46 protein-coding genes, 1 pseudogene and 1 riboswitch (1 of these 48 running past the window's edge) are annotated in these 57,671 nt (G+C 67.5%); of the genes and pseudogenes, 32 read left to right on the top strand and 15 right to left on the bottom strand.

Features of this window, described 5'->3' with window-relative positions; all coding sequences use genetic code 11:
- Window positions 1–339, bottom strand: a pseudogene (locus FBZ90_RS23205) (transposase); the annotation flags it as partial.
- Window positions 340–696: 357 nt separating this feature from the next.
- Here FBZ90_RS23205 and FBZ90_RS23210 point away from each other — a divergent pair.
- Complete coding sequence (locus tag FBZ90_RS23210) at window positions 697–1,719, top strand: plasmid recombination protein (RefSeq protein WP_145735376.1); 1,023 nt, start codon at window positions 697–699, stop codon at window positions 1,717–1,719.
- A gap of 63 nt (window positions 1,720–1,782) precedes the next feature.
- On the opposite strand, the gene FBZ90_RS23215 is transcribed toward FBZ90_RS23210, so the two are convergent.
- A complete protein-coding gene (locus tag FBZ90_RS23215) occupies window positions 1,783–2,724 on the bottom strand; it encodes a LysR family transcriptional regulator (RefSeq protein ID WP_145735377.1) in 942 nt (313 codons plus the stop codon).
- A 122-nt stretch (window positions 2,725–2,846) separates the two neighbouring features.
- On the opposite strand from FBZ90_RS23215, the gene FBZ90_RS23220 reads away from it, so the two are divergent.
- The gene (locus FBZ90_RS23220; RefSeq protein WP_145735378.1) at window positions 2,847–4,376 is read left to right on the top strand and encodes a proton-conducting transporter transmembrane domain-containing protein; all 1,530 of its coding nucleotides are present in this window, start codon (window positions 2,847–2,849) and stop codon (window positions 4,374–4,376) included.
- A gap of 25 nt (window positions 4,377–4,401) precedes the next feature.
- A complete protein-coding gene (locus tag FBZ90_RS23225; protein ID WP_145735379.1) occupies window positions 4,402–6,780 on the top strand; it encodes a YbcC family protein in 2,379 nt (792 codons plus the stop codon).
- 21 nt (window positions 6,781–6,801) lie between these two features.
- Here FBZ90_RS23225 and FBZ90_RS23230 read toward each other — a convergent pair whose 3' ends face one another.
- The 3 genes from FBZ90_RS23230 to FBZ90_RS23240 all read right to left on the bottom strand — a co-directional run bounded on the left by FBZ90_RS23230 (window position 6,802) and on the right by FBZ90_RS23240 (window position 8,820).
- Window positions 6,802–7,656: an EamA family transporter gene (locus FBZ90_RS23230; protein WP_145735380.1), complete on the bottom strand. Its 855-nt coding sequence runs from the start codon at window positions 7,654–7,656 to the stop codon at window positions 6,802–6,804.
- A 99-nt stretch (window positions 7,657–7,755) separates the two neighbouring features.
- Complete coding sequence (locus FBZ90_RS23235) at window positions 7,756–8,580, bottom strand: CbtA family protein (protein WP_145735381.1); 825 nt, start codon at window positions 8,578–8,580, stop codon at window positions 7,756–7,758.
- 21 nt (window positions 8,581–8,601) lie between these two features.
- Window positions 8,602–8,820 carry a CbtB domain-containing protein gene (locus FBZ90_RS23240; protein WP_145735382.1) on the bottom strand — a complete coding sequence of 73 codons (219 nt, stop codon included), beginning with the start codon at window positions 8,818–8,820 and terminating at the stop codon, window positions 8,602–8,604.
- Window positions 8,821–8,854: 34 nt separating this feature from the next.
- Window positions 8,855–9,011: riboswitch (cobalamin riboswitch) on the bottom strand.
- Between the two features lie 5 nt (window positions 9,012–9,016).
- Between FBZ90_RS23240 and FBZ90_RS23245 the strand changes: the two genes are divergently transcribed.
- Window positions 9,017–9,664, top strand: a complete 648-nt coding sequence (locus FBZ90_RS23245) for a histidine phosphatase family protein (RefSeq protein ID WP_145735383.1) — start codon at window positions 9,017–9,019, stop codon at window positions 9,662–9,664.
- Here FBZ90_RS23245 and FBZ90_RS23250 read toward each other — a convergent pair.
- On the bottom strand, window positions 9,637–10,743 hold the full coding sequence (locus FBZ90_RS23250) for a threonine aldolase family protein (protein ID WP_145735384.1): 1,107 nt from the start codon (window positions 10,741–10,743) through the stop codon (window positions 9,637–9,639). The genes FBZ90_RS23245 and FBZ90_RS23250 overlap by 28 nt on opposite strands.
- A 192-nt stretch (window positions 10,744–10,935) precedes the next feature.
- Between FBZ90_RS23250 and folB the strand changes: the two genes are divergently transcribed.
- Complete coding sequence (folB, locus tag FBZ90_RS23255) at window positions 10,936–11,307, top strand: dihydroneopterin aldolase (RefSeq protein ID WP_145735385.1); 372 nt, start codon at window positions 10,936–10,938, stop codon at window positions 11,305–11,307.
- A 30-nt stretch (window positions 11,308–11,337) separates the two neighbouring features.
- Here folB and FBZ90_RS23260 read toward each other — a convergent pair whose 3' ends face one another.
- Window positions 11,338–12,306 (bottom strand): LysR family transcriptional regulator, encoded by a 969-nt coding sequence (locus tag FBZ90_RS23260; protein WP_145735386.1) that lies wholly within the window; start codon window positions 12,304–12,306, stop codon window positions 11,338–11,340.
- 390 nt (window positions 12,307–12,696) lie between these two features.
- Between FBZ90_RS23260 and FBZ90_RS23265 the strand changes: the two genes are divergently transcribed.
- From FBZ90_RS23265 to FBZ90_RS23280, 4 genes are all read left to right on the top strand, one after another.
- Window positions 12,697–14,163 carry a catalase gene (locus tag FBZ90_RS23265; protein ID WP_145735387.1) on the top strand — a complete coding sequence of 489 codons (1,467 nt, stop codon included), beginning with the start codon at window positions 12,697–12,699 and terminating at the stop codon, window positions 14,161–14,163.
- Window positions 14,164–14,263: 100 nt separating this feature from the next.
- Window positions 14,264–15,655 carry a serine hydrolase domain-containing protein gene (locus tag FBZ90_RS23270; protein WP_186456005.1) on the top strand — a complete coding sequence of 464 codons (1,392 nt, stop codon included), beginning with the start codon at window positions 14,264–14,266 and terminating at the stop codon, window positions 15,653–15,655.
- A gap of 131 nt (window positions 15,656–15,786) precedes the next feature.
- Window positions 15,787–16,026: a type II toxin-antitoxin system Phd/YefM family antitoxin gene (locus FBZ90_RS23275; protein WP_420872619.1), complete on the top strand. Its 240-nt coding sequence runs from the start codon at window positions 15,787–15,789 to the stop codon at window positions 16,024–16,026.
- A complete protein-coding gene (locus FBZ90_RS23280; protein ID WP_145735390.1) occupies window positions 16,023–16,409 on the top strand; it encodes a type II toxin-antitoxin system VapC family toxin in 387 nt (128 codons plus the stop codon). Before FBZ90_RS23275 ends, FBZ90_RS23280 begins: the two co-directional genes overlap by 4 nt.
- 24 nt (window positions 16,410–16,433) lie before the next feature.
- Here FBZ90_RS23280 and FBZ90_RS23285 read toward each other — a convergent pair whose 3' ends face one another.
- Both FBZ90_RS23285 and FBZ90_RS23290 read right to left on the bottom strand, forming a co-directional pair.
- The gene (locus FBZ90_RS23285) at window positions 16,434–17,012 is read right to left on the bottom strand and encodes an NUDIX domain-containing protein (protein WP_145735391.1); all 579 of its coding nucleotides are present in this window, start codon (window positions 17,010–17,012) and stop codon (window positions 16,434–16,436) included.
- A gap of 39 nt (window positions 17,013–17,051) precedes the next feature.
- On the bottom strand, window positions 17,052–17,630 hold the full coding sequence (locus FBZ90_RS23290) for a chorismate mutase (protein ID WP_145735392.1): 579 nt from the start codon (window positions 17,628–17,630) through the stop codon (window positions 17,052–17,054).
- Window positions 17,631–17,953: 323 nt separating this feature from the next.
- On the opposite strand from FBZ90_RS23290, the gene FBZ90_RS23295 reads away from it, so the two are divergent.
- The 3 genes from FBZ90_RS23295 (at window position 17,954) to FBZ90_RS23305 (ending at window position 20,513) form a co-directional block, all read left to right on the top strand.
- On the top strand, window positions 17,954–18,304 hold the full coding sequence (locus FBZ90_RS23295) for a YciI family protein (RefSeq protein ID WP_145735393.1): 351 nt from the start codon (window positions 17,954–17,956) through the stop codon (window positions 18,302–18,304).
- 115 nt (window positions 18,305–18,419) lie between these two features.
- Window positions 18,420–19,340 (top strand): ROK family protein, encoded by a 921-nt coding sequence (locus tag FBZ90_RS23300; protein ID WP_145735394.1) that lies wholly within the window; start codon window positions 18,420–18,422, stop codon window positions 19,338–19,340.
- A gap of 60 nt (window positions 19,341–19,400) precedes the next feature.
- The gene (locus FBZ90_RS23305) at window positions 19,401–20,513 is read left to right on the top strand and encodes a LacI family DNA-binding transcriptional regulator (protein ID WP_145735395.1); all 1,113 of its coding nucleotides are present in this window, start codon (window positions 19,401–19,403) and stop codon (window positions 20,511–20,513) included.
- Here FBZ90_RS23305 and FBZ90_RS23310 read toward each other — a convergent pair.
- Window positions 20,482–22,083, bottom strand: coding sequence for a sodium:solute symporter (locus tag FBZ90_RS23310; RefSeq protein WP_145735396.1), 1,602 nt, complete (start codon window positions 22,081–22,083; stop codon window positions 20,482–20,484). The genes FBZ90_RS23305 and FBZ90_RS23310 overlap by 32 nt on opposite strands.
- 344 nt (window positions 22,084–22,427) lie before the next feature.
- Here FBZ90_RS23310 and FBZ90_RS23315 point away from each other — a divergent pair, with 344 nt between their 5' ends.
- From FBZ90_RS23315 to FBZ90_RS23330, 4 genes are all read left to right on the top strand, one after another.
- Window positions 22,428–24,920: a TonB-dependent receptor gene (locus tag FBZ90_RS23315; RefSeq protein ID WP_145735397.1), complete on the top strand. Its 2,493-nt coding sequence runs from the start codon at window positions 22,428–22,430 to the stop codon at window positions 24,918–24,920.
- Between the two features lie 123 nt (window positions 24,921–25,043).
- On the top strand, window positions 25,044–26,939 hold the full coding sequence (locus FBZ90_RS23320) for an alpha-amylase family glycosyl hydrolase (protein ID WP_145735398.1): 1,896 nt from the start codon (window positions 25,044–25,046) through the stop codon (window positions 26,937–26,939).
- The gene (locus tag FBZ90_RS23325; RefSeq protein ID WP_145735399.1) at window positions 26,936–27,871 is read left to right on the top strand and encodes an ROK family protein; all 936 of its coding nucleotides are present in this window, start codon (window positions 26,936–26,938) and stop codon (window positions 27,869–27,871) included. Before FBZ90_RS23320 ends, FBZ90_RS23325 begins: the two co-directional genes overlap by 4 nt.
- 349 nt (window positions 27,872–28,220) lie before the next feature.
- Window positions 28,221–31,286 carry a TonB-dependent receptor domain-containing protein gene (locus FBZ90_RS23330; protein WP_145735400.1) on the top strand — a complete coding sequence of 1,022 codons (3,066 nt, stop codon included), beginning with the start codon at window positions 28,221–28,223 and terminating at the stop codon, window positions 31,284–31,286.
- Between the two features lie 91 nt (window positions 31,287–31,377).
- On the opposite strand, the gene FBZ90_RS23335 is transcribed toward FBZ90_RS23330, so the two are convergent.
- Complete coding sequence (locus FBZ90_RS23335) at window positions 31,378–33,615, bottom strand: TonB-dependent receptor (RefSeq protein ID WP_145735401.1); 2,238 nt, start codon at window positions 33,613–33,615, stop codon at window positions 31,378–31,380.
- 443 nt (window positions 33,616–34,058) lie between these two features.
- Here FBZ90_RS23335 and FBZ90_RS23340 point away from each other — a divergent pair, with 443 nt between their 5' ends.
- The 4 genes from FBZ90_RS23340 (at window position 34,059) to FBZ90_RS23355 (ending at window position 39,437) form a co-directional block, all read left to right on the top strand.
- A complete protein-coding gene (locus FBZ90_RS23340) occupies window positions 34,059–34,604 on the top strand; it encodes a hypothetical protein (protein ID WP_145735402.1) in 546 nt (181 codons plus the stop codon).
- Window positions 34,605–34,788: 184 nt separating this feature from the next.
- On the top strand, window positions 34,789–37,083 hold the full coding sequence (locus FBZ90_RS23345) for a TonB-dependent receptor (protein ID WP_145735403.1): 2,295 nt from the start codon (window positions 34,789–34,791) through the stop codon (window positions 37,081–37,083).
- Between the two features lie 47 nt (window positions 37,084–37,130).
- Window positions 37,131–37,505 carry a copper resistance protein CopC gene (locus FBZ90_RS23350; RefSeq protein WP_145735404.1) on the top strand — a complete coding sequence of 125 codons (375 nt, stop codon included), beginning with the start codon at window positions 37,131–37,133 and terminating at the stop codon, window positions 37,503–37,505.
- Window positions 37,506–37,523: 18 nt separating this feature from the next.
- Window positions 37,524–39,437 carry a CopD family protein gene (locus FBZ90_RS23355; protein WP_145735405.1) on the top strand — a complete coding sequence of 638 codons (1,914 nt, stop codon included), beginning with the start codon at window positions 37,524–37,526 and terminating at the stop codon, window positions 39,435–39,437.
- 12 nt (window positions 39,438–39,449) lie between these two features.
- Here FBZ90_RS23355 and FBZ90_RS23360 read toward each other — a convergent pair whose 3' ends face one another.
- Window positions 39,450–39,899, bottom strand: a complete 450-nt coding sequence (locus tag FBZ90_RS23360; RefSeq protein WP_145735406.1) for a GlcG/HbpS family heme-binding protein — start codon at window positions 39,897–39,899, stop codon at window positions 39,450–39,452.
- A gap of 178 nt (window positions 39,900–40,077) precedes the next feature.
- Window positions 40,078–41,436, bottom strand: coding sequence for a metal-dependent hydrolase family protein (locus FBZ90_RS23365; RefSeq protein WP_186456006.1), 1,359 nt, complete (start codon window positions 41,434–41,436; stop codon window positions 40,078–40,080).
- Between the two features lie 247 nt (window positions 41,437–41,683).
- Between FBZ90_RS23365 and FBZ90_RS23370 the strand changes: the two genes are divergently transcribed.
- The 7 genes from FBZ90_RS23370 (at window position 41,684) to FBZ90_RS23400 (ending at window position 51,700) form a co-directional block, all read left to right on the top strand.
- Window positions 41,684–42,619, top strand: coding sequence for a VOC family protein (locus FBZ90_RS23370; protein WP_145735407.1), 936 nt, complete (start codon window positions 41,684–41,686; stop codon window positions 42,617–42,619).
- A gap of 1 nt (window position 42,620) precedes the next feature.
- Window positions 42,621–43,022, top strand: a complete 402-nt coding sequence (locus FBZ90_RS23375; protein ID WP_246130766.1) for a Rieske (2Fe-2S) protein — start codon at window positions 42,621–42,623, stop codon at window positions 43,020–43,022.
- A 176-nt stretch (window positions 43,023–43,198) separates the two neighbouring features.
- A complete protein-coding gene (locus FBZ90_RS23380) occupies window positions 43,199–45,670 on the top strand; it encodes a TonB-dependent receptor plug domain-containing protein (protein ID WP_246130767.1) in 2,472 nt (823 codons plus the stop codon).
- 165 nt (window positions 45,671–45,835) lie between these two features.
- On the top strand, window positions 45,836–46,771 hold the full coding sequence (locus tag FBZ90_RS23385) for a DUF6624 domain-containing protein (protein WP_145735408.1): 936 nt from the start codon (window positions 45,836–45,838) through the stop codon (window positions 46,769–46,771).
- A gap of 257 nt (window positions 46,772–47,028) precedes the next feature.
- Window positions 47,029–49,209: a methyl-accepting chemotaxis protein gene (locus FBZ90_RS23390; RefSeq protein ID WP_145735409.1), complete on the top strand. Its 2,181-nt coding sequence runs from the start codon at window positions 47,029–47,031 to the stop codon at window positions 49,207–49,209.
- Window positions 49,210–49,529: 320 nt separating this feature from the next.
- On the top strand, window positions 49,530–50,684 hold the full coding sequence (locus FBZ90_RS23395; RefSeq protein WP_145735410.1) for an alpha/beta hydrolase family protein: 1,155 nt from the start codon (window positions 49,530–49,532) through the stop codon (window positions 50,682–50,684).
- Between the two features lie 11 nt (window positions 50,685–50,695).
- Entirely contained in the window at window positions 50,696–51,700 is a 1,005-nt protein-coding gene (locus tag FBZ90_RS23400; protein WP_145735411.1) for a fumarylacetoacetate hydrolase family protein, read from the top strand.
- Here FBZ90_RS23400 and FBZ90_RS23405 read toward each other — a convergent pair whose 3' ends face one another.
- Window positions 51,701–52,774, bottom strand: coding sequence for an alpha/beta hydrolase family protein (locus tag FBZ90_RS23405; protein WP_145735412.1), 1,074 nt, complete (start codon window positions 52,772–52,774; stop codon window positions 51,701–51,703).
- A 115-nt stretch (window positions 52,775–52,889) separates the two neighbouring features.
- On the opposite strand from FBZ90_RS23405, the gene FBZ90_RS23410 reads away from it, so the two are divergent.
- Complete coding sequence (locus FBZ90_RS23410; RefSeq protein WP_145735413.1) at window positions 52,890–53,141, top strand: type II toxin-antitoxin system Phd/YefM family antitoxin; 252 nt, start codon at window positions 52,890–52,892, stop codon at window positions 53,139–53,141.
- 61 nt (window positions 53,142–53,202) lie between these two features.
- On the opposite strand, the gene soxR is transcribed toward FBZ90_RS23410, so the two are convergent.
- On the bottom strand, window positions 53,203–53,679 hold the full coding sequence (gene soxR / locus FBZ90_RS23415; RefSeq protein ID WP_145735414.1) for a redox-sensitive transcriptional activator SoxR: 477 nt from the start codon (window positions 53,677–53,679) through the stop codon (window positions 53,203–53,205).
- A 315-nt stretch (window positions 53,680–53,994) separates the two neighbouring features.
- On the opposite strand from soxR, the gene FBZ90_RS23420 reads away from it, so the two are divergent.
- From FBZ90_RS23420 to FBZ90_RS23435, 4 genes are all read left to right on the top strand, one after another.
- A complete protein-coding gene (locus FBZ90_RS23420; RefSeq protein ID WP_145735415.1) occupies window positions 53,995–56,340 on the top strand; it encodes a TonB-dependent receptor in 2,346 nt (781 codons plus the stop codon).
- Between the two features lie 367 nt (window positions 56,341–56,707).
- Window positions 56,708–56,953 (top strand): sulfurtransferase TusA family protein, encoded by a 246-nt coding sequence (locus tag FBZ90_RS23425; RefSeq protein WP_145735416.1) that lies wholly within the window; start codon window positions 56,708–56,710, stop codon window positions 56,951–56,953.
- A 23-nt stretch (window positions 56,954–56,976) separates the two neighbouring features.
- A complete protein-coding gene (locus FBZ90_RS23430) occupies window positions 56,977–57,339 on the top strand; it encodes a DsrE family protein (protein ID WP_145735417.1) in 363 nt (120 codons plus the stop codon).
- A gap of 18 nt (window positions 57,340–57,357) precedes the next feature.
- A protein-coding gene (locus tag FBZ90_RS23435; RefSeq protein ID WP_145735418.1) for a phosphate/phosphite/phosphonate ABC transporter substrate-binding protein crosses the window boundary here: on the top strand, window positions 57,358–57,671 show its beginning. 568 nt of this gene lie beyond the right edge of the window; only the first 314 of its 882 coding nucleotides appear in the window; its start codon is at window positions 57,358–57,360; its stop codon lies beyond the right edge, outside the window.

A 57,671-nucleotide genomic window follows, 5' to 3' on the forward strand; every position in this document is an offset into this window, starting at 1 on the left:
GCGGGTGGAGATGCCCTGGATATAGGCTTCCTGGATGACGGCGGTCAGCGCCTTTTCCGCCATGCGCCGGGGCTCCAGGAAGCCCGGGAAGTAGCGGCCCTTGCGCAGCTTGGGGATGCGCAGTTCCACCGTGCCGGCCCTGGTCTCCCAGTCGCCGTCGCGGTAGCCGTTGCGCTGGACCAAGCGGTCGGGTGACCGCTCCCCGGGCACCGCCCCGGTCAGGGCATGGACCTCCAACTCCATCAGCCGCTCAGCGGCAAAACCAATCATCTATCTAAGCACATCGGCGTCTGCGCCCTTTTCCAGCATGCTGCGCAGTGCCATCATCTCGTCGGTCATCGTGGTCACCCTCGGTTGGGGTTTTGTTGTGGTGACCAGACTTTACCGAGGACCCACGATGACCGCCCGCCGGGACAGCCCTTCCGGCCGGCTACGCCGTCCTACAGGGCTGCCCCGGCGCCAGTGCCTGCTACACTACGCGGGGGGACGTGACCTGCCCGTCAAGGTGCGATTTAGCACTTTCCGCTCCTTGAAGTGAATCCATATTGACCGACTATAAATTCACTCCCGACCTCTCGCTCCGCAGCCAGCGACATCTCGCTTTATCCCCAGCGGCGATCGCTCGATGCGGTTTGTTTGCGGCCGTTCCCTCACCTTGCCCCTACTCTGGTCCCAGCATGATTAGAGGAGGTGAAGATGTCGGGGCCCCAATTCATCCATCTTGAAACCCACGCACGGGCTCGATCGAAATTGGCGGGGAAGGACGCCACTCGACCGATTGATGAGATAATACGCGAGGCCGCGCGGGAGCCAAGCCACAGCAGCCATGTGGTCAACCCACTTTCACCGGAAGTTTTATTCCATACACTCGATGAACTCAGAGGCGAGTTAACCAAGAGAGTCGATGATGCTGAAATCATTAGAGGGCGCAAGATTCGGCGGGATAGTCGAGTTATGGTTTCAGTTATTTGCAGCCACCCAACGCCAATGTCTGTAATTGATGAAAATATATTATGCGAATGGATTAAGAGTTCTATCGACTGGGCCAAGCATTGGGGGGAGAACAACAGTTTGGACTTGTATACGGTTGTGATTCATGGAGATGAAAAACAGCCTCATCTTCACATGTATTTACTTCCTCGCGCCGAGGACGGCATGGAGGCAGATAAGTGCCACCCCGGGAAGGCAGCGAAGGCTTTGATCTTGGCCCAGGCGCGGGCGGAGGGGAACGACTGGAAAGCGGCCACCCGGCGTGCGAATCGGGCCTATACCATAGCGATGCGGGCGTTCCAGGACTCTTACTACAAAGACGTAAGCTTGCCGATGGGCATGACCAGGCTCGGTCCACGGCGCAACCGGCTGAGCCGCTCAGACTGGGCTGCCACGAAAGCTCGTGCAGAGCGGCTAGCCGAGGTGTTGAGGAGCGCCCAGAACTTGCTCGACCGGGAAGCAGATAACAGGGACAAGGCGGCGGAGCTTGATTCCAGGGAGGCGGCGCTAAAGCTTGAGGCCGCGACCGTAGCTGGCCAAGTTTTGCGTCTAGGAGAGGCGCGACAGCAATATGAAACTGCGTGCCAAGCAATCAAGTTGGCCCTTGCTGCCATGGCCGACCATCTGGACGCGGATTATGTCGAGCGACTGCGACAATTCATAGATCCCAAAAGGAATTTGGCGGAACTTGCCGTCGACCTTGAGGTCACGTCCCCCCACGTGGTGTAGCAGGCGCTGGCGCCGGTCAGGCCCCTGCTTTTTTATCACCTTTTCAGCTATTTCAATACGTTGCTAGCTTTTCCCAAGAGGCCCGCTTCGGTAGCCGTTCACATCGATACCTCCTCTGGTCAACAACTCCCCCAACAGGGGGTTGGGGAAGCGGCGGTCCAGGGTCACCGCCAGGAAGCTTTCCACCATGGTGGGCACGCGTCCGGCCTCCACCAGCTGGCCGGTGCCCAACTCATCCTGGACGACGATGGGGGGAATGACGGCTAGGCCGGCATCCTCGCGCACCATGAGACGGATCATGGCCATGTCGTCCACCTCCGCCGCGATGCGCACGGTTACGCCCAGCTGCGCCACCAGGGCATCGAACGTCGCGCGCAGCGCCGTCTCCGGCGTGGGCAGGATCAGGGGGTGGCGGGTCAGCAGGGCCGCCAGCGGGACGCCCTCCCCAGACTCAGCCGCCAGCAGGGAACCCAGCCGGGCCGGCGTGCCGATCAGGCTGACCGCCTGCTCATCCAGGCGATGGATCAGATAGGGGCTGGCGGCGTCGCGCGGCGGGGCCAGGTTGGTCAGCACCACGTCCAGGGCCAGGCTGTCCAAGCCGCGCAGCAGTTCACCCTGGGAACCGGAGCGCAACACGATCTCCACATCCGGCCTCCCCAGCAGCGGATGCAGGAAGCCGATCTGGAAGTTCCGCGACAGGGTGGCGAGCGCACCGACGCGCAAGGCGCGCTGACCGCCCCGGGCATTGCGCAAGGTCGCGGCCAGATCCTCCGCTGAACGGAAGATGGCCTCCGCATGGTCCAGGGCGATTCGCCCCGCCTCCGTCAGGATAAGGCCCCGTCCCCGCCGCTCGAACAGGTCATGGCCCAGGCTGTCCTCCAGCGTGCGCAACTGTGTCGAGAGGGCGGAGGGGGACAGGTTCAACTGCCGGGCGGCGCCGGTCACCGTGCCCTCGCACGCGACGGCCCGGAAAAGGCGCAGGTGATGCAGGTTGAGCGAAGCCATGCCGCCATCATTCCAAAAAATCGAATGGATTCCGTTAAAAGATGTAATTTTCTGAAAATTAAGCAAGCGCTATCTCCTGCCTGCGTTTCCAATCCTGGGCCCGCGTTTCCCTGGAGAGTTCGATGCCGTTGTCGAGCCTTGCCCCGGCCGTTCTGTTCGCCGCCGCCGCCGCCGCCCTGCTGCGCCCCGGCCGCCGTCCCAAGCCCATCCCCGTGATCGCCGAGGGCGCGGCGCTGGCCGCCTTCGCGCTGTGCCTGGCGGGGGCGGTGCAGTTCGCCTTCAAGGGTGTGGGGGGTGACGGGCCGCTGGTGCGCCTGGATGTCGTCAACGCCCTGGTGGCGCCGGCCGTCGCCTTCATCGGCTGGGTGGTCACCCGCTACAGCCGCACCTACCTGGATGGCGCCGCGCGGGAAGGGCGTTTCCATGCCCTGATGCTGACGGTCCTCGGCCTGGTGCTGCTGCAGGTGCAGGCGGGCAGCCTGGCGCTGCTGGTGCCAGCGTTCGCCGCCATCGGCCTGGTGCTGCGCCAGTTGCTGCTGTTCTTCCCCGACCGGGCGCCGGCGCGGCGCGCGGCCGCGAAATTCACCCTGGTCTGGGGGGCCGGTGACGCCGCCCTGATCCTGGCCACCGGCCTGCTGTGGCTGGCCTATGGCACCCTGGACATCGCGACCATCGAGACCGCCGCCCGGCTGGCGCCGCTTCCCCCGGCGGCCGAGGGGGCCGTTGGCCTGCTGGTCCTGGCCGCCTTGCTGAAGACGGCGGCCTTCCCCCTGCATGGCTGGCTGACCGAGGTGATGGAGGCGCCGACACCGGTGTCAGCCCTGCTGCACGCCGGCATCATCAACAGCGGCGGGCTGCTGCTGATCCGCCTGGCTTGGCTGGTGCAAGCCAGCCCAGCGGCCATGGCGGCGCTGGTGCTGCTGGGTGGGTTCACCGCCCTGTTCGGCGCCCTGGTCATGTTGACCCAAAGCGCCGTCAAGACGGCGCTGGCCTGGTCCACGGTGGCGCAGATGGGCTTCATGCTGCTGCAATGTGGCCTCGGCCTGTGGCCGCTGGCGATGCTGCACATCCTGGCGCACTCGCTCTACAAGGCCCATGCCTTCCTGTCCTCCGGCGGGGCCATCCGGGCGGTACAGGCCACGCGGCGCCCCGGCCCCGTCGCGGCCCCCGGCGTGGGGGCGGTGGTCCGGGCCTTCGGGCTGGCGCTGGCCCTCTACGGCCTCGCCGCCGTCGGCTTCACCCTGCTGGCCGGGCCGAAGTCGCCGCAGGCGCTGGCCCTGGGCCTGATCCTGGTGTCCGGCGTCGCCTACCTGGTGGCGCAGGGGCTGGCGGACGCCGCGCCCCGGGCGTTGACCCAGCGGACGCTGGTCGCCTCCACCGCCGTCACCCTCTCCTACTTCGGGCTGCAGGCCCTGGCGGTGCATGCGGCGGGCGGCACCCTGCCCGCGCCGCCGGTCGCGGACGCGCTGGAATGGGCGCTGATCGGCCTGACCGTCACGTCCTTTTGCGTCGTGGCGGTGGCGCAGGCGCTGTTCCCGCACTGGGCCCACCATCCGGCGGCGGCGGGCCTCAGGGTCCACATCGCCAACGGCTTCTACCTCAACGCCGCCTTTGACCGGCTGATCGGCGGTTTCCGCGCCGTCCGGTCCTGACCACAGTCATCCCTGGAGACGACCCATGTTCCACGATCAGCCCGACATCGCGCCGGCACCGGCCAAGGCCCTGTTCGCGGCGGCCGAGGCGGCGATGCGCGCCGTCCCGCCGGCCTTTCCCCTGGACGCCACCGTGGCCGTCAATCCCTTCCTGGGCCAGACCGGGGAAGATTTGGCGCATGCCGCCGCCCGGCTGGCCCGCGTCGCCGGGGTCCGCCTGACCCGCAGCCGCGAGGATTACGCCGCCATGATCGCCGCCGGGGAGATCACCGCGGGCGACCTGGCGGCGGCGCTGGCCGCCTGCCCCCATCCGGGCAAGCCGGCCGATGGGACCGCCCTGACGGCGCTGGCCCATCGGGCTCAACCCGCCCCGCAGGCGCTGCCCACCATCGCCGAACTGGCGGCGCGCGCCACCGGCACCGACTGGCCCGCGATCATGCGCCGCTGCCTGGGGCTGTGGGCGGCGGGCCACTTCGACCGGGGACAAGCCCTGTGGACGCCCGCCCCCGGGTCTTCGGCCTTCGCCGCCTGGCGGGAATGGGCGACCCATGATCTGACGCCCGAACTGGCCGGCCTGACGGGCTTCTGCCGCCACGTCGCCAATTGCCCCGACACCCCCGGCCGCGCCCTGCTGCGCGCCGCCGCCGCGCTGGACCTGACGGCTGACGCGGCGGAGACCACCTTCCACCGGCTGCTGACCGACCTGGGGGGCTGGGCCCAGCATGCGCGCTGGCAGCAATGGCAGGCCGAACTGGCGGGCGAGAGCGACGGCACGCTGGCCGATCTGCTGGCGATCCGCCTGGTGTGGGAGGAGGCCCTGCTGGCCCATGTGCCGGCGGTGGCCCCGGCCTGGGCGGAGGTGCTGGCCGCCCACGCGCGGCCCGTGACGCCGGACGCCGACCTTATGATCGATACCATCCTGCAGCAGGCGGCGGAAATGGCCTATCAGCGGGGGCTGGACACCCTCCTGCGGGGAACCGGCACGACGGCGCCGGAAGATCGCCCCTTGATGCAGGCCGCGTTCTGCATCGACGTGCGCTCCGAACCCTTCCGCCGGGCCCTGGAAAGCCTGGACACCGGCATCGCCACGCTGGGCTTCGCCGGCTTCTTCGGCCTGCCCGTGGACCACCACCCGGCGGCGTCCGACCTGAAGGAGGCGCGGCTGCCCGTCCTGTTGCCGCCCCGCCTGCAGTCCTGTACCCCTCTGCCACCCGCCCAGGACCGGCAGCGGCGCATCGCCGCCCGCTCCGCCCGCGCCCTGGGGCGGTTCCGCCAGGCGGCGGTATCCTCCTTCGCCTTCGTGGAATCGGCGGGGCCCCTGTACGCCGTGAAGCTGCTGCGCGACGCCCTGGGCCTGGGCCGTACGCGGGGAGCCGACCCGGCGCCGGCCTTCACGCCCGCCCTGCCGGCGGACGCGAAAGCGGCGACCGCGGCGCAGGTGCTGAGGGCCATGTCGCTGACCCAGGGGCACGCGCGCCTGGTGCTGCTGATCGGCCATGGGGCGACGCTGCACAACAACCCGCACCACAGCGCCTATCACTGCGGCGCCTGCGGCGGCCATCAGGGTGATGTCTCCGCCCGCCTGCTGGCGGGCTTGCTGAACGATCCGGAGACGCGGGCGGGCTTGCCGGCCCAGGGTATCGACCTGCCGGCCGACACCCTGTTCCTGGCCGGCCTGCATGACACGGTGACCGACCGCGTCACCCTGTATACTGAGGGTGCCGGCCGGGATCATGAGACGGACATCCGCCGCGCCCGCGACTGGCTGGACCGGGCGGGGCGCCAGGTGCGCCTGGAACGGGCGGCACGTCTTCCCGGCGCCAGCGCGGCGTCGCTGTCGGCCCGTGCCCACAACTGGGCGGAGATCCGGCCGGAATGGGGGCTGGCCGGGTGTGCCGCCTTCCTCGCCGCGCCCCGGGCCGTCACCGCCTCGGGCGACCTGAAGGGCCGGGCCTTCCTGCACTCCTACGACTGGCGGGAGGACCGCGACTTCGCCACGCTGGAATTGATCCTGACGGCGCCGGTGGTGGTGGCCAGCTGGATCAGCCTGCAATATTACGGATCGGCCGTGGCGCCCGCGCTGTTCGGCGGCGGGGACAAGCTGATCCACAATGTCACCGCCGGCATCGGCGTGGTGGAGGGCAACGGCGGCATGCTGCGCACCGGCCTGCCATGGCAGGCGGTCCATGACGGGGAGCGGCTGGCCCACGCGCCGCTGCGCCTGTCGGTGCTGGTGGAGGCGCCACAGCATGCCATCGCCGAGGTGTTGACCCGCCACGCGCAGGTGCGGGCGCTGTTCGACAATGGCTGGCTGACCCTGTTCGCCCTGGAACAGGGGCGCATCACCGCGCGCTGGCACCGCGACACCGGCTGGAATGAGGCCGGGCAGGCCCGCGCCGCCTGAGGTGGCTTGGAGCCGCCTGCCTCACGCCAGCCGCAGCACCATGGCGCCGGCGGCGATGAGGCAGGCGGCGGCCAGGCGGTGGGGGCCCACCCGTTCCTTCAGCACCAGACCGGCGATGGCGGTGCCGAACAGGATGGAGCTTTCGCGCAGGGCGGCGATGACGGCCACGGGCGCCACGGTCATGGCCCAGAGCGCCAGGCCGTAGGACACCAGCGTGCCCGCCCCGCCCACCAGGCCGCGCGGCCACTGCTGGGCCACCTGCCGCAGGAACAGAGGCCGCCGGGCCAGCAGAGCCCAAGCCACCAACGGCAAACCGTTGAGCAGCACCCCCCACAGCACATAAGACGCCGGCGCCCCTGACAGACGCACCCCGTGCCCGTCGACCAGGGTATAACCCGCGATGACCACGGCGGTCAGCAGGGCCAGCCGGGTGCCGCTGGCGCCCCCGCCCGTGAGGTCCGGCCCGCCGCGCCGGCCCATCCACGCCATGCTGAGGATGCCGGCACAGATGATCCCCACGCCCAGCAGGGCGTGAACGGACAGCGCCTCCCCCAGCCAGAAGCCGCTGGCCACCGCCACCAGCAGCGGCGCCGTCCCCCGCATCAAGGGGTAGGTCTGGCTCATGTCCGCGACGTGATAGGCGCGGGCGACCAGGGTCAGGTACAGCACCTGCAGAAGGCTGGACACCGCCAGGTAGGGCCAGCTGGCCGCCGCCGGCAGGGGCAGGAAAGGCAGGGTCACGATGGCGAGGAGTGCCGCCCCGCCGGCCACCAGGATGGCCGCCATCAGCTTGTCCCCCGCCCCCTTCACCAAGGCGTTCCAGGTGGCATGCAACAGCGCCGCGAACAGCACGATGGCGAAGACGGTGACGGACATGGGCGATCCCGCTGATGGATCGCCCATTCTTAGGAGCGGGAACCCGCCGCTGTCACCGGTCGGAGGGGTATGGCAGCCTGGCGTCGACCTGACGCAGGTTCACAACAGCGCCGGCCGGTCGCCCCGGCGCAGGGCCTGAAGGTCCCGGGACTGCGCCGCCTGGCACAGCCAGCCATAGCCCAGGCCCAGCGCCGCCCACAGGGTGGCGTGGATGCCCCAGGACGCCAGGCGGAAACGCCACAGCACTTGGGCGGGGAAAGCGTCCGGCACCTCGTTCACCTCGGGCAGGGCGACACCGGCCGCAACCATGACCGCCAGGAACAGCGCAGCGCCGGCAAGGGCCGCGTTCCAGGCACCCCAGCGGGCAGTCAGGCGCCGGGCGGTGACCATGGCCCCCACCATGGCGGCGACCGACAGGATCAGCAGTATGAAGTACAGAGCCGTCCGCTGCTGGATGGTGTCAGGGTCGCCCACGGCCGGCGGATTGGCCGGATACTTGAGGCCCGGCACCAACACCAGGGCCAGGAAGCCCAGCAGGGCCAGCACGCCGGCCAGGTCGCGCGGGCCGAGCGCGCCCATGCGGCCCTGGGCGTAGGCATAGGTCAGGGCGAACAAGCCGCCCACGGCGGCGCCATAGACCAACAGGCCGGTCAGCAGGCCCCAGCCCGCCTGGGTGTCGCGGCTGAACACCTCGCCATCGTCATCCGCGTCGGCGTGATGGTGGTGATGGTCGTGGCCGCCCCCCTCCGGCGCGCTGGGTGCGGCCTGGTCGTGGTGGTCATGAGCATGGGACGCGCCCTGCGCGGCCTCGAAGGCGATGGCGCGTTCCACCGGCGGCTCACCAATCAGCGTGGCCACGCCGAAGGCGAGAAAACCCGCCAGGATGCCGATGAGCATCCCGCGGGCGAGCAAGATTCCAATCATGATGAGACGGGTCGCCCCGCCTTAGTGGCAGGGGAAGCCCAGCAGGTGGCGGGCGTCGTGCACGAATTCATGCACCGCGCGGCCCTGGATCAGGGAGGTGGCGCCCTGCTCCGCCCCCACGAAATAAACCATGAGTACCAACAGCAGCCCGCCGAACACGGCCCAGGGCAGCAGCTCGGCGGCCGAGATCACGGGCAAGGCGACGGCGGGGGTGCCGGAATGGGGGGTGGCGTGGGCCATGAAAACGCTCCCTGGGATTGCGCGTCCCGTGTGCGGTGTATCGAATGCGACGGGGGGTCTGGCTTCCGCCCCACCCGCCAGGCGGGAAGTTCGGTTACAGTGGCGCGACCGTGCCGGATTTGCACCGGCTTCCCCCATGCGCGAGTGAGACGGCAATGGTAGGGAGGGGGGCCCGCGCATTCAAGGACTATCTCCCATGACCGTCCCAGACTTGACCGCCCCCGACCCCACCCGGCGCCTGATCCTGTTGGCCCACGCCCCCACCCGCGCCCAGCGCGATGCGATCTTCGCGCCCGCGACGGAGCCGGCGGAAGAGGCGGGCTTGGCGCAGGCCGGCCACTGGGCGGAGGCGCGAGCGCTGCGCAAGGTCGGACAGCTATTGACGGCGCCCGAAGACCGCGCCCGGCAGACGGCGGCGACGCTGGCCAGCACCCTGGGCATGGAGATGCGGGAGGACGCTGCCCTGGCCGATCTGGACGCAGGTGGCTGGCAGGGCCATAGCCTGGCGGAGCTGTCGGTCCACGAGGCGGATGCCGTGGCCGCCTGGCTGGGCGATCCGGAGGCCCGGCCCCACGGGGGCGAATCGCTGGCCCAATTGCGGACGCGAGTGGCGAGATGGTTGGAGCATGGGACGGCCGAGGGACACACCCTGGCGGTCACCCACCCGGCCGTGATCCGTATGGCGGTAGCCGTGGCGCTGGATGCCCCCCTTCAGGCCTTCTGGCGCCTGGATATCGCACCCTTGTCATTGACCGACCTGCGGTGGAACCGGCGCTGGACCGTGCGCGCCACCGGCGTGGACGCGCGGGAGTTCGGTCAGGCGCCCACCAGCCGGGCGAAGTAGGGCAGCACCCGGGTGTTGTCCAGGCCCAGCAGGGTGTCGCCCACGTAAAGCTCCGTCACGCTCCAGCCCGGGACATCGGTCGGGCGGATCTCCCCAGCCACCCAGCGGCCGTCGCTGCTGGCGATGGCGTCCCGCGTCTCGGCCACCTGGTCGGCGGGCCGGTCGAAGAAGAGGTGCAGCATATTGGTCTGCGGTATGGCCGGGTTCAGGCGGATGCCCGGAAGGGCGGACAGACCCGCCGCCAGGTCCAGTGTCCGGCGGTAGCACGCATCCATCTGGCCCAGCCGCGCCTCAAACCGCATGGCGGCGGTGGCCACCATAGGGCTCTGCCGCACCAGGGTGCCGCCCAGGCGCCGCTGCCACAGGCGGGCGTTGTCGATGAAGTCGGCGTCGCCCGCCAGCACGGCGCCGGCGATCCCGCCGATACCCTTGTAGACCGAGACATAGACGGAGGCGAAGCCGGCGGCGATCTCAGCATAGCTGCGGCCGTAATAGGCGCGGCTTTCCCACAGGCGGGCGCCGTCCATGTGCAGCGGCAACTGGCGCGCCCGCGCCATCTCCTTCAACGCCTGCAACTCATCCCATTCCGGCAACTGACCCCCGATTTCCCGCAAGGGCAGTTCCACCAGCAGGCAGGCCAGCGGCTGGGCCACCGCCGCCAGGTCACGGGCCAGGAGGGGACGGCGGCGCTCCCCCACCGGCACACCATGGAAGTTGAACAGCGCCTGGTAGGCCTCTTCCTCATGCAGAGCCAAGTGCGAGGTGTGGGGCATGCCGAAGCGGGGAACGCCGCTGACCTCCGTCCACAGACGCAGGGCGATCAGCTGGGCCATCACGCCGCTGGGCATGAAGGCGGCCGCCTGTTTGCCCAACAAGCCCGCCACCGTGTCTTCGAACGCCGCCAGCAGGTCGCCCTGGCCATACTGGTCATGGGTGACGCCGTTGGCCTCGCACCAGTCGGCGACGGCCCGGAACTCTTCCGCCGGGCTCAGGGTTCGAAAGCCGGGGAACACGATGTCACAACTCTGGCGCAGGCGCAGGCGATGGGCGGCGAGGGTCCCGGCGGGGGCGGCAGGCATGGGCGATGGTCCGGTCTTCAGCAAGTGCCGGCCACCCTGCGACGGCGCCACCGCCGGCGCAACGGTCAAATCATCGGCCCACATTTATGCCACAGCGGCGCCCCGGACCAGGCCCAGCAACGACGTGACAGGCGCACCGGGAACAGGCAGCCTGTGCCCCGCGCCATCGTCGGCCTGACAGGAAAGCGTCCCATGACCGATCACATCCTGGTCCACCGCATCGCCATCTACGCCCATCACGGCCTGACGGTGGAGGAGGCCAAGCTGGGCCAACGCTTCTTCATCTCGCTGGACTGCACGCTGGACCTGTCGGTCGCGGGCAAGGCCGACGACTGGGACCTCAGCGTCTGCTACGCCAAGCTGACCGCCGCCACGACGCGGGTGGCCACCGCCCGGCGTTTCATGACCATAGAGGCGGTGGCGGAGGCCGTGGCCGGCACCCTGTTGGAGGAGTTTCCCCGCATCGACACCATCACGGTGCAGGTGGACAAGCCTTCGGCACCCGTCCCCGCCATCATCGATGGCGTGTCGGTGCGCATCCACCGGGTCCGCCCCGGCTTCTGATCGCATCCCGCCCAGACAGCCCCGGAAGGGTCAGGCCACGGCCTCGACCACCAGGCTGGGGCCAACCCGACGCTCGGGCCGGACGCCGGCTTGGCCACCGCCCTGCCCCCAGCGGTGCACCTGCTGTTCCAGCAGCGACAGGGCCAGGGTGGCGGCGTGCGGCAGCTGCCGGCCCAGGCGCGTCACCAGGTCGACGGTGGTGCTGTCCGCCTCGACATCGCACAGGGGCGTGGCCACCAGGCAACCGTCCTCCAGATCGGCCAGCACGGCCGCGCGCGGCAGGATGGCGGCGGCGCGGCCGCTGAGCGCCAGTTCCCGCATGGTGTGGACGGAGTTGGTGGTGATGGTGGCGCGCAGCCAGACCTGATGGCGCATCTCCGCCGCCGACAGCAGTTGGCGGATGCGGGTGTCGCGGGGGGACAGGCACAGATCGTGGGCTGACAAATCCTGCAGGGTCACCGCCCCGCGCTTGGCCACGGGATGGTCCGGCCGGCTGACCACCACCAGGGGCTGGCGGGCTGAGGTGCGGACACGCACCTTGGGATCACAGGGGATGAGGGCGCCGAGGGCGATGTGCACCTCATCATCCACCACCATGCGCAACAGCTCCGCGGTGGAGACGCTGTGCAAGGCCAGTTCGACACCGGGATAGCGGCTCTGGAAGGTGTCCAGCACCCCTTGCACCGCCTGCACGGTGCATCCCTCGCCCACCGCCATCTCCACAGTGCCCATGCGCATGCCGCGCAGGGCCTCGAGCCGGGCGGCGAAGGCCTCGCGGTCGGCCATCTGCGCCTGGTAATAGTCGAACACCATCTGCCCGGCGGTGGTCAGCTTGACCGAGCGGCGGCCGGTTTCCAGCAGGGGCATGCCCATCGCCGCTTCCAGCTGGGCGATCTGGCGGCTGACGGAGGACACCGCCACGTTCATCTTCTGGCTGGCCGCCCGCATCGAGCCATGGATGGCGGTGGCGTAGAAGTATTTCATCGCAACGTCTGACATCTCGCGTCCCTCATCTCTGTTCGGGCGGGCGATCCGGGAATCGCGGGCCCTGGCCTCATGATCACGGGGGATGCCATGGGACCTGGGCGACGTGCCCCCAAGGGCTGCCCCAAGGACCCAACCAGGCGGCGGTTCAACCCCCTACCGCCGTCCACTGTAGGTGCGCCCGGCGCATCACTCTTGTCCGGACCTGCACCGATTTGACGTTAAGCCCTGTTAAATGTTGCGAGTGCGCACTTTTCCGCCCGGCGGTGCGACGATGCGCCGGGTGCAACAACGGCGGGGCCGGGTTGTGAATGAAACCAACGGGCGCTTGGCGGCCAAATCCGCGGCGTGAGCCCCGGGGAGCCCCCGAGGGCATCCCCTATGACGCCACGGAGCCCGCATCCCATGTCCGACACGCCGTCCAAGCCCTCCCTGACGCATGCCACCGGCGCGCCGGTGGTGGACAACCTGAACATCCAGACGGCCGGCCCGCGCGGCCCCGCCCTGCTGCAGGACATCTGGCTGATCGAAAAGCTGGCCCATTTCGACCGGGAGGTCATTCCCGAGCGGCGCATGCACGCCAAGGGCAGCGGCGCCCACGGCACCTTCACCGTCACCCAGGACATCAGCCGCTACACCAAGGCCAAGATCTTCTCTGAAGTGGGCAAGCAGACGCCCCTGTTCGTGCGCTTCTCCACCGTCGCCGGGGAACGCGGTGCCGCAGACGCGGAACGCGACATCCGCGGCTTCGCCGTGAAGTTCTATACCGAGGAAGGCAACTGGGACATCGTGGGCAACAACACGCCCGTGTTCTTCTTCCGCGATCCCCTGCGCTTCCCCGACCTGAACCACGCCGTGAAGCGCGACCCGCGCACCGGCATGCGCAGCGCCAACAACAACTGGGACTTCTGGACCCTGCTGCCCGAGGCGCTGCACCAGGTGACCATCGTCATGAGCGAGCGCGGCATCCCCCGCAGCTATCGCCACATGCACGGCTTCGGTAGCCATACCTTCAGCCTGATCAGCGCCGCCAATGAGCGGCATTGGGTGAAGTTCCACTTCACCTGCCAGCAGGGTATCGAGAACCTGACGGACGCCGAGTCCGAGGCCGTCATCGGCAAGGACCGGGAAAGCCATCAGCGCGACCTGTTCGGCGCCATCGAGGCCGGCGACTTCCCACGCTGGACCCTGTCCATCCAGGTCATGACCGAGGCCCAGGCCAAGGCGCACAAGCACAACCCCTTCGACCTGACCAAGACCTGGCCCAAGGCGGACTTCCCCCTGATCGAGGTCGGGGTGATGGAACTGAACCGCAACCCCGACAACGTCTTCGCCGAGGTGGAGCAGGCGGCCTTCTCCCCCGCCAACATCGTGCCGGGCATCGGCTTCTCGCCCGACAAGATGCTGCAGGCCCGCCTGTTCTCCTACGGTGACGCGCAGCGCTATCGCCTGGGGGTGAACTTCAACCACATCCCGGTGAACGCGCCCAAGTGCCCGTTCCACAGCTACCACCGCGACGGCGCCATGCGCACCGACGGCAACCTGGGCGGCACACTGCACTACTACCCCAACAGCTATGGCGAATGGCCGGACCATCCCGACTTCGCCGAGCCGCCCCTGCCGCTGGATGGGACGGCCGCCCACTGGGACCACCGCGTGGACGATGACCACTGGGAGCAGCCGGGCATCCTGTTCCGCAAGATGAGCCCGGCGCAGCAAAAGCTGCTGTTCGAGAACACCGCCCGGTCGCTGAGCGGCGCGGACGTCGCCATCCAAGAGCGGCACATCGCCAATTGCGCCAAGGCCGACCCGGCCTATGGCGAGGGCGTGGCCCTGGCGCTGCGCGCCCTGGCGGTGGCGACGGCGCGCTGACGGGGCCAACCGGGCCGGGGGCGGCCATAAGCCCCGTTTCCTAAATCGGGCCTTGGTGGGAATATGGCCCACCCTCTTCCCACCTCGGTCCGAAAAATCCATGCGGTTCCCGTTCGCCCCCCTGCTCACCTCCCTGTTCATGGGCAGCGTCCTTCTGTCCGGCGCCGCCCTGGGCGCGGACCTCGCGCCCGATGTCACCGCCAAGATCGACGCGGCGGTGACGCAGGCGCTGGCCGACACGGGGACGCCGGCAGCCTCCATCGCCGTGGTGCGCGATGGCGCCATCGCCTATGTCCATGCCTATGGCCAAGCGCGACGGGAGCCGGCGGTGGCGGCGACGCCGGCCCAGCGCTTCGCCATCGGCTCGGTCTCCAAGCAGTTCACGGCCGCCGCCCTGATGCTGCTGGTGGAGGATGGCACCCTGTCGCTGGACGACACGGTGGGCAAGTTCATCCCCAACCTGACCGATGGCGACCGCATCACCATCCGCCAGGTGCTGAGCCATACGGCGGGTTACCGGGATTTCTGGCCGCAGGACTATGTCCCGGCCATGATGGAAAAGCCCATCACCACCGACGGCATCTTCGACCGCTGGGCCCGGGTGCCGCTGGACTTCCAGCCAGGCGAGTCTTGGCAATACTCCAACACCGGCTTCACCATCGCCGCCCGCATCGTGGAAAAGGCGTCAGGCAAACCCTTCTTCACCTTCTTGAACGAGCGGGTGCTGAAGCCCCTGGGGCTGGATGCCGCCGACATCGACCAAGGCCCCCTGGGACCCAAGGACGCCGCCGGCTACACCCGCTTCGCCCTGGGCCAACCGCGCCCAGCGCCCAAGGAGGCGGCGGGCTGGCTGGTCGGGGCCGCCCAATTGGCCCTGACGCCCCAGGATCTGGCGCGCTGGGACATCGCCCTGATGCAGCGGAAGTTGCTGAAGCCGGAAAGCTGGGCGGCCATGGAAACCAGCGTCCGCCTGAACAACGGGCAGGACACGCGCTATGGGCTGGGGCTGACGGTCACCAGCGACGGCGCCGCCCGCCTGCTGCGCCATGGTGGCGAGGTTTCGGGCTTCCTGGCGGAGAACCGGGTGTGGCCGGACTTGGGCATGGCCATCGTGGTGCTGGTCAACAGCGACTATGGCGACCCCGCCGCCATCGCCCAGAAGATCAGCGCCGCGCTGCCGCTGTCTACCCAGCCCAGCGCCACCGAGACGGCCACCGCCCGTGCCTTCCTGGAGGGCCTGGCCCAGGGCCGCGCCGACACCGCGCACCTGACCGCCAATGGCGCCGCCTATTTCAGCCCGGCCGCCCTGGCCGACTACGCCGCCACCCTGGGCCCGCTGGGCGCGCTGAAGGATGTTAAGCCGATAGCCCGCCGCCTGCGCGGCGGCTTCACCGAAGAGATTTACCAGGCCGCCTTCGCCAGCCGCAGCGTGCGTATCGTCGCCCGGGCGGATGCCGGGCGGTATGAGCAGTTCATGATCTACGTGGATTGAGGCCCGCAAGCACTGCCCGGTTAACAAAGGGGTCGCGGCGCGGAAGGTGATGGAGAGGAGAATGGCGGCCGAGGAAAAAACGGACTAAACTAATAGAACTTAGTTTATAGATGGAGGCCCTCTTGCGGACGGTGAACATTCATGAAGCCAAGACGCATCTGTCGCGTCTGGTTGACAAGGCCGCTCAGGGTGAGTCCTTCATCATCGCCAAGGCCGGCAAACCAATGGTGAAAGTCATCGCGCTAGCGGAGAAGGATTCGGACGCGCCCCAGCGCCTAGGTTTTCTGGCGGGACAGCTTCATGTTCCAGACGACTTCGACCGAATGGCTGGCGATACCATCGCCGAGCTATTTTCTGGCGGCACGCCGTGAAGTTTTTGCTCGACACCCATATTCTTCTTTGGGCCGCCAGCGCACCGGACCGCCTGTCGGGCGATGTCCAAGTCCTGTTGGGCGACTTGAGCAATGACTGCCTATTCAGTGTCGCAAGTCTTTGGGAGGTCGTGATCAAGCGCGGGCTGGGACGCGCTGACTTCCAGGTGGATCCCAAGCTGCTACGGCGGGGGCTTCTGGACAACGGTTATGAGGAACTGCCGATCACGGGGGCACATGCGCTGGCGGTGCAGGATCTGCCGCCCCTGCACCGCGATCCGTTTGATCGGATATTGATCGCCCAATCCCATGCCGAAGGTATTCCCCTGCTGACGGCGGACCCCATCGTGGCAGGCTACGGCGGCCTGGTCAGGCGCGTCTGACCAGGCCGGCCCCGGCGCAGATCTTCAGCCTGCCAGGCTGTTCAGCCTGACGTATTGCAGCAGCATGATGGTCTTGGCGTCCACGATGCGGCCATCGGCCACCATGGCCAGGGCCTCCTCCAAGGTGGGTTCCAGCACTTCGATATCCTCGCCTTCCGCCGCCAGTCCGCCACCGGCGCCCACCCGGTCGGCGGCGCTGTAGGGGGCGACGAAGAAAGTCAGTTTTTCGGTGACGGAACCGGGGCTCATGAAAGCCTCGAACACCTTGCGCGCCTCGCCGATGCGGCAGCCCGCCTCCTCTTCCGCCTCACGGCGGATGGTGTCCTCCGGCGAGGTGTCGTCCAGCAGGCCGGCGATGGCCTCGATCAACGGGGCGGCATGGCCGGTGGCGTAGGCGGGATAGCGGAACTGGCTGACCAGCAGCACGGTGCCGCGCACCGGGTCATAGGGCAGGATGACGGCACCGTGCCCGCGATCATAAACCTCGCGCGTCATGGTCTGCCAATCGCCGTCGCGGCGGCGATAATCGAAGGTCACGCTGCGAAGCACGGACCAGCCCTTGGACAGGACACGGTCTTCGCGCACGCGGATGCGGTCTCTCATGAAAGGCGCCTTTATCGGATCTGAGGACATGGAGGCGGGCTAACCGCCGCATACGCCGGCCATGGCGCGATCAAGCGCGATGGCGTCCAGCGTGCCGGCCGGCAATTGCCGCCGGTAGAGATAGTCATTGACCGCCGCCGCCACCTCCGCCCGGCAGGTCTTGCGGGCGCGCATGGGGGCGACGCCCGGCAAGGCGGCCATCATCGTTTTCTGAGCGATGTCCAACTGCGGCCGCACGTCCCGCACCAGATCCACCGGCGCATGGTCCGGCGCGGCGCCGGCGCGCGCCCAATCCGCCATCAGGCTGTATTGCACCAGCTTGTTGGCCTCGATCTGCGCGCGGAAGACGCCGGCCACCCAGATGCGCTCCAGCCCCAGGCCCTCGCCCTGCGACACGGCGCTCATGATCACCACCGCCTCGCGCCCCCCGTCCTCGACGGCGGCACCGCTGTCCCACTTGGACAAGGCGACCTGGTGGGCCATCGCCAGTCGGTCGGCCGACACCTCCACCAGCGTCTTCAGGCTGTCGGCGGCGTCCGTCGGCGGCGCGGCCCAGGCGTGAGGGACACAGGCGGCGGCCAGGACCGCCACACTAGCCAACAGGCGCCAGCGACTCATGAGCGACCATCCATTACGGTGAAGAAATGATCCTTGCAGGCCCTAACACAATGGCGGCGGCCCGTAAGGCTTCCCGGTGCCGGGAATGAAAGGCGGCGGACATTCGACACGAGGGTCATGGTTTCCTGAGGCCTGCTCCAGACTGCCCCGCCAGACTGGCGCGGGGATGGCCCGCTAGACAAGCGGAATCCCCATTCCTTGAGTCCGACGAAAAAATTTTCCACGCTGCGATCGCCGTTGTCGGATCCGGTGGCGTCCACTCGTCTCTTAGGCGGCGGACGCGGAACGCGCCGTTCACCCCCTCACGGAAAGGGCTTCCCCCCATGTACTACGCGCTGCTGATTTATGAGGATGAGGCGGTTTATGGCGAAGAGCGGGACAGCCCGCTGCTGCAGGCCATGATCGCACGACATGAGGCGTTCGCCCGGGATTTGGGTGCCGCGCGTGTTGGGGGCGCCGGCCTGACCGGGGTGGCCAGCGCCACCACGGTCCGCACCACCGGGGGCATTAAGACGGTGCATGACGGCCCCTTCGCCGAAACGAAGGAGCAGTTGGGGGGCTTTTACCTGATCGAGGCGCCGGATCTGGAAGCGGCCCTGGCCATCGCCCGCCAAGTGCCCCTGGCGGCCAACGGCGCGGTGGAGGTGCGCCCCCTCATTGAAATGCCAGGTTGATACCTGGCACCCCGAGGAAAATTCAGGGCCCCAAGACGGTTCCGGGACACGGCGTCGGCGTTGTCAGGCGCCGCCGTCCTTGGCAGGATGCCCCCCTTAACGGGAAAGGGTCGGCATGAAGCGTATCGGCGCCATCGAGCTGGGCGGGACCAAGGCCATCGTCGGGGCGGCCGTCATGGACGGCACCGCGCGCCCGACAACCATCGACACCGTCCGCATCCCCACCACCAGCCCGGAGGAAACGCTGGCGCGCTGCGCCGACACCCTGCACGACCTGGCCGGCCGCATGGGTGGACTGGACGCCGTGGGCATCGCCAGCTTCGGGCCCCTGCAGCTCGATCCCCGGCGCCCCGGCTATGGCGCCGTCACCCGCACGCCCAAGCCCGGCTGGGCCGGCGCCCCCGTGCGCGATACCCTTGCGGCCGCCGTGCATGACTTGAGGCCCGGCGGCGTGCCCGTCGCCATCGACACCGACGTCAACGGCGCCGCCCTGGGCGAAGGCCGCTGGGGTGCGGCCCAGGGCCTGGACAGCCATGTCTACGTCACCGTCGGCACCGGCATCGGCGTGGGGGTGGTGGTCGGCGGACGGCCGCAGCATGGCCTGGTCCATCCCGAGGGCGGCCACCTGCTGGTGCGCCGCGACCCCGCCCGCGACCCTTACGCCGGCCATTGCCCCTATCACGGCGACTGCCTGGAGGGCCTGGCCTGCGGCCCCGCCATCGAGGCGCGCGTCGGCCGCCCCGCCACCGAGCTGGCCGACGACCACCCCGTCTGGGACCTGGTCGGCGATTATCTGGGACAGATGGCCGCCAACCTGCTGTTCACCCTGTCGCCCCAGCGCATCGTCATCGGCGGCGGGGTCGGCGCCCGGCACGGCCTGCTGGACCACGTCCGCCACCATGCCCGCCGTCACATCGGCGGCTATATCGACCACCCCGCCGTCACCGGCGACCTCACCACCTTCATCGTCCCACCGGGCCTGGACGGCGAGTCGGGTCTGGCCGGCGCCCTGGCCCTAGGTTGGGACGCGGCGTGACCATCGGCATACCTTCCGCACCGGTGTATGGTCGCTTCATCGAACTGTCAGGATCGGGACATGGCTGACAAGCCGGCCATCGCGGCCACGACGCATTCCGATGCCACCCCGGACGGGGCGCAGCCCAGGGCCAAGACGGGCGCCGTGAAGATGGATGACATCGCCCGCATGGCGGGGGTGTCCAAATCCACGGTGTCGCGCGCCCTGTCGGGCAGCCCGCTGGTGAATGAGGAAACGCGGGCCCGCATCCAGGTCCTGGTCGATTCCCATTCCTACCGCGTCGACACCCGGGCGCAGGGCTTGCGCAAGGGGCGCACGCACACCATCGCCGTGGTCATCCCCCTGCTGCACGAACACGACCAGCCGATTTCCGACCCCTTCTTCCTGGAGCTGCTGGGCCATATCGCCGATGCCGTGGCCGACCACGGCTATGACCTGCTTCTGTCCAAGATCGGCCCCGGCCGGGCGTCGGGCATGGCGGACCTGGTGGATACGGGGCGCGTCGACGGGCTCATCGCCATCGGCCAAAGCACCGCCCATCTGGGCCTGGAGCGGCTGGCGGATCGCAACCTACCCCTGGTGGTGTGGGGTGCCCAACTGCCGGAACAGCATTACGTCACCGTCGGCTCCGACAACAAGGCGGGGGCCGAGCGGGCGGTGGCCCACCTGATCGCCCAGGGGCGGCGCCGCATCGTCTTCCTGGGGCAGCGGACGGTGCCGGAAATGCGTCTGCGCCACGACGGCTACGTCGCGGCACTGGCGGCGGCAGGCATCGAGCCCGACCCGGCCCTGGATGTGCCGACGCGCTTCGCCAGCGCCGCCGCGCTGACCGCCATGCGCAGCCTGATCTGCGGCGGCGCCACCTTCGACGCGGTGTTCGCCTGTTCCGACGTCATCGCCATCAGCGCCATCCGCGCGCTGCAGGACCAGGGCCTGAGGGTGCCGGAGGATGTGGCCGTGGTGGGCTATGACGACGTCCAGATGGCGGCGTTCTACAATCCCGCGCTGACCACCGTGCGCCAGGACACCGCCACCGGCGGCCGCCTGCTGGTGGACCTGCTGTTCGCCCAGATCGCCGGTCGCCCCACCCGCTCGGTCATGCTGCCGACCGAACTGGTGGTGCGGGCCAGCAGCGGCGTGGTCAGCGGAACCACCACACCAGGACCGCGGTAAGGGCCAGCAGGCCCAACGAGAGGGCGCGGTAGTTCATCCACAGCGGCTGCCCCGCCAACGTCGCCGTCTCCGCCCGGAAGACGGCGGGGGTCCATACCAGCGCCGCCCCCTCTTTCGTGGCCCCGTCCTTTGACCTGCCGTCGCCGGTGAGCAGGCTGACCACGACCAGGATGACGGCGGAGGCCAGGACCAGCAGGGGCGCCATCAGCAGGAAATGCGGCCCGCCATTGCCCAGCACCACGCAGTAGACGAACAGCCCCAGGCCCAGGACCAACCCGCCGGCGAAGGCGGCGAAGGCACCGGTTGCGTTGGCCCGGGCCCAGAACAGGCCCACCAGGAACAGGGCCACCACCGGCGGCACGGCATAGGCCAGGATGGCCTGGAGATACTGCCATAGCGAGCCGAAGCGGGCGATCTGCGGGGCCCACAGCACGGCCAGGCCCATGAAGGCCAGGGTGGCCAGCCGCCCCGTGGCGACCAGGCGCTTTTCCCCCAGGTGGGGCCAGCGCAGGCGCACGAAGTCCATGGTCACCAGGGTCGAGGCGGAATTGAAGGTGGAGGCCGTGGCCGACATGATGGCCGCGAGGAAGCCGGCCACCACCAGGCCGACCACGCCGGTCGGCAGCAGCTTGAACACCAGCGAGGGATAGACCAAGTCGCCCCGCGGCAGGCCGGGGAACAGCAGCAGGGCGGCGGTGCCGGGCAGCACCATCAGGAACAGCACCGGCAGCTTCAGCAGGCCGGCGAACAGGCAGCCCCAGCGGCCATGGTCGATGCTCTTCGCCGACAGCACGCGCTGCACCATGAACTGGTTGGTGCACCAGAAATAGAAGCCGATGAGCGGCACCCCGGTGATCAGCCCCGTCCAGGGCAGCACCGGGTCGCTGGCGGGGCGGATCAGGCTCAGCATCTCCGGCTTGGTCGCGGCCATGACCACGTCCCAGCCACCCGCCTGGTTGAAAGCCATGACGGCGATGACGGCGGCGGCGGTCAGCAGCAGCACCGCCTGGATGGTTTCCGTCACCATGACCGCGGCCAGGCCCCCCGCCGTGGTGTAGATGCCGGCGCCCAGCGCCAGCAGCAGCACGATGACGCCCATGGGCACGGCCGGAAAGGCCAGCTGGAACATCAACGCCCCACCATACAACGTCCCGGCCGTATCCACCGCGATGTTCAGGAACAGCGTCAGGCCGGAAAACAGCAGGCGTGACCGCCGGTCATAGCGCCGCTCCAGGAACTCCGGCGTGGTGTAGACCCCGGTTTTCAGCAGGAAGGGCAGCAGGAAGATGCAGAAGAAGACCAGGACGACGCCCGCCATCCATTCATAGTCGAAAACCGCGATGCCATGGTCGTAGGCCGCCCCCGCCAAACCGATCAGCGTGGTGCTGGAGATGTTGGAGGCCAGGAGGGCCAGCCCGATGACGGGCCAGGTCTTGGATTTGTGGGCCAGGAAATAATCCGACGCCGTGCTCTGCCGCCGGCTGACCGCCAGGCCGATGGCGATGATGACCACGACATACACCAGGATGATCGCCACATCCCAGGCCCCCAGCGGACTGCCGCCGTTCATCCCGTCCTCCCTTCAACTTTTGCTTATCCTTGCTGCCGGGGCGGGCCCCAGCGGATGCACCTTGACCGCGCCGACAGGAAATTGCAATCGGTTGTATAAAAATAAATGCTCCGATGCGCGGGGCGACGGGTTGGCTCATGACAGAACAGACTGACAATCCCTTGGTTAACAAAGATTAACGGGCCTTCACCGCATATCGGCATCGGTCAAATGGTGCCAATCCGCAAACTTCCAAATGACTGTTGCAATCGGTTGCAACATGTGTTTGGGTATAGACGTCCAGAGGCGGCCGGGGAGGCCGCTCGCAATCGACAATCAAAAAAAGACAAACTAGGGAGATCGCCATGAAGCGCCGTTTGGCCCGCGCCCTGCTGTTGGGCGCCGCCGTCACCGTCACGCCTGCCCTGTTCACCCCCGCCCTGGCCGACGAGGATCCCGCCCAGGACGCCGCCAAGAACCAAGCCCAGCAGGGCCTGGACCTGGATGAGATCGTCATCACCGCCACGGCCCTGCCGCAGAGCAAGTTCAACACCAGCGTCTCGGTCAGCACCCTGAACCCCGACCAGATCGCCCAGTCGTCCCCCAGCAGCGCCGCCGACATCCTGCGCAACATTCCGGGCTTCCGTGCCGAGGCGTCGGGCGGCGAAGGCAACGCCAACATCGCCGTGCGCGGCCTGCCGGTCGCCTCCGGTGGTGCCAAGTTCCTGCAGTTGCAGGAGGATGGCCTGCCCATCATGCAGTTCGGCGACATTGCCTTCGGCACCGCCGACACCTATCTGCGCGCCGACTACAATGTCTCGCGGGTGGAGGCCATCCGCGGCGGCTCCGCCTCCACCTTCGCCAGCAACGCGCCGGGCGGCGTCATCAACTTCGTCAGCGACACGGGCGAGAAGGAAGGCGGCGCCATCGGCCTGACCCGCGGCCTGGATTACAACGAGACGCGAGCCGACTTCGCCTATGGCGGCCCCATCGCCCCCGGCTGGCGCTTCCATGTCGGCGGTTATTACCACACTGGCGAGGGCCCGCGGTCCGTCGGTTATGACGACGCCATGAACGGCGGCCAGGTGAAGGCCAACGTCACGCACGACATGGAGAAGGGCTTCATCCGCCTGGACTTCAAATACCTGAACGACCGGTCGCCCGTTTACCTGCCGGTGCCGCTGGCCATTTCCGGCAGCGGCAGCAACCCGCACATCTCCTCCCTGGCCGGTTTCGACGCGCTGAGCGGCGCCTTCCAATCGCCCTATTTCCGCAAGGACCTGGCGATAGACGCCAACGGCAACCGCCTGACCACCAACATCGGCGACGGCTATCACCCCGTCAGCACCGCGTTCGGCGGCGAGGCCTCATTCGAGGTGGCGCCCGGCTGGACGCTGGACGACAAGTTCCGCGTGGCCGACAATACCGGCGACTTCGTCGGCCCCTACCCGCAGGAGGTTGACCGCGCCTCCGTCCTGGCGACGGAAATCGGTGGCACCGGCGCCACCCTGCAATACGCCAGCGGCCCCAACGCCGGCCAGACGGTCAGCGCCGCCAGCGTGGGCGGCAACGGGCTCGCCTCCCGCATCGCCCTGTTCAACGTCAAGCTCAACGACCTGGGCACCTACACCAACGACCTGAAGGTCACCAAGACGCTGGATACCCTGCCGCTGGGCAAGGGCGCCGTCTCCTTCGGCTACTACAAGGCCCGCCAGAACATCGACATGGACTGGCACTGGAACACCTATCTCGAGACGGTCAACGGCAAGGACGGCGCGCTGCTAAACGTGCTGAACGCCAGCGGCAAGACCGTCACCTCCAACGGCCTGGTCGCTTATGGCGAGCCCTATTGGGGCAATTGCTGCGTGCGCAGCTATGACATGCACTATGATATCGACGCGCCCTACGCCGCGGTGAACTGGGCGTGGGACAAGCTGACGGTGGACGCCAGCCTGCGTTATGACTACGGCCATGCCTCGGGCAGCTACGCGGGCCCGACCGGCACCACCGCTTTGGACGTGAACCAGGACGGCGTGCTGCAGGTGCCGGAGCTGACGGTGCCGGTGGTCAACCAGTCGGTGGCCAACCCGGTCAACTACGACTGGCACTACATCTCCTATTCCATCGGCGCCAACTACGCCATCGACCGCGACCTGGCGCTGTTCGTGCGCTATAGCGAGGGGGGACGCGCCAACGCCGACCGCCTGGCCTTCGGCTCCATCAACGCCGACGGCTCCACCGCCTACCAGAACGCGGTGAACAAGGTGAAGCAGGCCGAGGGTGGCGTGAAATGGCGGTCGGACATCGGCCTCAGCGTCTTCCTGACCGGCTTCTACGCCAATACCGAGGAAGCCAACCAGGACGTGACCTCGCTGACCCAGCGCTTCATCTCCCGCGTCTATGACGCGGAGGGTGCGGAGCTGGAGGCCAGCTACCGCTATGGCGCCTTCCAACTGGACGCGGGCGTCACCTACACCCATTCCCGCATCACCAAGGATGAGATCACCCCCAGCGACGTGGGCAACGTGCCCCAGCGCCAGGCCGATTTCGTCTACCAGATCACCCCGTCCTATGTGGGCAACGACTACAGCGTGGGCGTGAACATCATCGGCACCACCGACAGCTACACCGACACCACCAACAAGCTGGTGATGCCCGGTTATGCCCAGGTCAACCTGTTCGCGACCTACAACCTGACCAACGACATCGTCTGGTCCTTCTCCGCCAACAACCTGTTCAACACCCTGGGCCTGACGGAGGTGGATGGCACCACCGATGCCGTGCCCAGCAACGGCATCCTGCTGGCGCGGTCCATCAACGGCCGCACCTTCAAGACCGGCGTGAAGTACAGCTTCTGATCCTGGCACCGGCTGGCGGGGCCCACCTTCCCCTCCCCAGGTGGGCGCCCGCCCTTGGGCTCTCTCTCGTGGAAACACGCCCGCCAGCCGGTCTTTTTATCGATCACCCTGGGATTTAACGGCATGACCTCTTCCCCCTCCAGCCGGACCCCAAGCCGGGCCGAGTCCCTGCGCCAGCGCCTGGACCGCCATTGGCCGACGGCCGAGGCGCTGCTGCGCCGCCTTTATGCCGGGGTTCCGGATGTGGAGGATTGGCTGGTCCGGATGCGCAACGTCGTTTCCACGGCGGCGCTGAACCGACCGGCCCCCTTGGCGGAGCGGGACGACCGCCGGCTGGCGGAACCCGATTGGTTCCAGCGTTCCAACCAGCTGGGCTATTGCTTCTACGTGGATCGCTTCGCCGGCACGCTGGCCGGCGTCCAGGCGCGGCTGGGCTATCTGGCGGATCTGGGCGTCACCTACTTGCATGCCCTGCCCTTGCTGGCCATGCAAGCGGGCGACAACGACGGCGGCTTCGCCGTGGCCGATTACCGCGCCATCGAGCCCAGGCTGGGCCGGACGGAAGATCTGACAGCGCTGGCCCAGGCCGCGCATGGCGCCGGGATGGCGCTGTGCCTGGACGTGGTGTGCAACCATACCGCCCGCGACCATGCCTGGGCGCAGGCGGCACGGGCGGGCGACCCGCGCTATCGCGCCTACTACCACGTGCTGGAGAGTGCGGAGTCCGTGGCCGCGTATGAGGCCACGCTGGGCCAGGTCTTCCCCAAGACAGCCCCGGGCAATTTCACGCCGGAGCCGGCGCTGGCCCGCGATGGCGGCCAGGCCTGGGTATGGACCACCTTCTATCCTTATCAATGGGACCTGAACTACGCCAACCCGGCGGTTTTCCAGGAAATGCTGGAGGTTTTGCTGCACCTGGCCAACCAGGGGGTGGACGTCTTCCGCCTGGACAGCACGCCCTTTCTGTGGAAGGCACCGGGCACCGCCTGCCGCGGACTGCCGCAAACCCATTGGGTGGTGCGGGCCTGGCGGGCGCTGCTGGCCATCGCGGCCCCCGCCGTGCTGCTGAAGGGCGAGGCCATCGTCGATCCCGATGACGTCGTGTCCTTCTTCGGGCGGGACGACGCCACCGGGCTGCCGGCCGCCAATGAATGCCACCTGGCCTACAACAACGGCATGATGACCGCCTTGTGGCTGGCCCAGGCGACCGGCGACGCGGCCCCCGCCCACGCCCTGCTGGACCGCCTGGCGGTCCGGCCCCGGCAAGCGGCCTGGATCACGTATGTGCGCTGTCACGACGACATCATCTGGGATGCCCTGGCGGCCCTGATCCCGCAGGAGACGCTGCACCGGGTGTCCGCCTTCTACGCCGGCGCCACGCCTGGCAGCTACGCCCTGGGTGCCGCCTTCCAGGCGGACGGCGATGGCGCGCCCAGCACCAACGGTATGGCGGCGTCGCTGGTGGGGCTGCGGCCCGAGGGACGCCCCGGCGAGGCCGACACGGACGCGGCATTGGCGCGCCTGCTGCAACTGTACCAGGTGACCCTGGCCCTGGATGGCCTGCCGGTGCTGTACATGGGGGATGAGATCGCCTTGACCAACGCCCCGCTTGCCGGCCTGCCGGCGGGCGAAGGCCGCTGGCTGCACCGGCCGGACATGGATTGGAACCGGGCCGCCGAACGCCATGACAGCGCCACCGCCGCGGGGACCTTTCACACAGCTTTGCGCCGCCTGATCCGGGTGCGGGCGACGCTGGACGCCCTGAGCGGCATTGAGCCGGCCCGCCCCCTCGCCGGCCTTCCCCCCGGCATCCTGGGATTTGAGCGGGTGGGGGCGCGGGCGGTCCTATGCCTGGCCAACCTGACCGGCCAAGCCGTGACCGTGTCGCTGCCTACCACCACCGACGCCTGGCGGGACGCGGTGGCGGAGACGGCCATAGACCTGACGGCGCTGCCGTTGGGGCCGTGGCAGACGCGATGGATCGTGGCGGCGGGGCCAACGTCCGAGGTCGCGCCATGAAGCGTATCGGCGCCATCGAGCTGGGCGGGACCAAGGCCATCGTCGGGGCGGCCGTCATGGACGGCACCGCGCGCCCGACAACCATCGACACCGTCCGCATCCCCACCACCAGCCCGGAGGAAACGCTGGCGCGCTGCGCCGACACCCTGCGCGACCTGGCCGGCCGCATGGGTGGACTGGACGCCGTGGGCATCGCCAGCTTCGGGCCCCTGCAGCTCGATCCCCGGCGCCCCGGCTATGGCGCCGTCACCCGCACGCCCAAGCCCGGCTGGGCCGGCGCCCCCGTGCGCGATACCCTTGCGGCCGCCGTGCATGACTTGAGGCCCGGCGGCGTGCCCGTCGCCATCGACACCGACGTCAACGGCGCCGCCCTGGGCGAAGGCCGCTGGGGCGCGGCCCAGGGCCTGGACAGCCATGTCTACGTCACCGTCGGCACCGGCATCGGCGTGGGGGTGGTGGTCGGCGGACGGCCGCAGCATGGCCTGGTCCATCCCGAGGGCGGCCACCTGCTGGTGCGCCGCGACCCCGCCCGCGACCCTTACGCCGGCCATTGCCCCTATCACGGCGACTGCCTGGAGGGCCTGGCCTGCGGCCCCGCCATCGAGGCGCGCGTCGGCCGCCCCGCCACCGAGCTGGCCGACGACCACCCCGTCTGGGACCTGGTCGGCGATTATCTGGGCCAGATGGCCGCCAACCTGCTGTTCACCCTGTCGCCCCAGCGCATCGTCATCGGCGGCGGGGTCGGCGCCCGGCACGGCCTGCTGGACCACGTCCGCCACCATGCCCGCCGTCACATCGGCGGCTATATCGACCACCCCGCCGTCACCGGCGACCTCACCACCTTCATCGTCCCACCGGGCCTGGACGGCGAGTCGGGTCTGGCCGGCGCCCTGGCCCTGGGGTGGGACGCGGCTGCAGGCCGAAGCGCCTGAGTCGCCCCTTTTCTATCGCTAGTTACGGGTCAAAGCGGGCGGCGACTAAAGGCTGTGACTATTGACGGGCATGGCCGGCCAGGGCGCGACGCATGCACTACCCAAATCGACGTGGGTGTGAAAAATTGTCGCACCGGAAAGTTATATAAATGCCCCGGTTGTGTTGCATTCTTGCGACGCAAACCAAAAACGTTAACCAATGAGCAACAAAACCGCATTGACCCTGGGCCGCCGCTTAAATTTTGATGGACCTACAAACGGGTCTAAAGAACAACGGGGGCAAATGATGGGTCGGTCTACCCAATCTTCGCTTTTTTTCCAGAAGCTTAACCGCCTGCGCCTTTCTTTGATGGTGGGTGCGGCCATCGGCACGGTGGGCGCCGCATCGGGCGCCTGGGCGCAGCAGCAGGGTGGGGAGGCTGCCCCGACGCCGGCGCCGGCGCCGCAGATGCAAGTGGCCCAGGCCGCCTCGTCGACCGATACGGGCGACACCAGCGGATCGCAGCAGTCCAGCTCCCTCAACGAAATCGTCGTGACCGGCTCGCGCATCAAGCGCACCAACTTCGACACCATGCAGCCCGCCGAGGTCATGGGCGCCGACGAGATCAGCAAGCGCGGCTTCACCAACCTGGGCCAGGCGCTGCAAGAGCTGCCGGCCTTCAGCGTGCCGGGCAACAGCCCGGTGGGCAGCCAGGGTTCCTTTGGCGCTGGCCAGACCTACGTCAACCTGTACAATCTCGGGTCCCAGCGCACCCTGACGCTGGTCAACGGTCGCCGTTTCGTCTCCTCCGCCAGCTCGTCCATCTTCGGCGCCGTCGCCGGCAGCCCGGTGGACCTGTCGGCCATCCCCACGTCGCTGGTTGAGCGCGTGGATGTGATGGCGGTGGGTGGTGCGCCCACTTACGGCTCTGACGCCATCGCCGGTACCGTCAACATCATCCTGAAAAAGGATTACCAGGGTGCCGACGTCAGCGTCTCCAGCGGCCTGTCGGAATACGGCGATGCCGCCGATTACAACGCGTCAGCCGTGCTGGGCCGGAATTTCAACAACGGCCGCGGCAACATCACCGTCGCCGTTCAGTATGACAAACAGAATGGTCTGACGGACGAAGACCGCAAGGGGACGGCCGGCAGCGCCGGCAACTTCTTCGGCAGCGCCACCAAGGGCCAAACCTTTACCCAACAGCTGTACTCTGGCGGCGAGCATTACAACGTCTTCACCAACACCGGCATGCCCATGGTGGACGACGGCGTGCCCATTTCCCGGGGCAAGGCTTCATCCGCCATCACCAATGATGCCGGACAGGCCCTATTCTTTGGCCCCAATGGCCAGCTGACGCCCTTCATTAATGGCCAGTTGACGGGCAGCTCCCTTTATCAGGCGGGCGGCAGCGGCTTCCCCATTGGCGACTTCGGCAACTTGCTGACGGAAAGCAACCGGACCCAGGTCACGCTGCTCAGCCATTATGACCTGACCGACCATATCCGTTTCAACACCGAGCTGTGGTACGGCCATCTGCGCGCCGCCAACCTGCGCGACCAGCCCTATTACAACACCGCCCTGTTCGGCAACGCGGGCGACGTCAACGGCAACCTGATCCTGAACACGAACAACCCTTATCTGAGCGCCGCCGACCGCCAGACCATCATCAACAACCTGACCGCCAACGGTGCCGACCCCAGCACCTTCTACATGGCCCGTGCCAATACGGACCTGGCCACCGGCGCCTTCCGCACCACGACCGACATCTATCGCGTGGTGACAGGCCTGGAGGGCGACTTCTCCGCCCTCAACCGTACCTTCAACTGGGAAGTGACGGGCACCTACGGCAAGTCGGACACGTCGAATGACGACCGTCAGCTGGTGACCCAGAACTTCTTCAACGCCATCAACGCGGTGCGGGACAGCAGCGGCAACATCGTCTGCGCCCCGGGCTACACCAACGCCGCCATCGCCACGCTGAGCAGCACCTGCGCGCCGCTGAACGTCTTCGGCATCAACCAGGCGAGCAAGGCGGCGACGGATTACATCACCGCCATCGCCCATCCCAAGCAGAGCAACGCCCAGTACGACGTGCTGGCCGACATCGGCGGCACCATCATCAATCTGCCGGCTGGCGACGCCAAGTTCTCCGCCGGTTATGAATACCGCCGTGAAACGACGGCCTTCGATCCTGGCGCCTTCTATTATGGGCAGCCCAACGGCGATGGCACCCGCACCCAGTTCGGCAACAGCATTCCCATCGACCCGGTGGCCGGTGAGTACCACACCAACGAGGGTTTCACTGAGGTGAACATCCCCGTGGTGGCGCCGGACATGAAGGTGCCGCTGATCTACAATCTGGAGTTGGAGGGCTCGGCCCGCTTCGTCGACAACAACCTGACGGGTACCTTCTGGTCCTACACCGGCGGCGGCAGCTATCAGCCCATCCCGGACATCAAGTTCCGTGGCAACTACACCCGGTCGTTCCGCGCCCCGGCCGTGACGGAAGCCTTCAGCCCCAAGGGCCAGATCTTCGACACCGCCAACGATCCCTGCGACGCCCGCTACATCAACGGCGGCCCCAACCCCGCCCAGCGCGCGGCCAACTGCGCCGCCGCCGGCATCACCCAGCCCTTCACCTCCAACATCGTCGATTTCACCATCCCGGGCACCAGTTCCGGCAACCCCCACCTGCAGAACGAGATCGCCGACAGCTGGACGGTGGGCACGGTGCTGCGTCCGCGTTATATCCCGAGCCTGACGCTGTCCGCCGATTACATCAGCATCGACATCAGCAACGAGATCTCGCAGCTGGGCGCGACGGACCTGCTGGACGCCTGCTATGACGGCGCCCCCGGCAATTCCTTCTGCAGCACCTTCACCCGTGACAGCACCGGCCAGGTGACGTCGGTGTCGGAGGGCTACTACAACGCGGCCATCGAAAGCTTCAAAGCTTTGCAGGCGGAGTTGAATTACGCCGTCAACCTCAGCGAGTTCGGCCTGCCGGACAATTACGGCGCGGTTGACTTCAGCGTCAACTACCTGCATACCTTCAGCCACTATTACAAGGTGGGCACGGGCGATAAGCAGTACACCGTGGGCGGGGTGCAGGAACCGCGCAACAACTTCACCGCCAACATCGATTACAAGAACGGTGGGTTGGATTTCCTGTGGCAGACCCAGTATTACAGCGAAACCCGCATCAGCGTGAACACGCCGCTGTCCAACTACCAGTACCCGGTCATGGACCCGTACGTGATGTACAACGCCTCGGTGGGGTATGAGTTCGACGGTGGCTATCGCCTTCGCTTCAATGTCGACAACGTGCTGAACTCCCACGTTCCCTTCCCGCAGGCTGGATACAGCACCACCCGGTACTTCAGCTCCATCCTGGGCCGCTACTATCGCCTGACGGCCGGTTACAAGTTCTGATCTGCTGTTAGGTAGGGCGGATAAAAAAAGGCCAGCCCCCGGTTCATCCCGGGGGCTGGCCAATATCCGTCACAGGTAGGGAGGAAGAGGCCTACCAGTGCACGGCCAGCCGCGCGCCGTAAGTCAATGGCGGGGCGAAGGTGAAGGAATAGACGTTGCTGCCGCCCTGAGAGGTGAAGGACGAATAGGTAAGCACCCGATTGTCCTCCAGGTTGCGGACATAGGCCATGAGGTCCCAGTGCCCGCTGGGCGCGTAATAGGCCAGGCTGAGGTCGGTCTGGTGATAGCCCGGCTGCCGGTCCGCCAGCAAATTGTAGGGCGTGAGGTAGTAGGCGGACAGATAGCGCCCCTGCGCCGTGGCGACCAGATCGCCCCAACTGAAATTAAAGGTGTGCTCCCAGCTCATCCCCAGGGTCCACTTGGGCGACTGCGGCGGGGTGTTGCCCTTCAGGTCCACCGACACGCTGCCAGGGTCCGAGACGCTGCTGACGATGACCGCCTGGGCGCCCGTGAACTTGGTGAACTCGGCGAAGAGATAGTTTGCGGAGAAATGCACCTTGTCGGCCTTGGTGGGCATCACCGTCACCTCGGCCTCGACCCCATCCATGGTGGAGGCGCCGGCGTTCTGTGTGGATAGGACGCTGAGGCCCGTGCCGTCGTTCGTGGGGACGAAGGTGGCCACCTGCTGGCCGGTGTAATCGTAGTGGAACAGGTCGCCGTTCACCTCCAGCCGGTTGTTCCAGAATCGGTTCTTGGTGCCGATCTCGTAGGCCCGCAAATCTTCCGGCCCGTAGGTGTTCACCGTGGTGAAGCCGCCGGACTTGTAGCCGCTGCTGGCCTTCACATAGACCATGCTGTCCGGCGCCACCTGCCAATCCAGCCCCACATGCCAGTTGGTGCGATACCAGGAGCCCTGGCCGCCCACGTCCAGCGGCGTGTAGGCGATGGTGTGGCCGCCGCTGCCGAAGTATTGGCCGAAATTCAGCGTGTTCTGGGTACCGACGCGGGACTTTTCGTCATGCGTCCACCGCACGCCCTGGGTGAAGGTCAAGCTGTCGGTCAGCGGCTCCGACACCTGGGCGAACAGGGCGGTGGAGGTGGCTTTCACGTTGGGATAGTTGAACTTGACCGTGTAGACGTCGCGCGCGCCGTTGAACGCGGTCGCCGGCGTGAACAGGCCGCTGTCGGTCAGTTGGTCCTCATTGGAATAATAGACGCCGGTCTGCCAGTTGAAGGGGCTGCCCGCCACGCTGGACAGGCGGAATTCATGGCCCTGGGTCGTGTAGTCGCTACGGCTGTCATAGTCGACCACCTGGGTGGCGGTGCCACTGATGTCGTTCAACTGATGGCTGGTGACGCGGCGATAGCCGCCGACATAGGTCAGCCGGGCCCAGTCGAAGTCATAGTTCAGCTCCCACCGCAGATCGGACTGGGCCAGGTGAAAGAAGCCCTTCATGTCCAGCGGCCAGTTGGAGGTGTTGCCCAGATCCGGCACATAGGTGGAGGGTACCTTGCCCAGCGTCGCCGGAGTGCTGGGCAGCAGGAAGCCGCTGGGCTGGGTGCCAACGCCGCCGGCCCGCATGTATTCCCCGGTGATCAGGGCGGAGAAGCGGTCCGTGGGGGTGTACAGCGCCCGGAGGCGAACGGCGCGCATCTGGGCGTCGTCCGACTTGCCGTTGTCCCCATGGTCGCGATAGCCGTCGCGGTCATTGGTCATGAAGGACGCGCGCAGCGCCAGCGTCTCACTGACCGGGACGTTCACCATGCCCTGGGTGATGATGGAACCGTAGTTGCCGACGTCCAGGGAACCCGTAGCCTCATATTTATCGGACGGACGGTTGGTGATGATGTTGATGGCGCCGGCGGTGGCGTTGCGGCCGTACAGCGTCCCCTGCGGCCCGCGCAGCACCTCGACCCGGGCGATATCGAACATGGCGCCGTTCAGCCCCAGGGGCCGCGTCAGGTATTCACCGTCGAAGTTCAGGGACACAGCCGGATCGCCCAGTTCCGTCACGTCCTGGCTGGAGATGCCCCGGATGGTGATGACCGTGCTGTTGAGCCCGCCCCCGGCGAAGTTGACATCAGGCGCCGCGTTGCTGAGCGCGTCCACGCTGTTCACACCCAGATTGGCCAAGGCGTCCCCGGTGACCACGTCCATGGCGATGGGGGTCTTCTGCACGTCGGTCGCGCGCTTGGTCGCGGTCACGACGATATCCTGCAAGGTGGTTTCCTCTGCCGCGCCCGCCTCTTGCGCGTTCGACGATGACGCCGTCAACGCCACCATCGCCGTGCCCAGCATCAGGGCGCACGGCCCCCACATCTTCCGCATGCGCGTTCCCTCCCGGAACTAGAATTATTGTTCGAGTTCTTGGATAACCACTCCCTTGCCGAACTGTCAATGCGGCTTCACCGATACCCACCTATCAGTGAACTGAACATCACCCCAGCCGGAGATTAACTGTCCTCCCCTCACCGAAGACCATCGCCGGCCGCCATTTTTCTGGATTTTCGCTTTTAACGGCGCAAGCCGAAATCCCGTACGAGGGGTCCTGTCGAGCAAATGGCCTGGGATAGGTTTCGCAGAATTATTATTCTAATATATGCGGCCGGTTGAGGCGCGCGGCGCCCCTTCACCCCTCGGCAGACACGATCGGGGCGAGATGGCCGGCTTGATCCATCTCAGGGTGGACAAATGGCGGCCGGAATAGGATGCTGGCCAGCACATCGTTTCGGTTGCCAACCAACAGCCGAATAACCCACATAAGTAGCACCATGACGTCTTCCTCCCTGCTTCCCCTGTCGGCTGCGCTGACCGCCGCGCTGAGGTCCCTGGACCTCGGGCGCGTCCGGCGGGCGCCGAGGGCATGGGCCTGGGTGGTTCTGGCGGCGGTGCTGCTGCGCGGATTGATTCCCGTCGGCTACATGGTCAACACCGCCGGCGGGCCCGCCCCGTTCATGTTGTGCCCCGGTGTGCACGACCTGATGGACCGGGTGATGGATACTGCCCCCGTGGATGACGGCTTGGCCGCCGCCCCGTCCGCGCACGCCCACCACCATCACCCCGATGCGGAAGCCGGCGGTTGGCCGATACCAGGCCAGGCCGTTCCCCACGACCATCGGGCGGGCGGCGATCAGGACCATATGGGCCCCTGCGCCTTCGCCGCCCTGGCGGCGCTGGCTATCCCCCTGCTGCTGCTGGTCCTGGCCCTGCCCACCCGGCGCATCGGCCGGGCCTGGCGCCCCGTCACCCGGACCCGCCGCCCCCGGTCACGCCTGCCGGGCACACCGGGCGCCCGCGCCCCGCCCCTGGCGGCCTGAACGCCCGGGGTCCTTCACCCATCCACAGTGCGATACCGCGACCCGTCGCGGCCTCCGGGCATCCCAGCCATAGCCCGCCGTTCCGTCCCCGCCGCAGGGACGGGCGACGGCCCCCTGTCCTGAACGGTCATGCCGCCCGGATCATCCGGGCCGCCGCCGGCCGTTCCCCGAAGGATCGCCTTTCATGGTTCGCCCATCCTGGGTTCGCCCATCCCGGCGCCTGTCGCGCCGCCTGTTCACCGCCGCCGTCGCCCTGGGCGCCGGCCTGGCCGCGGGTCCGTCCCTCGCCACGCCTGAGGCCGATATCGACCTGGACTTGGCCGCCAACCCCATCATCATCACCGCCGACCGCCCCTCCATGGAGCGGTACGCGGCGCCGCAGACGGTGGTGGGTGTCACCGGCGTCGCGGTGATGGAAACGCAGAACGTCCTGGACAGCGAGGACGCGCTGAAATACCTGCCCAGTCTGTTCCTGCGCAAACGCAACAACGGCGACACCCAGGCCGTGCTGGCCACCCGCACGTGGGGGGTGAACTCCAGCGCGCGCACCCTGGTCTATGCCGATGACGTGCTGATCTCCGCCCTGATCGCCAACAACAACACCGTCGGCGCGCCGCGCTGGGGCCTGGTGGCGCCGGAGGAGATCGAGCGGGTCGACGTGCTATACGGCCCCTATTCCGCCGCCTATGCCGGCAACTCCATGGGCGGCGTGGTGCAGATCACCACCCGCACGCCGGAAAGGCTGGAGGCCGACGCCCGCCAGTCGGAAGCGGTGCAGAGCTTTGGCCTGTACGGCACGCACAAGGACCTGGTGACCTCGCAGACCAGCGCCCATGTCGGCGACCGGATGGGACGCTTCACCTGGTCGCTGAGCGCCAACTACCAGGACAGCGACAGCCAGCCGCTGAGCTTCGTCACCAACGGCAAGGTGCCGACGGGCACCACCGGCACCTTCCTGGCGCAGAACAAGACGGGGGCCGTGGCCGATGTCGTGGGCGCCAGCGGCCTGCTGCACACCCAGATGACCAACGCCAAGCTGAAGCTGGGATATGACCTGACGCCGGTCTGGCGCCTGAACTACACGGTGGGGTACTGGCAGAACGACGCGACGTCGGATGTGCAGACCTATCTGCGCGACAGCACCGGTGCCGCCACCTTCGCCGGCCTGTCCGGCTTCGCCAGCGGCAAGTATAGCCTGTGGCAAAGCCATCTGGCGCAGAGCGTCACCCTGCGCAGCGACAGCAAGGGCCCCTGGGACGCGGAGGTGACGGCCAGCCACTACGAGATGCTGGACGACATCCAGCGCACCCCCACCGGCGTGACCGCCAGCGGCACCGGATTCAGCACCGCCGGCCGCATCGCCCGCATGGACGGCACCAACTGGACCAACGTGGACGCCAAGGCCCTGTGGCGCACCACGCCGTCCAACACGGTCAGCGCCGGCCTGCACGCGGATCAGTACGAGCTGGTCAACCCCACCTACAGCACCAGCACCTGGCAGGGCGGCAGCGATCAGGGCCAGGGCCTGTACAGCAGCGGCCGGGGCAAGACCCAGACCCTGGCCCTGTGGGCGCAGGACGAATGGACCTTCCTGCCCGATTGGACCGCGACGCTGGGCGGCCGCCTGGAGCGGTGGCAAGCCTTCGACGGTTATAACTACAGCGGCGGCAAGGGGGTGGAGCAGCCGGACACGGAGACGGGCGCCTTCTCGCCCAAGGCCACCCTGACCTGGACGCCCGCCGCCGAATGGCACGTCACCGCCTCTTTCGGCGAAGCCTACCGCTTCCCCACGGTCAGTGAGCTGTACCAGCTGGTCCAGACGGGCACGACCTACACGGCACCCAACGCCAACCTGAAGCCGGAGCGGGTGTTGAGCGGCGAGCTGGCGGTGGAACGCACGTTCACGGATGGGCGCGTGCGGCTGTCGCTGTTCCAGGAGAACACGCACGACGCCCTGATCGCGCAAACGGCCTTCCTAACGGGCGCCACGCCGGTCAGCTACACCGTGAACGTGGATGAGGTGCGCAACCGCGGTGTGGAGCTGGCCGCCAGCCAGCGCGACGTTCTGGTCAAGGGGCTGGAGCTGTCGGGCAGCGTCACCTATGTCGACAGCACCATCCTGTCCGATCCCAACTTCGCCAGCAGCGCCGGCACCACGGCCACGGGCAAGCATGTGCCCTATGTTCCCGACTGGCGCGTCACGCTGGCGGCGACATACCGGCCGGATGAGCAATGGGCCTTCACCATCGCCGGTCGCTATAGTGGAAAGCAGTATTCGACGCTGGACAACACCGACAGCGTCGCCAAGGTATTCGGCGCCTTCGACAGCTTCCTGGTCGCCGATGTCCACATCAACTACAAGGTGCTGGACAATTTGACGCTGGACCTGGGCGTCGACAATCTCAATGATGAGAAGTACTTCCTCTACCATCCCTTCCCGGGGCGGACTTTCTTCGGCGGCCTGAAAGTGTCGCTCTGACGCCCGGTCACGTCACCCGTTTCCCCTTTCATCTCAAGGATACGCCCATGACCTACCGTACCGTCGCGGCCTCCGCCGCCGCCTTCGTCATCGCCCTGGGCCTGGCCGGCACCGCCGCCGCCCATGCCCACCTGAAGCGTTCCGTCCCCACCGCCAGCGGCACCACCGCCGCGCCGACGCAGGTGGAGGCCTGGTTCACCGAGGATCTGGAACCCAAGTTCAGCACCATCACCGTCACGGGCCCCGGCCCCAACGGGGCCAAGGTGGACAAGGGCGACACCCACACCGACCCGGCCGACGCCAAGCACCTGATCGTCAGCATCGACGGCGCCGCCCCCGGCACCTACACCGTGAACTGGGCCGTCACTTCGGTCGACACCCACAAGTCCCAGGGCAGCTTCACGTTTGAGGTTCAGAAGTAAGGCGCCTAAACAGTTCCCATGAGCACGTTGGAAACCGGCCTGGCCATCGCCCGGGCGCTACACATCGCCCTGGCCCTGGCCGCCTGGGGCCTGCCCGCCTTCGCCCTGCTGGTGGTGGGCAAAGCCCCGCCCGGCGAAGCCCGTGACGGGCTGGCCGCGACCTTGCGCCGCTGGACCGGGCGGGCGACGGCGGCGGCCTTGGCATCCGGCTTGGTTTGGTTCGCGGCGCAGGCCGCCGTGTTCGTGGGAAGCGCCACCCCCGCCGCCGTGATGGGCGCCCTCGCCCCCACGGCGGCCACCCGCTATGGCCATGTCATGCTGCTGCGGCTGGCGCTGCTGGTCGCGGCGCTGGCCGTGGGCCGCCAGACGTCTATCAGAACGCTGGCGACTGTGCTGGGCCTGTCGCTGGCCCTGCATGCCGGTGTCGGCCATGTCGCCGTCACCCTGGATGCCGCCAGCCTGCCCGGCCTGCTGGCGGAGGTGCTGCACCTTTTGGCCGCCGGCGCCTGGCTGGGCGGCATGGTGGGCCTGTTGATGGCCCTGTCTAGCCGGAGCTTGGCGGCCGACCTGGCCGTGCGCTTCTCGCCGTTGGGCGTCACCTGCGTCACCCTGCTGGCGGCCACCGCCCTGCTGAACGGCGTGACACTGATCGGCACTCTGGCCGGCCTGATCGGCACCACCTACGGCCACATCGCCATCGCCAAGGCCGGCCTGTTCGCCTTGATGCTGGGTTGCGCGGCGCTGAACCGCTGGCGTATCGCCCCGGGCTTGGCGCGGGGCACCGTCTCCCTGGGGGCGCTGCGGGCCTGCGTGCTGGTGGAATTGGGCCTGGGCACCGCCGTCGTGGCCTTGGCCGCCTGGCTGGCCAGCATCGTGCCGGGCGTGCATGACCAGCCGCTATGGCCCTTCGCCCGCAAGCTGAGCGGCGAAATCCTGTCCGATCCCGATTACGGCTCCATGGCCTGGAAAGCCTTGGGACTCACGACCCTAGGAATTATAGCCCTGATCGGTGTCGCCTTCCCGCCGGGGAAAGGAGCTTGGCGGCGCCCATCATTAAAGCGCAGGGCCGTTGAGGCGGTGCTCGCCGCCGGCTTTCTATGGTTCGGCATCCCCGATCTGGACCTGCTGACGGTGGAGGCCTTCCCCACCAGCTATTGGTCCTCCCCCACCGGGTTCACCGCCGCCTCGGTGGCGCAGGGTGCCGCCCTGTTCCCCGGCCACTGCGCCCGCTGCCATGGCGTCGGGGGTGCCGGCGATGGGCCGGACGCGGCCAAGCTGAGCATCCCGCCGGCCGACCTGACCGCCCACCACCTGCTGGACCATAGCGAGGGCGACATCTTCTGGTGGCTGACCCACGGCATGCCCGACCCCGATGGCAAGCTGGTCATGCCGGCCTTCGCCGACCAATTGTCGGAGGATGAGCGCTGGGCCCTGATCGACTACATCCACACCCTGAACAGCGGCACGACGGTGGCGGAGGCCAAGGGCGTGTGGACCTGGGGCATGCCCGCGCCGGAACTGGACCTGAACTGCCCGGCTGAAAGCGCGCTGGCCAGGGCCGGCAGCTTGGCCGATCTGGCCGGCCACCCCCTGCTGCTGGCCATCGGTTATGCCGAGGTGCCGCCGCAAGCGGTGGCGGCGGTGCAGGCGACATCGGTGGTGCCCATCATCGTCAGCACCGATCCCGACCGGGCCCCGCCCGCGACCGCCTGCGGCAGCACCAGCCCGGAGGCGACCGTGGCCTATCGCACCATCGGCGGCGCGCCGGAGGGGCCGCTGCTGGTGTTGGTGGACAGCCGGGGCGCCCTGCGCACGGTATGGCAAGGCCCCTTCCCGGCCACACCGGCCGCCGTCGCCCTGCTGACCGCCAAGGCGGAAGAAGCCGAACGCCATCCCTTCGCGACCGGCGGCGGCGGGCACCACCATCACTGAGTGGTAGGAATTTCAGGCGGCGCCGGTGTCGGCCTTGAGACCCAGCGGGCCGCCCACGGCCTGCAGCGCCGCCACCGCGCAGATCTCGTCATTGTCGGAGGTGTCGCCGGACACGCCGACCGACCCCACGATGCGGCCCTCGGCATCGCGGATCAGCACACCGCCGGGCACCGGCACCATCTTGCCATCGGCCAGTTCGATGGCGGCGGTGAAGAAGGCCGGCATCTTGGCGGCGCGCTGCGCCAACTCGCGCCCGCCGAACCCCATGCCCAGCACGCCCCAGGCCTTGCCGGTGGCGATCTGCGGCCGCAGCAGGCTGGAGCCGTCGTCGCGGGCCAGCGCCACCACATGGCCGCCGGCATCCAGCACGGCGGCGGTCAGCGGCGCGAAGCCGCGTGCCTTGCCCTCGGCCAGGATGGCCTCCACCAATTTCAGCGCCACGGCGCAGGTCAGGACGGTCATCGTGTTCTCCCACAAGGTGACTTATACCAAGGAGCGATGATTTCCATTCATCGCTCCTTGGTATCGGCGGCGACTGCCGCCGCGCGCCATAAGGCGCGGAAGCCAAGCCGCCGGATGGCGGCGCCGGCGATTGAGGGCGATGGGCCTGGCCATAGGTCAGGATCATCGCTACTTGGTATTATTGGGCCTCACTGTGCCATAGGCCCAGCTCAGCGGCACGGTCGCGGGTGTAGACGTCCGTCCATTTCAGGCTGCTGAGGTGGGTGACCTTGTACGGGTCATAGCGCCGCGCCTCCACGGCAACCGGCACGCCACCGATATGGACGGCCGTGACGACGCCCGGTCGCTGCAGCACGGCGACATCGGCCAGCGGATCACCGTCCACGAAGATGAAGTCTGCCCGCCGGCCGGGGTCGATGGCACCCAGGGTATGACCGCGCGGCATGGCCCGGGATGAGACGCTGGTGGCGGCGCGCAGGGCCTGGGCGGGCGAGAAGCCCAGCCAGTCCACCAGGATCTCGATCTCGCGCGCGTGCCATTCGCCATAGGGGGTGACGGCGAAGCCGCTGTCGCTGCCGGTCATGAAAGGCACGCCGGCCTGGCGCATGCGGGTCAGGGTGCGCTTCGCCACCTCGATGACGCGACGCTGCGCACCCTGGTAGCCCGAGCCGGCGGTGGGCTCATGCGGTTGCCCGAATTCCACGTTGTTGCGCAGGAAGGTCAGGGTGGGGCTGACATGGCTGCCGGATTTCAGCATGGCCTCGATGCATTCATCATCGGCGAAGAAGGCATGGTTGATCACGTCCACCCCGGCCCGCGCGGCGTACAGCACCGCCTCTTTACCATAGGCATGGGTCACCACCTTTTTGCCCAGGCGGTGGGCCTCCGCCACCATGGCGCCGATCTCCTCCTGCGTGAAGGCGGCGATGTGGGTGCCATCCTCGCGGAAATGGGTGCCGTCCATGGCGATCTTGATGACGTCAACCCCCGCCTTGGCCTGGCGGCGCACCTCCTCGATCTGGGCGTCGCGGGTGGTGCACAGGCGGCCCGTCACATAGTCGGGCGTGCCGACATGCTCGGGAAACCAGTCGTTCAGGCTGTGCCGGTTGGCGATGACGCAGCTGCTGGCGGCGATGCGGGGGCCGGTGAACAGGCCGGCGTTGATGGCGTCGCGGACGGAGATGCTGCAATTGCCGGCGTCGCCCGGCACGACGATGGAGGTATAGCCGGCCGCCAGCACGCGCTGCGCGAAGAACAGGCCCCGCAGGGCCCGGAACTCCGGCGTGCCCCAGAAGTCGATATCCTCCTCGCCACGGGCGTTGCCGAAGACGATGTGGGTGTGGGCGTCCACCAGGCCGGGCATGACGAAATGGTCGCCGGCGTCGATCACCGTGTCGGTGGCGGCCGGCGCGGGGGCGTCCCCGGTGGGGCCGACCTGGGTGAACAGGCCATCCTCGATCACCAGGGTCTGGTCGGCGCGGGCGCCATCCTCAAGCCCGGTGAACAGGCGACGGCAGCGGACGATGGTGCGCGGCATGGCTTGGTCTCCCCTCCCTGGGTTCTTGTTGAGGGAACGCTAGGCGGCCAGGCGGGCCCTTGGGAAATGGATATTTCCGCTGCGAATCTATCGTCCCCGCGCATAGCCGCCGTCCTCCGACCCATCGGTTTCGTCCATACATCGGCATGGAAAGGAACGGTTTTTATCAAAGGCGACCGCCCCCTTAAGGTTCAGCGTGGATCGCCCCGCAGGAGAGGGCGGCCCCAACTCGGGAGATGAACGCCTCATGAATATCATCGGACCGGACGCCCTGGTGTTCGGTGTCGACGATGTCGACGCCTGCAGCCAATACCTGACGGACTATGGCCTGACGCCCGCCGGCGACGGCCGGTTCGAGGCGCTGGACGGCACCTGCGTCATCGTTCGTGCCGCCGACGATCCCCGCCTGCCACCCGCCATCGGCCCCGCCCCGTCCATTCGCGAGATCGTCTACGGCGTGGGCGACGCGGAGACGCTGGAGGCCATCGCCGCCGAGCTGTCCAAGGACCGTGAAGTGCGCCGGGGCGAGGACGGCAGCGTGCATGCCGACGACGATTCCGGGTTCCACCTCAGTTTCGCCCTGACCATCCGCCGGCCGTTCACCGCCCCGGCCGACCTGACCAACGCCCCCGGCCACCCGCCGCAGCGCGGGCCCAACCTGGTGGGCATCGACATCGACATGAAGGCGGAGCCGCGCACCCTGTCGCATGTGGTGCTGTTCGTGCCCAACATGGAGCAGGCGGAGGCCTTCTACGTCAACCGCCTGGGCTTCCGCGTGACGGACAAGTTCACCGGCGTGGGCCCTTTCCTGCGCCCGGCGGGGACGGACGATCATCACACCCTGTTCCTGATCCAGACGCCGCCCTTCATGAAGGGGGTGGAGCACTTCACCTTCCATATGGGCAGCGGGACGGAGGTGCTGCTGGCCGGCACCCGGTTCGAGGCCAAGGGCTACACCACCTTCTGGGGTCCAGGCCGCCACTTCTTCGGGTCGAACTGGTTCTGGTACTTCAACAGCCCCTTGGGCTGTCACGTGGAGTACGACGCCGACATGGACCTGCACGACGACAGCTGGGAAGCGCGTCACCGTCCCGCGGGTGCCGACACCTCGCAGCTATTCCTGTTCACGGCACGGGAAAAGTGGTTCCCCAGCGGCCCGCCGCCCAAGGGCGGCGCGCACTGAGGTGACCGCCGACACCGAAAACCCCGGGGGCGCCTCCGCCCCCCGGGGCAAGATTGTGCTGTGCCCGGTGGCCGCGCTGCCGCCCGCCGGGCAGGCGCGGGGTTTCGACCCCGCCGGGGCCGGCCGCGACACCGTCTTCGCCTTGCGCCGGGGCGACCAGGTGCTGGTTTACCGCAACCACTGCCCCCACCAGGGCGTGCCCCTGGAATACCGCAAGGACCGCTTCCTGTCCGGTGACGGCCAGCGCATCCTCTGCTATGCCCACGGTGCCCATTTCGATGCCGACACCGGCCTGTGCATCGAGGGTCCCTGCCGGGGCGAGTCCCTGCTGGCGCTGCCGGCGTTCGTGGACGACGGCTGGCTGACATTGGCGGTACCGCCGGACAGTCCCCTGCTACGCTGACCTCGGCAGGAACGCTGTCACCTCCCTGTCATAGAACATTCAGCCGAAGGCGAAATGTCGCATCCCCAACCCTAAGTCGCGTCCCGTAGGCTTTCTGGAAAGAAAAGACGGGCATGGGGAAAATCACCACGAAGCGACCCAGAAACGTATCGCAACGATAAACTGGGAGACTTCATATGGGATTTTGCGGCAATGCGCGGGCCACCGCGCATGAACGGCGTCGTCTGCGCGCCTTTACCGCCCTGACGCTTCTGGCCTCGACCTCCTTGGTATCCACCGCCTGGGCGGCGACGGCGCCCGCCGACAATACAGACATCACCGACATCGTCGTCACGGGCACCCGCCGCATCGACCGGTCGGTGGCCGACAGCCCCTCGCCCGTCGACGTCTTCACGCCGGAAGACCTTGAGCGGCAGGCGGGCAGCGACACCCAGGACCTGATCCGCACCCTGGTCCCCTCCTTCAACGTTGGCCATTTCTCCAGTGACGATGGCTCGGGCATCGTGCGGCCGCCGACGCTGCGCGGTCTTCCGCCCGACGAGACCCTGGTGCTGATCAACGGCAAGCGCTTCCACCGCTCGGCCCTGGTGCAGATCGCCGGCGACGCCCAGACCTCGGGCTCGCAGGGCGCCGACCTGAACCAGATCCCCGCCATCGCCATCAAGCAGTTGGAGGTGCTGCGCGACGGTGCCTCCGCCCAATACGGGTCCGACGCCATCGCCGGCGTCATGAACTTCACCCTGAAGGATGCCGACCACGGCGGCAGCGTCATCGTGCAATGGGGCCAGGATTATGCCGGCGACGGCGCCACCGGCCATATCCAGGTGAATTCCGGCCTGCCCCTGGGCGACAAGGGCTTCGTCAACATCAGCGCCGAATACCAGAAGAACGACCCCACCGACCGCGGGGTGGAGCGCTCGGACGTGACCGCCCTGAAGGCGTCCGGCTATAACCCGGGTCCCAATGGCTACCCCACGCCCAACCAGCGCTGGGGCGACAACGCAGTGGAGGCGGAACGGCTGTTCATCAACAGCGGCATCGACCTGACCGACAATTCCAAGATCTATCTGTTCGGCAACTTCGGCCACAGCAACGAGAAGGAAAGCTTCTACTACCGCGACCCGGTCAGCAGTTGGCTGGGCACGACCTTTCCCTTGACCAGCGGTGGCAATTTCTCCTGGGCCAGCGTCTATCCCGGCGGCTACCATCCCTGGTTCTACGGTGACATCCTGGATAGCAGCATCACCGGCGGCTACAAGACCACCCTCAAATCCGGCCTGATCATCGACGCCAGCGCCAGCTATGGCCGGGATGAGGTGCGGTACAACATGACCAACACCGTCAACCCCTCGCTGGGCCCCAGCAGTCCCACGCAGTTCTATGTCGGTACCCAGACGCAGGAGGAGACGGACCTCAACCTGGACCTGACCTACCCGGTCCATATCGATTGGCTGGCCAGCCCGCTGACCCTGGCCGGCGGCGCCGAATACCGGCGCGAGACCTACACCATCACCCCGGGCGACGCCGCCTCCTACACCTCCGGCGCCTATGCCGCCTATGTGCCGGTGGGGTCCAACGGCATGCCGGGCTTCACGCCCACCGACGCCGGCCAGTTCCCGCGCAGCAACTACGCCTTCTACGCCGACGCCGAAGCGGACGTGATCAAGGACCTGAGCCTGGGCTTCGCCCTGCGCTATGAAGATTTCAGCGACTTCGGCAGCACCACCAACTGGAAGGTCACCGGCCGCTATCAGCTGACCGACTGGGTCGCCGTACGGTCCTCCGTCAACACCGGCTTCCGCGCGCCCACACCAGGCCAGGAGAACGTCTCGAAGGTCACCACCATCTTCCAGAACGGCAACCCGGTGGAGCAGGGCACCTATCCGGTGAACAGCGCCATCGCCCGTTATTACGGCTCGCAGGCGCTGAAGCCCGAGACGTCGTTCAACATCGCCGGCGGTCTGGTCTTCGACCTGCCCTACAAGGTCAACCTGACCGTCGACTACTACAACATCAAGGTCGAGGACCGCATCGGCATCACCAGCACCTATTCGGTGACGGCGGCCGACATCCTGGCCCAGCCCGCCTTGGCGGCGGTGGGCGTCGGCGGCCAGGTGAACTATTTCGCCAACGGCTTCGACACCCGTACCCAGGGCGTCGACATCGTCGCCAACAAGACCTTCGACCTGGAGGCGGCGGGAGAGTTGCACGCCACGGCGGCCATGAACATCAACCACACGGTCGTCACCAAGTACAACCCCACGGTCATCGGCCTGGGCCAGGTGCAGGATCTGCAGAACGAAAGCCCCCACTACCGCGCCACCCTGACGGGCGTGTGGGACATCGGCAAGTTCAGCATCCTGGGCCGTGCCAGCTATTTCGGCGCCTGGGAGGACAACGTCAGCATCTGCGGCACCACCTGCCTGGGGCAGAACTTCGATCCCGCCTGGATCTTCGACGCCGAGGTCTCCTACAAGGTGCTGGAGGATCTGACCGCCAGCATCGGCGGCCAGAACGTGGGCGACAAGTACCCCGCCAAGATCCGGCCGGAGTTCGGCACCTATGGCGTGGGCCAGCAATATTCCTTCAGCAGCCCCTACGGCTACGACGGCGGCTATTATTATGTGCGCCTGAAGTACGACTTCTAAGCCTGCGGCGCCGTTGGCGCCACAGGCCCCCTTCCTCGGGTTGGCCCCCTGGAAGGTTCCTGAGGGCCGCCGGACTTCCCGCCGGCGGCCCCTTTTTTATGGTTGGCCTGACAGGGCGGCGGCATCATCGGGAAGAGCGGAGCCCGCTCGCTTCCCGGAGGGATCATGCGCCTTGCCCCGTGGCTGACCGCCGTCTGCCTTCTGACACCCGGGGCCGCCATCGCGCAAACCATGCCGCCGGCCCGTCCGGGCCCCACCATCGCGGCGGCCAGCGCCTGGGTGGAGGAAGCGTCGACGGACTGCGGCCAAGGACCCGTCTGCCTGGGGGCCCGCTCCTCCCTGCTCAATTCCGCCATGGCCGTGTTCATGGGCCTGCCCTGTGCCGATGGGGGAAGCTGCGGCCCTGCGGAAGCCGCCCTGCGCGACAAGGCCACGGCCGTTTATACGGCCGTGAAGGCCCAGTCGCGCGACGCGAGGATGCCGCTCACCGCCGATGCCCTGGCGGACAGCGGCACGGACGCAGCCGGCTTCAGCGCCACCCTGGATACCTGGATCTCCACAGCACAGGGCGACTGCGGCCTGGGGCAGCGGCTGTGCGTCCTGGGACAGCTATGGCTTCTGACCCAAGCGGATCAAGCGGCCCGCAGCGGCCCACCCTGCGATGGGATGGCCGACTGCAAAGCGGCCCGCCTCACCCTCATGCGCCAAACCGACCAGCGGCTGGACGCACCGAAACGGCGCATCCTGGCCCTGATGCCTTGGCCCCTGAGCACCACCTGGGGCCCCGCCGCCAGCAATGGCGCCTGGTTGCTGGTGCAACACGCCGACGCCGACCCCGCCTACCAACAGCGGGAATTGGGGATATTGCTGAGCCAGGCGACCCTGCCGCCCGACGAACGCCGCCACGCCGCCTACCTCATCGACCGGCTGGCCACCGCGTCCCAGCGGGAACAGGTCTATGGCACCCAAGGCTGGTGCGACGGGAAACGATGGGTCTCACTGCCGACCCGGGACCCCCGCCATCTGGACGACCGCCGGCACGCCGTGGGGATGGGGCCGATGGCTGCCTACCGTGAAGAAGTCGCCCGGATTTGCCAGTGATGCGGACAGGCAGCAGCGCAGACCATCGAGGTCGATCGGTGAAATTAATAAAGCGGAAACCAAATAAGACTAAGGCAGCATCATGGAAATGGAAGTTGATTATAAAATACGAGCAGGGCGCGAACATATCCATTGGTATGTGATTAAAGCAATTAACCATTCCCAATTGATCTGGATCACCTGAGCAGAAGACTACATATGTATCTTGTCCTGGATAAGTGCCGACTTGACGGGCCACCACCATCCAGGAAACCGCCATGCGTTTTAAATCCTTACAGACCAAAATCAGTTTGCTTTCCGCGCTGTGCGTCCTGGGGGCGACGGGCGCCCTGGTCGGCTATGGGCTGATCGCGTCCAGCAACACCAAGACCTTCGTTGGCGATCAGGTCGGGCAACTGACCGACAACAAGACGCGGGAAAGCCTGCAGACCCTGGCCTCCACCCAGGCCGGTATCGTCCGGTCCACCCTGGATGGGGCGTTCGACAGCGCCCGCGACATGGCGCGCACGTTCGAGGTGCTGGCCGACGCCCAGGACAAGGTCAGCACCGCGCCGGCACTGCGCCGCGCGCAGTTCAACGCCGTGCTGCTGAACGTGCTGAAGGCCAACCCCCGGTTCAACGGAACCTACAGCGCCTGGGAGCCCGACGCCCTGGACGGCCAGGACGCCGCCTTCAAGGACAAGCATGAAGTGGGCTCCGATGCCACGGGCCGCTTCCTGCCCTATTGGACGCGCGACGCCTCGGGCCACATCGCCATCCAGCCATTGGTGGAATATGACAGCCATGCGCTGCACCCCAACGGCGTCATGAAGGGCGGATGGTATATCGGGCCGCAGGGCGGCGGCGGCGAAAGCATCCTGGACCCCCTGCCCTACATCGTGCAGGGCAAGAGCGTCTATCTGGCCACCATGTCCGTGCCGATCACGATCGACGGCAAGTTCCGCGGCGTCGCCGGTGCCGACTTCGACCTGGCGTTCGTGCAGCAATTGGCCGAGCAGGTGAAGGCGTCGGTCTTCGGCGGCAAGGCATCGATCACCATCATCAGCCACAAGGGCCTGATCGTCGCGTCCAGCGAACATCCCGACTCCATCGGCAGCTCTTTCGAGCGCTTCGACCACAACTGGCAGGCCGACCTGGCGGTGATCCAGGCCGGCAAGCAGCAGGTGACGGTGGACACGGCCTCCGATTCCATCAAGGCGTTCGCCCCCATCACCCTGGGGCGGACCAAGACACCCTGGTCCGTGCTGGTGGACGTGCCCCGGTCCGTGGCGATGGCGGAGGCGACAGCCCTGGACGGCGCGCTGCAGCAGCGCAGCAACCGCGACACAGCGCTGCAACTGGTCGTGGCCCTGGCCATCGCGGCGGGCGCAGTCGGCGGCATGTGGTTCGTGGCCCGCGGCATCGCCCGCCCCATCCGTGCCAGCGCCCACTTCGCCGAGGATGTGGCCGCCGGCCGGGCGGACAAGGACCTGGTGGTCGATCAATTGGACGAGACCGGAACCCTGGCGCAGGCCCTGAACAAGATGGCGGCCGACCTGAAGCGTGCCGAGGCGGAACGCGGGGCCATGCAGGCCGCCGCCGAGGAAGAGCGGCGGGAAACCCTGGGCCGCATGGCGAATGAGCTGGAGGCCAGCGTCAAGGCGGTGGTGGCCACCCTGAGTGGCGCCGCCGATCAGATGGGCGGTGCCGCCACCAGCATGACAGCAACGGCGGACCAGACCAACAGCCAGGCCAACCTGGTGGCCGAAGGCTCGCAGGAGGCCAGCACCAACGTGCAGACGGTCGCCGCCGCCACGGAGGAACTGTCGGTCTCGATCAAGGAGATCGCCAGCCAGGTGGCCAAGTCCACGACCATCGCCACGGACGCGGTGCGCACGGCGGACGCCGCCAACGTCCAGATCATGGGCCTGACCACGGCGGCGGAGAAGATCGGCAACGTGGTGGAGCTGATCTCCTCCATCGCCGGCCAGACCAACCTGCTGGCGTTGAACGCCACCATCGAGGCGGCCCGGGCGGGCGACGCCGGCAAGGGCTTCGCCGTCGTGGCGTCGGAAGTCAAAAGCCTGGCCAACCAGACGGCCAAGGCGACCGACGAGATCGCCCAGCAGATCGCCAACATGCAGCAGGTGGCCCGGGAATCCGCGACCACCATCCAGGGCGTGGGCCGCGTGATCGAGGAGATGCGCAGCATCACCACCGGCATCGCCTCGGCGGTGGAGGAACAGAACGCCGCCACCGCTGAGATCGCCCGCAACGTCCAGCAGGCGGCCAGCGGCACGCAGGAGGTCACGGTCACCATCCAGGGCGTCACCCAGGCCGCGGCCGACACACGGGAGGCGGCAAGCCAGGTCATGAAAGTCTCTGGCGAGATCTCCCACGAAACCGGACGTTTGGGTCAGGCCGTCGATGGCTTCCTGGCCAAGATCCGCGCGTCGTGACTAGGGCCCCGCGTCCGGTCCCGGCCCGCCCTTGACGGGCCCCGGGACCGGACGCGGCATCCCTTGCGGACCACACCGCATCATCACCCAAACCGTTAGCGTTCCATCGCATCGTTCGATTTCCCAAATAGCTTCCCCCGCGTCAGGGTGCTTGCCGTGCGTATCGCTGGCGCCTGTGGCGGCGGCGGACGGCGGGAGGAAAATCAAGAATAGGGGCCGAATTGTCCCCTAACCGGGTGCCGCGGCGCCCATACCGCCCCCCGTGGTCCAGCCGGACACCCCAGGCCCAGCGTCCCTTTCGCGACCAGAGGCCGGAACCCATGTTCGAATACTTCCCCAAGAATTACGTCTGGAACCTGTCGGTGGACATCGCCATCGAGTCCGGCGCCCAGATCGGTGAGATCGACGAGATGTGCCGGCCGCTGCGCGACGCCGCCGCGCGGGGCGAGGATGCGGGCACGGGCGAGTTCCTGAAGCACTGGGTGGCCATGGCCGACAAGCTGGTGGACTTGGCCGCCGAGGATGAGGCCCGGGGCCGCAACTTCTCCGCCGGGACCAAGCTGCAGCGCGCCTCGCTCTACTACACCACGGCGGAGCGCATGCAGGGCCACGGACATCCCGGCCGCGGCGCCACGTACGCCAAGGCGCAGGACAGTTTCCGCCGCGCCATGGCACTGGGCAAGGAGAACGCGGAGCGTATCGAGATCCCCTACCAGGGCGGTGTCATCGCCGGCCTGTACACCCGCGCCCCGGGCCCCGGGCCCAAGCCGGTGGTCGTCTACGTCAACGGCCTGGATAGCTGCAAAGAGCTGCTGTACTGGTCCCGCCTGCCGCAGGCGCTGCTGCGCCGGGGCATTTCCACCCTGTGCATCGACCAGCCGGGCAGCGGCGAGGCCCTGCGCCTGCACAACCTGCCCGCCACCCATAAGTCGGAGGAATGGGCGTCCAAGGTGGTGGACTGGTTGGAGACGCAGGACGACGTCGATGCCAAGCGTATCGGCATCACCGGCATCTCCCTGGGCGGCTATTATACCCCACGCGCCGTGGCGTTCGAGCCGCGCTTCGCCCTGGGCGTCGTCTGGGGCGCCAACCACAACTGGGCCGAGGTGCAGCACAAGCGCTTGGCGCGCGAGGGGGAAAACCCCGTGCCCCATTACTGGGCCCATGTCAGCTGGGTGTTCGGCGCCAAGGACATGGACGACTTCTTCGCCAAGGCGGAAGGCATGACCCTGAACGGCGTGGTGGAGCGCATCAAGGTGCCCTTCCTGGTCACCCACGGCCAGAACGACCGCCAGATCAGCCTGGACTACGCCCACCAGACTTATGACCAGCTGGTCAACAGCCCCAAGCGGGAGCTGAAAATCTTCACCGCGCGCGAGGGCGGCATCGAGCATGTGGGCGTAGACAACATGTCCTACGGCCGCGACTACATCGCCGATTGGATCGCCGAGACGTTCGGCGAACAGGTGGGCTGAGGGAATAATCCATGAAACTCGCCACCCTACCCAACGGCACGCGCGACGGCCATGCCCCGACCAACAGCGGCCGTGACGGCCGCCTGGTCGTCGTCTCCCGCGACCTGCGCCGCGCCGCCTATGCCGATGGCATCGCCGCCACCCTGCAGGACGCCATCGAGCGCTGGGACGAGGTCGCCCCGGCGCTCCAGGCCTTGTACGATGCCGTCAATATCGGCCGCGACACCTTCCCCTTCGACGCGAGCGAGGCCCTGGCGCCCCTGCCCCGCGCCTGGCAATGGCTGGACGGCTCCGCCTATCTCAGCCATGGCGAGCTGATGGCCAAGGTGTTCAAGATCGACAACGTCCAGGGGGCGGAGCCCCTGATGTACCAGGGCGTTTCCGACCGCTTCCTGGCCGCGACCGAGGATGTGGCCCTGCCGTCGGAGGCGGACGGCATCGATTTCGAGGGGGAATTCGGCGTCATCACCGGCCCCGTGCCGCTGGGCGTGACGGCGGACCAGGCGTTGGCCCATGTGCGCCTGGTGGTGCAGATCAACGACTGGTCGCTGCGCGTGCTGGCCCCCCGTGAGATGAAGACCGGCTTCGGCTGGGTGCAGGCCAAGCCGCCCTGCAGCGTGGCCCCGGTGGCGGTGACACCCGATGAGCTGGGGGACGCCTGGCGGGAGGGGCGCGTGCATCGGCCGCTGGACGTCTGGTTCAACGGTGCCCGCTTCGGCGCGGCGGAGGGCGGGGCCATGGCCTTCGGCTTCCATGAACTGATCGCCCACGCCGCCCGCACGCGGGACCTGTGCGCCGGCACCATCATCGGCTCCGGCACCGTGTCCAACGACAGCTATCGCACCATCGGGTCCAGTTGCATCGCCGAGCGGCGGGGCATCGAGATCCTGGACGAGGGAGAGCCCAAGACCCCCTTCATGCGCTATGGCGACCGGGTGCGCATGGAGGTGAAGCTGGCCGATGGCGGCAGCGTCTTCGGCGCCATCGATCAAAAGGTCGTGCCCGTGGTCCGCTGATCAGGGCTGGCCCTCGCCCTGGCGAGGGTTGCGCGGATGCGTCCAGGGCCAGCGGTAGGCGTCCTGCGGCTGGGCCGGGGCGGGCGTATCCTCGCGCACCAGGGGGCGGTAGCCATCGCCGCCCTGGTGCCCCAGGGCCGCCAGCGCGGCGGCGGTGCCGGGGCTGGGCGCGAAGGCCTGGTCAGCCAGCGCATCCACCACGGGATAGACGGCCAGGCGCTGCAGCAGGGGCGAGTTTCCCTGCACCGGCGTGCGGTGATCAGCCGTCAGCGGGCAAGCGCCACCCTGGGGCCGGCTGACCGTGCCCGAATTGGCCTGGAAGAAATAGCGGCCGGCCGTGGCCGGGGTGTGGGTGTAAAGGTCGACCGCCATACGCTGATCATTCACGGTATCGCGGTCGTAGACCTGCCAGGCGCGGATGATGGCGGCAGGCAAGCCTGCCAGGTCCGTATCGCTGGTGGCGTAGCTGTACCAGGGCGCCAACATCAGGATGAAGCCACCCCGGCCACCCCAGCCCCGGTCCACAAAGGCACGCGTGGCCAGAAACGGCACGGCGCCTGCGCCGAAGGAATGACCGATGAGACCCACGCGGGTGAGATCCATGGCCGCCCCATCGGCCGCCACCGCCGCCAGGAACCCATTCCACACCGCGCCATAGCGCTGGTCCTGCGTGGCACCCAAGGTGGGATAGGGTGCGAACACCACAACCGCACCCCGGCTGACCAAATGGCGGATCAGCCCCTCATACAAGGTCCAGCGATCAGCGCCGAAGCCATGGGCGAAGAGGATGACCGGGCTGGGGCCGAGGGCGTGGGCCGGCAGGAAGACCTGCACCTCCCGCCCGGTGCCCGTCTCCGCCACCGTGTGTTGGTTGAGGGCATAGGGCCCATCAGCCCCGGCCGGCAGGTCCGGCGGCAGTACCGTGCCGTCGCAAGGCCCGGCCGCCGCCTTATCCCCGCGCCATGCCTTCACCCCCTGGCGCGCGGCGAAGAAGCACCCGGCACAGAGGGGCAGCAGGGCCGCCAGCATCACCCCTTGCGCCACCCGCCGCGCGATCACCCGCCCTAACGCCATGTCACCCTTCCAACCCCGGTTGCCCCCGGTGATACGGGCGCGGCACCGGAAAGTTTCCGGAGACGAATGACCAGCCCTCTTTTAAACTAGCTTTCCAACCAGTTTGAGAGCCGTCATGTCCATCGTAGGCGCTTTTGAGGCGAAGAAGGATTTGGCGGCGCTGCTTGATAGGATTGAAGCGGGTGAAGAAGTGATCATCACCCGCCACGGCCGTCCCGTCGCCAGACTCAGCCCAATTGATGGGGGCAGGGACATCGCTTCAGCCAAAGCGGCGTTGACGGCGTTGCGTCATTCCATCGCGGCCAGAGGCCAAGCCCCCTTCACGGCTGCGGAGTTGGATGAATACCGCGCTGAAGGTCGTCGATGATCCAGCACGACGCCGTCTCAAGCAACGTTCCCCTGATGCTCCCTCTAAGACCAGGGCCACCTCATTTCCCCGAGGGGGCCGTTTCACTCCGCTGCAACAGCACCGGCCCCATAGCCTCGGCCGCCAAACGGTCCTGGGGATTGCGCAAGGGGCAGTCGCCCATCGACAGGCAGCCGCACCCGATGCAGGTTTCCAGTTGGTCGCGGAGTTGGGTCAGGCTGTCGATGCGCTGTTGCAGCATGTCCCTCCACCCGTTCGATAATCGGCGCCAGTCTTCCAGGGTCGGGGTACGGCCGTTGGGTAGGGTCGCCAGGGCGGCATGGATATCGGCCAGGGCGATGCCAGCCCGCTGCGCCACCCGGATGATGGCGATACGCCGCAGGACGTCGCGCGGATAGCGGCGCTGGTTGCCGCCGCTGCGGCTGGCGACGATCAGGCCCTTGGTCTCATAGAAATGCAGGGTGGAGACGGCGACGCCAGCGCGTTTCGCCACCTCCCCCACGGAAAGTTCACGTTTCAGCTTGGCGGAAGCGGGCATGGCGGAAACCCCGAAAACCTTACCTATAGATGAGGTTTCTAGGCCGGCCCCGCCGCGGGAACAAGACCCCACAGGCTGTACAAGCGCGAGCCTGGACAGTAGGCGCCTCCTGGCGTTCAGCTCTTATGCGGGCGCAAGGGATGCGGCAATATAGTGCCCTTTTGACATAAGCACAGCAGATATAAACCATTAATTGTAAGTATAATTTACATATTTCAGCAATATTTTCGCACCATTCCGGAAATCAAATCTTAATTTGCCGCACTGCGGTAGCGTGGCTATTACCCCAGCAATTTCATAACCCTGGGGGAAAGAATGCATATCCGTCACCTACTGGCTTCGGCCGCCGCCCTGGCGCTGATGGCCGGGATCGCCTTGCCCGCCGCCGCCCAGCAGGCGCCGGACACGGCCGCCGCCGATGCCGATCAGGTGCAGGAAATCATCGTCACCTCGTCCCGCCGCTCGGCGTCGGAAATCGAGCTGCCCACCCGCGAAATCCAGGCCATCATGCCCGGCGTGAACGCCGTGAAGGCCATCAACATGCTGCCGGGCGTCATCTTCCAGAACGCCGATCCTTGGGGCAACAACGAGCAGAACTCCTCGCTCTACATCCACGGCTTCAACGCCCAGCAGCTGGGCTACACCCTGGACGGCGTGCCGCTGGGCGACCAGTCCTATGGCAACTACAACGGCCTGTCGCCGCAGCGCGCCATCATCAGCGAGAACATCGGCCGCATCAGCCTGGCGTCGGGCGCCGGTGACCTGGGCACCGCCTCCACCAGCAACCTGGGCGGCACGCTGGCCGTGTTCTCCGACGATCCCAAGGCGGACGCCGGCGCGCAGGTGGAACAGGTGTTCGGCAGCTACGACACCTTCCGCACCTTCGCCCGCATCGACACCGGCGACCTGGGCGGCGGCAACAGCGGCTACGTCTCCTTCGTGCGCCAGGACTCCCGCGCCTGGGATTTCAACGGCCAGCAGGGTGGTTACCAGGTCAACGGCAAGTTCGTGCACGCCGGTGACAAGGGCACGCTGAAGGCCTTCTTCGACTGGTCGGACAAGGTCGAGCCCAACGAGGACGCGACCTCCATCGCCGCCAACCAGGCCTATCAGCCCTACACCCGCCCCTTCCTGTATCCGGACCTGGCCAAGGCGCTGACCTACGTCGACGCCAAGGGCAACACCCCGGCGGCCCTGGGCGCCAACTATTCCAACTACTTCAGCGCGGCGCAACGTACCGACTACCTCGGCTACCTCAGCTACGACTATCAGTTCAGCGACAACCTGGTCTGGCACAACCAGGTCTACTATCACCATGACGACGGCCGCGGCATCGTGGCTCTGCCCATCAGCGGCGCCGCCTCGGTGTTCAAGATCTACTATCCGACCCAGGACCTGAAGACCGTGCTGGGCAACACCGGCTATGGCGTCCGCACCACGGAATACACCATCGACCGCGAGGGCGTGCGTTCCAACGCCACCTACACCCTGGGCGATCACCAGATCGAAGGCGGGGTGTGGTGGGAGCATAACGAGACCACCACCGCCCGGCGCTGGTACCAGCTGTCGCTGACCAACCCGCTGACGCCCTATGACGTTCCGGACAACGCGCTGTTCACCCAGGTGGAAAGCAAGATCACCAACGACGTGATCCAGCCCTACCTGCAGGACCAGTGGCAGGTGCTGCCGACCGTGAAGCTGCAAGCCGGCTTCAAGGCCAGCCTGCAGTTCGCCGATGGCAAGATGCCGGTGCAGCCCCTGTCCGGTTCCTACAGCGGCACCACCGTGAACCTGCCGCAGGGCCAGATCGATACCAAGGAAGGCTTCCTGCCGCAGGTGGGCGCCCTGTGGGACATCACCAGCAACGACCAGCTGTTCTTCAACATCCAGAAGAACCTGCGCCAGTACATCACCTATGGCCTGGGCGGCGCCTCGCCGTGGAGCCTGGGCAGCCAGGCGGCCTTCGACCTGTTCAAGCGGACCGGCAACCCGGAAACCTCCTGGACCTATGAGGCCGGCTGGCGTGGCGACCACCCGGTGGACCTGGGCTTCATCACCGGCATCGGCGGGCAGATCAACTATTACCATGTCGATTTCAGCAACCGTCAGCTGCTGATCAGCCCGAACGCCACCCTCACCAGCTTCGTGGGCGGCGTCGGCATCCTGCAGAACGTGGGCAGCGTCACCACCGACGGCGTCGACGTGGCCGCCACCGTGCACCTGGGCGACCACTTCTCGGTCTACGACGCCCTGTCCTACAACCACTCCCAGTACGACCAGAACTACGTCAGCGGCGCCAGCACGGTGCAGACCGCCGGCAAGCTGATCCCCGGCGATCCGGAGTGGATGAACCGCTTCATCGTCAGCAGCACCTACGGCGCGTTCGGCGCCAAGGTCAGCGGCGAGTATTACGGCAAGCGCTACGCCACCTACACCAACGACCTGTGGGTCCCGTCCTACTGGCAGTTCAACCTGGAGGCCAGCTACGACCTGGGCGCCATCGCCCCGGGCGTGAAGTCGTCCTCCATCGCGCTGAACGTCACCAACCTGATGGACAAGAAGGCGGCCAGCACCATCACCGTGGGCTCGGCCTCCGGCACCTACGCCATCTACCCGCTGGCCCCGCGCCAGTTCTTCGTGACGCTGAAGGCCGGGTTCTAAGCCCTCCTTCTCCGACCAGGGCCGTTGACGAGAGGGGCTGGCACAACCCGTGCCGGCCCCTTTTCATTTGATGGTTTTGAACCCTTGAGCGGCGCTTTATAAAAATCGGCCGTGGAAACGCCGCCGCCATCCCGTGAGCCCGCCCAGCGCCTTGACGCCGCCGACAGCGCGAACCTATGGTGGCCCTTGAGCGTTTCGGCCCTACGTCATGCCCGGTGCGGGCTGACTTTCTGCCCGTGTGTCACGGGGACGTCCCTGGCCGTTACCGCTCCTTACCCTTTAAGCATTGTCATGAATGGCGTGCGCCCCCCGGCGCGCGCTCAGCGGGTCGCGGCCGCGTTCGGTCCGCGGCCGGAAAGCGGCTGGCATGGTGGACGGACAGCGGACGGAGAGTGACACCTGGGATGCCGGCGGCATGGGCTGCGGCGAACTGGTGATGCTGTTGCGCGTCCGTCTGAAGACCATGCCGGGCGCGGTGCTGCGCGTCATCGCCCATGACAGCGGCGCGCCGGAGGATTTGCCGGCCTGGTGTCGCATGACCGGCAACGACCTGCTGGCCCATGACCCCGCCACCCACAGCTACTGGATCCGCTCACGGCCCGACTGGTCCTGAGCCCCCCTCAACGGAGAAAACCCATGCCCGGAAAATTCGTCGTCTCGCTGAGCTGCGCCAAGAACGACACCGACAAGGCCACCGTCGCCTTCGTCATCGCCAATGCGGCCGTCGCGTCGGACAAGGAAACGGTGGTGTTCCTGTCCATCGAGGGCACCCGCCTGTCGCAGAAGGGCTACGCCGACGACATCCATGAAGAGGGCTTCGCCCCGCTGAAGGATCTGATCGCCAACTTCGCCGCCGCCGGCGGCACCATCTATGTCTGCTCCCCCTGCTTCAAGAAGCGCGGCCTGGACGAGGACAAGCTGGTCGACGGCGCCAAGATCGTCGGTGGCGCCAAGCTGGTGGAGTTCATGAGCGACGGCGCGCCCAGCGTCAGCTACTGACACAGGAGGGATGGGGGAATGCGTCGCAGGACGTTCATCGCCACGGGCGTGGCCGCCGGCACCGGCATGGCCGCGGCCATGGTTACGCCGGCGCTGGCGCAGGGTCGCAAAACGCTGCGCTTCGGCATCGGGCCGCTGCTGCCGTCGCCGGAGGACACCAAGAAGGCCTACATGCCGCTGTTCGCCCATCTGGCCAAGGAGCTGGGGGTGGATTTCGAGCTGGTGGCCACCACCGATTGGGCCGGCATGGCCGTGGCCATGGGGTCCGGCCAGCTGGACCTGGCCTGGATGGGGCCCTGGGGCTACATCATCGCCAACAACGCCACCGGCTG

The organism is Nitrospirillum pindoramense (genome assembly GCF_007827955.1).
In the GTDB taxonomy this organism is placed as follows: Bacteria; Pseudomonadota; Alphaproteobacteria; order Azospirillales; family Azospirillaceae; genus Nitrospirillum; species Nitrospirillum amazonense_B.

Excerpts from the sequence above, each read along its gene's own strand:
- FBZ90_RS23410 (WP_145735413.1), top strand. The coding sequence starts at position 52,890 with ATGTCCATCGTAGGCGCTTTTGAGGCGAAGAAGGATTTGGCGGCGCTG.
- FBZ90_RS23380 (WP_246130767.1), top strand. The coding sequence starts at position 43,199 with ATGGGATTTTGCGGCAATGCGCGGGCCACCGCGCATGAACGGCGTCGT.
- FBZ90_RS23370 (WP_145735407.1), top strand. The coding sequence starts at position 41,684 with ATGAATATCATCGGACCGGACGCCCTGGTGTTCGGTGTCGACGATGTC.
- FBZ90_RS23320 (WP_145735398.1), top strand. The coding sequence starts at position 25,044 with ATGACCTCTTCCCCCTCCAGCCGGACCCCAAGCCGGGCCGAGTCCCTG.
- FBZ90_RS23300 (WP_145735394.1), top strand. The coding sequence starts at position 18,420 with ATGAAGCGTATCGGCGCCATCGAGCTGGGCGGGACCAAGGCCATCGTC.
- FBZ90_RS23265 (WP_145735387.1), top strand. The coding sequence starts at position 12,697 with ATGTCCGACACGCCGTCCAAGCCCTCCCTGACGCATGCCACCGGCGCG.
- FBZ90_RS23250 (WP_145735384.1), bottom strand. The coding sequence starts at position 10,743 with ATGCCTGCCGCCCCCGCCGGGACCCTCGCCGCCCATCGCCTGCGCCTG.
- FBZ90_RS23365 (WP_186456006.1), bottom strand. The coding sequence starts at position 41,436 with ATGCCGCGCACCATCGTCCGCTGCCGTCGCCTGTTCACCGGGCTTGAG.
- FBZ90_RS23210 (WP_145735376.1), top strand. The coding sequence starts at position 697 with ATGTCGGGGCCCCAATTCATCCATCTTGAAACCCACGCACGGGCTCGA.
- FBZ90_RS23295 (WP_145735393.1), top strand. The coding sequence starts at position 17,954 with ATGTACTACGCGCTGCTGATTTATGAGGATGAGGCGGTTTATGGCGAA.
- FBZ90_RS23360 (WP_145735406.1), bottom strand. The coding sequence starts at position 39,899 with ATGACCGTCCTGACCTGCGCCGTGGCGCTGAAATTGGTGGAGGCCATC.
- FBZ90_RS23405 (WP_145735412.1), bottom strand. The coding sequence starts at position 52,774 with ATGGCGTTAGGGCGGGTGATCGCGCGGCGGGTGGCGCAAGGGGTGATG.
- FBZ90_RS23325 (WP_145735399.1), top strand. The coding sequence starts at position 26,936 with ATGAAGCGTATCGGCGCCATCGAGCTGGGCGGGACCAAGGCCATCGTC.
- FBZ90_RS23400 (WP_145735411.1), top strand. The coding sequence starts at position 50,696 with ATGAAACTCGCCACCCTACCCAACGGCACGCGCGACGGCCATGCCCCG.
- FBZ90_RS23390 (WP_145735409.1), top strand. The coding sequence starts at position 47,029 with ATGCGTTTTAAATCCTTACAGACCAAAATCAGTTTGCTTTCCGCGCTG.
- FBZ90_RS23215 (WP_145735377.1), bottom strand. The coding sequence starts at position 2,724 with ATGGCTTCGCTCAACCTGCATCACCTGCGCCTTTTCCGGGCCGTCGCG.
- FBZ90_RS23285 (WP_145735391.1), bottom strand. The coding sequence starts at position 17,012 with ATGAGAGACCGCATCCGCGTGCGCGAAGACCGTGTCCTGTCCAAGGGC.
- FBZ90_RS23345 (WP_145735403.1), top strand. The coding sequence starts at position 34,789 with ATGGTTCGCCCATCCTGGGTTCGCCCATCCCGGCGCCTGTCGCGCCGC.
- soxR (WP_145735414.1), bottom strand. The coding sequence starts at position 53,679 with ATGCCCGCTTCCGCCAAGCTGAAACGTGAACTTTCCGTGGGGGAGGTG.
- FBZ90_RS23310 (WP_145735396.1), bottom strand. The coding sequence starts at position 22,083 with ATGAACGGCGGCAGTCCGCTGGGGGCCTGGGATGTGGCGATCATCCTG.
- FBZ90_RS23270 (WP_186456005.1), top strand. The coding sequence starts at position 14,264 with ATGCGGTTCCCGTTCGCCCCCCTGCTCACCTCCCTGTTCATGGGCAGC.
- FBZ90_RS23315 (WP_145735397.1), top strand. The coding sequence starts at position 22,428 with ATGAAGCGCCGTTTGGCCCGCGCCCTGCTGTTGGGCGCCGCCGTCACC.
- FBZ90_RS23260 (WP_145735386.1), bottom strand. The coding sequence starts at position 12,306 with ATGTCAGACGTTGCGATGAAATACTTCTACGCCACCGCCATCCATGGC.
- FBZ90_RS23290 (WP_145735392.1), bottom strand. The coding sequence starts at position 17,630 with ATGAGTCGCTGGCGCCTGTTGGCTAGTGTGGCGGTCCTGGCCGCCGCC.
- FBZ90_RS23430 (WP_145735417.1), top strand. The coding sequence starts at position 56,977 with ATGCCCGGAAAATTCGTCGTCTCGCTGAGCTGCGCCAAGAACGACACC.
- FBZ90_RS23350 (WP_145735404.1), top strand. The coding sequence starts at position 37,131 with ATGACCTACCGTACCGTCGCGGCCTCCGCCGCCGCCTTCGTCATCGCC.
- folB (WP_145735385.1), top strand. The coding sequence starts at position 10,936 with ATGACCGATCACATCCTGGTCCACCGCATCGCCATCTACGCCCATCAC.
- FBZ90_RS23335 (WP_145735401.1), bottom strand. The coding sequence starts at position 33,615 with ATGCGGAAGATGTGGGGGCCGTGCGCCCTGATGCTGGGCACGGCGATG.
- FBZ90_RS23425 (WP_145735416.1), top strand. The coding sequence starts at position 56,708 with ATGGTGGACGGACAGCGGACGGAGAGTGACACCTGGGATGCCGGCGGC.
- FBZ90_RS23385 (WP_145735408.1), top strand. The coding sequence starts at position 45,836 with ATGCGCCTTGCCCCGTGGCTGACCGCCGTCTGCCTTCTGACACCCGGG.
- FBZ90_RS23330 (WP_145735400.1), top strand. The coding sequence starts at position 28,221 with ATGGTGGGTGCGGCCATCGGCACGGTGGGCGCCGCATCGGGCGCCTGG.
- FBZ90_RS23245 (WP_145735383.1), top strand. The coding sequence starts at position 9,017 with ATGACCGTCCCAGACTTGACCGCCCCCGACCCCACCCGGCGCCTGATC.
- FBZ90_RS23230 (WP_145735380.1), bottom strand. The coding sequence starts at position 7,656 with ATGTCCGTCACCGTCTTCGCCATCGTGCTGTTCGCGGCGCTGTTGCAT.
- FBZ90_RS23235 (WP_145735381.1), bottom strand. The coding sequence starts at position 8,580 with ATGATTGGAATCTTGCTCGCCCGCGGGATGCTCATCGGCATCCTGGCG.
- FBZ90_RS23240 (WP_145735382.1), bottom strand. The coding sequence starts at position 8,820 with ATGGCCCACGCCACCCCCCATTCCGGCACCCCCGCCGTCGCCTTGCCC.
- FBZ90_RS23225 (WP_145735379.1), top strand. The coding sequence starts at position 4,402 with ATGTTCCACGATCAGCCCGACATCGCGCCGGCACCGGCCAAGGCCCTG.
- FBZ90_RS23305 (WP_145735395.1), top strand. The coding sequence starts at position 19,401 with ATGGCTGACAAGCCGGCCATCGCGGCCACGACGCATTCCGATGCCACC.
- FBZ90_RS23395 (WP_145735410.1), top strand. The coding sequence starts at position 49,530 with ATGTTCGAATACTTCCCCAAGAATTACGTCTGGAACCTGTCGGTGGAC.
- FBZ90_RS23340 (WP_145735402.1), top strand. The coding sequence starts at position 34,059 with ATGACGTCTTCCTCCCTGCTTCCCCTGTCGGCTGCGCTGACCGCCGCG.
- FBZ90_RS23355 (WP_145735405.1), top strand. The coding sequence starts at position 37,524 with ATGAGCACGTTGGAAACCGGCCTGGCCATCGCCCGGGCGCTACACATC.
- FBZ90_RS23220 (WP_145735378.1), top strand. The coding sequence starts at position 2,847 with ATGCCGTTGTCGAGCCTTGCCCCGGCCGTTCTGTTCGCCGCCGCCGCC.
- FBZ90_RS23420 (WP_145735415.1), top strand. The coding sequence starts at position 53,995 with ATGCATATCCGTCACCTACTGGCTTCGGCCGCCGCCCTGGCGCTGATG.